Consider the following 57,671-nt stretch of genomic DNA (forward strand, 5'->3'; position numbering starts at 1 on the left):
AGGCTGGCGACGGTGGCAATGGCGTAGCCAGTTTTCGCCGTGAAAAATTTGTACCATTTGGTGGCCCAGATGGTGGTGATGGCGGACGTGGTGGAAGTATCTATATTCAAGCAGATGATGATACAAGTACCCTAGTCGATTACCGTTACACCCGTAAATTCCGCGCTGAGCGTGGTAAAAACGGTGCAGGTGCTAACTGTACCGGACGTGGTGGTGAAGATGTGGTTTTAAAAGTACCCGTTGGTACAACAATTGTTGATACAGATTCAGGCGATATTATTGGCGATCTGGTAGAAGACGGCCAAAGAGTCATGGTTGCAAGCGGTGGTGAAGGTGGTTTAGGAAATACTCACTTTAAATCATCAACCAACCGTGCTCCACGTAAATGTACGACAGGTACAAAAGGTGAGTTCCGTGAAATTCGCCTTGAGTTGAAAGTATTAGCAGATGTTGGCTTATTAGGTATGCCAAATGCTGGTAAATCAACATTTATTCGTGCAGTAAGTGCCGCGAAACCAAAAGTAGCAGATTATCCATTTACCACTATGGTTCCTAACCTAGGTGTAGTAGATGCTGACCGTCACCGCTCGTTTGTGATGGCAGATATTCCGGGACTTATTGAGGGTGCAGCAGAAGGTGCAGGTTTAGGTATTCGTTTCCTTAAGCATTTAGCACGTACACGTATTCTTTTGCACATTATTGATGTACAACCAATTGATGGTTCAGACCCGGCCCATAATGCTAAAGCAATTATGAATGAACTGGCCAAGTTTTCTCCTACTTTGGCGAAGTTACCAATTGTATTAGTACTTAATAAACTTGATCAGATTGCTGAAGAAAGCCGTGAAGAATGGTGTCAGCATATTCTAGATGAGTTGCAATGGACAGGTCCTGTCTTTAAGACCTCGGGTTTACTCGAAGAAGGAACCAAAGAAGTTGTTTATTACCTCATGGATCAGATTGAACAACAACGTGAACGTGAAGTTGAAGATCCTGAGTACGCAGCAGAAGTAAGAGCATTCCGTGAACAGCTTGAAGCTGAAACACGTGAACAGACCATTGCAGCGAAGGAAGCATACCGTGCTATGCGTAAGGCACAACGCCTTGAAAGCATGATGGACGATGATGATGACTTCGATGACGATGAAGACGATGGTGATGTAGAAAGCATCTACGTTCGTGACTAAAAAACCGAGGAAAACATGATAGAAGTGGTCGATGGGCAACGTAAGCTCAGTGAGTGTAAACGAATCGTTGTTAAAATCGGATCATCTTTACTCACGGCAAATGGGCAGGGTCTAGATCTGGACGCTATTTCGCATTGGGCGAAACAGATTGCAGATTTACACAATGCTGGACACGAAATTATTTTAGTGTCTTCAGGAGCTGTGGCAGAAGGTATGGTTCGTATGAAGCTTGCGAGTCGACCCACCGATCTACCCAGTCTTCAAGCATGCGCCGCAATTGGGCAGATGGGCCTAATTCATACTTGGTCTAGTGTGCTTGAAAATCATAGTATCCGAACTGCTCAGGTGTTGTTAACACATGATGATTTGGCAGACCGCCGTCGTTACTTAAATTCATGTGATGCATTGCAGAACTTGATTGATTGGCGTGTTATTCCGGTCATTAATGAAAACGATACTGTATCTACCGATGAGATTCGTTTTGGTGATAACGATACACTAGCAGCTATGGTTGCTGGTCAAGTACATGCTGATTTATTAATTATTTTAACAGATCAGCAAGGTATGTTTGATTCAGACCCACGTCATAATCCTGATGCAAAATTGTTATCAACTGTGCGTGCCATGGATGATGTTTTATTTGAAATGGCTGGTGGTGGCGGTGTGCTTGGACGAGGTGGCATGGTCACTAAAGTTCGTGCTGCACGTTTAGCTGCCAAGTCAGGTTGTCCAACACTGATCGCTAGTGGTGAAAGCGACAATGTGTTGTCACGAGTGATGGCTGGTGAGATGTTAGGTACGTTGTTTACGACTGATAAAGACCGTATGACAGCGCATCAGCAATGGCTTGCTGCACATTTACAAACAGCGGGTCGTCTTGTAATTGATGATGGCGCAGTTGAAGCGATTAAATTGAAACATCGCAGTTTATTGCCTGTTGGGGTAAAAACTGTTGAAGGACATTTTGATCGTGGTGATGTGGTTGAATGTGTCGATAAACAAGGTAAACGTGTTGCGGTTGGGCGAGTAAATTTTAGTTCTCGTTCTGCTGAAATTATTAAAGGTCTTTCTTCAGACAAAGTTTACCAAGTACTTGGTGAAGCCCGTTCATTAGAAATGATTCATCGCGATCATATGGCAATTTACTAAGTTGTTCTAAATTAAAAAAGCTCGCATCATGCGAGCTTTTTTTGTGGGGTTAATGAGGGCAAGATTCGATCTTCACCGACCATAAAAGGATGTGTAGCAAGACTAAGCATGTCTAAATCTTCTGAGCTATTTCCATACGCATAGATTCGCTGATAATGTTTTAGAGAATATTGCTCATGTATTCTTATCTTCTTTTGCTCACTACTACAATCCGGAGTTGAGTAGTAACCTGTCATCATGCCATTTTTAATTTGAGTCTCTGTACAAATTAATTCGATACCTAGTAATTTGCAAAGTGGAGCAAGATAGATATCAATGGAAGCAGAAACTAATACCACCTGATCACCTAATAGCTGGTGTTGCTGTAATTGTGCAAAAATTTCAGGTGAAAGTGCAGAGACGAGTTCTTGTGCGTATTCTTCGCCTAGTCTTTGCAATTCAATTGCAGGAGTATCTCTGAACATGCTACGAAATAGCTTAGCACGCATCGCATGGGCTGGATAAAAGTTAAGATAATAGGCTTGAATCCATGGCAGGATTTTCAAGCCTTGCTTCACAATATGGCGTTTAGACAACGCATAAAAGATGAACCCTGTAAAACTGTCTTTACTGCACAAGGTTCCATCAAAATCGAACAGGGCGAGATTTTTTATAGTCTTATTCGTTTCGCTCGTTGCATACATGTTTCATATCGTCCGTTTACGCGGGTTGCATACCAGTTAGTATTATAGTCACGACTTAGTTTAGGCCCAGAAATCACCACTTGCGGCATAATTGCATAGAGCGGCTCTTTGCCAGTTTTTGATTTATAAAGTTTAGTCAGCGCAATATAAGTTTGAGTACTCTCAAACTTTTTCTCTTTTTCTAATTTTAGATCATCACGAATCTGTCTTGGTGTAACTAAAACATTATTACTAGCAAATACAGTAATTAGTTCTTTTTCTGACTCGCTTTGAGTTGCGCGTGGATCACCATCTTTTGTGTAAAGGAGTAGATCGCCATCAAGACTTATATCCTTGTCGGTGAGTTCTTTTAGCATTTTTTGAAAAGCTGCATTACGGCTAGAGTACATACCAGAGTTGTAATCTGCAAAACGATAAATGGCTTTATCATAATCTGCCGGATAAACCATTAAACGGTGAATTCCATAATAAAGGCCGCCATACTCGGTATATAAGTCATCACGTAGTGCAGCAGTATTCATACTCGAGCGTTTGTTTGCTTTGGCATAGTTAATATGAACTTGCATTGAACCCAGTGTAGTGATCGGATTCATTTTTTCGCCAATATCTTGTCCAACTAATTTAGCTGCGCCAGTTAAAGCACTCACGTGATAGTGTTTGGCCATAAAGTCGAAAATTTCTCGGTAAAGTAAATCAAGGTCTTTCTCGGTTTTAACTTTACGCATCTGACTCATATAGTTATTGTCAGGAGAGGGTTGGGTTCTTAGTACTTCTTCAAAGTAACCTGCAATTGTTCCACCAATGGTTTTGCCAAGCTTATCTTCAAATTTTTCATTTAAACGTGTACTGACTTCCTCAACCGCTTTTTGTCCTAATCCTGGCACTTGAGGATTGGCGACAAAATTGGATTCTTGATCAACGACCGCCACAATACTACAGACATTTTGTTTGGTTTTAGGAATGTCTATGTCTTTCATAATGTCATCAATATCTTTAGCCCATGACTCACGGTCATGCACACGAGATGGAATGAGACGTTTGATTTGCTGGCTTTCTAATTCAGGCTCATCATTATTTGACCACCAGGCTTTATCTCCACAAGCAGCTAAACTCATGCATACGGCAACCATACCGAATGATTTAAATAAAAAACGGGAAGACAACGGTTTGTTCATGGAGAGGAGGACACCTGCATAAAAAGATGAGCTGATCAAGCGGATGAAGTATACTATGCCGATCATCAATTGTATGAATATATATGTATATTGGTCCCTATCAACTGTCAAATAATTTAATTGTTGCCCCTATGGCCGGTGTAACTGACCGTCCATTTAGAACGCTGTGCAAGTATTTTGGTGCGGGTCATGCAGTCAGTGAAATGATGACTGCTGACAAGACTTTACGTATGACTAAAAAAAGTCTTTATCGTGCTAATTTTGATGGAGAGTTAGCTCCAATTTCTGCACAGATTGCTGGTTCTGATCCAGAACAGTTGGCTGAAGCGGCTCGTTACCAAGTCGCAAATGGCGCGCAAATTGTTGATATCAATATGGGATGTCCTGCAAAGAAAGTATGTAATAAATTAGCGGGTTCAGCATTATTACAAGATGAAGATTTGGTAGCTCGAATATTAGATGCAGTCGTTGCAGCAGTTGATGTTCCGGTAACTTTAAAAACCCGTTTGGGATTTTTAAATGGCCAAGAGAATATTCTACGGGTGGCTAAGCGTGCCGAAGAGGCTGGCATCGCTGCATTAGCACTACACGGCCGTACGCGTGAAGATATGTATTTAAATACCGCCCGTTATGAATTGATTAAGCATGTTAAAGAATTAATCCATATTCCTGTGATTGCTAATGGTGATATTGATAGTCCTGAAAAAGCAAAATATGTACTGGACTATACTGGGGCGGATGCAATTATGATTGGGCGGGCTGCACAAGGTCGACCGTGGATTTTTCGTGAAATTGCCCATTACTTAAAAACTGGTGAACACCTTGCTGCTCCGAATATTGAAGAAGTTAAAGAGGTGCTTTTAGGGCATTTGTCTGAGTTATATCAGTTTTATGGTGAATACTCTGGTTGTCGTATTGCCCGTAAGCATATTGCTTGGTACACCAAAGGTTTACGCTCAAGTAATGAGTTTCGACAAAATATGTATAAAGTTGAAACGACTGCTGAACAAGCTTTAGTTGTTGAGAGCTATTTTAATCAATTGCTCGCTGAAGGTAATTTGATGAGCGATGTTCAGGTTGAACAGGTTAATTTATTAGATACTCACTAAAATAAAGCAACCAGTACAGAGACTGGTTGCTTGGAATTTTTACCTATTCATTGTCTAGCATTTCAACGACCAGTTGATTAACCAGATCAGGTGCTTCAAGTTCACGTATTTGTGCAACGTTACTTCCTGCCCAAAAAGCACCAAAACCGTAATCTTGGTGTTTGCTTGCAAGAGCATTTAGTTGCTTTGCTAAATCATAGGTATAAGGATATTCGGGTTGTACAGGGCGAGTAGGTAAATCAATTTTTGTATGCCAATGGTTGAGTATCCCCCGAGCAGGGCGTCCAGAAAGACTAGCACTAATCTGTGTTACAGGTTTACTAAATAGGGCTTTGCGATATTCGGCAGAAGCATTTGAAGTTTGGCATTGAACAAATGCTGTCCCTAATTGGACTGCGGCTGCGCCTAAGCCCAACATATGTTTGGCTTGTAAGCCAGTCATTATGCCACCTGCGGCGACAACCGGAAGTGTACAGTGCTGCACAATCAGTTGAACCAAGTCACTAGTTTTAATTGCCCCATCAAAAGTTTGGTTGAAAATCCCTCTATGTCCACCTGCCTCAATCCCTTGGGCAATAATAATATCGATACCCGCTGCCTCAATAGCTTGAGCTTCGATCAAATTAGTTGCCGAAACCATAGTCAAAATACCAGCCTCTTTTAAAGCTTTAATTTGATGCGGATGCGGAATACCAAAGTGAAAACTTACGGCTTTTGGCTTAGTTTCTAAAACAACATTTAAAAAATCATCATTGTCTAAAAAACTTGGATAGATACAGTGTAATTCTTGGGGCGGTTGAGCACCGAATTTTTCAAAATGAGGACGTAGGTAATCAAGCCATTGTTTTGCTTTTTCTACATTAAGCTCAGTCGATTGATGACAGAAAAAATTAACTTGAAATGGGTTTTCCGTGAGCGCTTGAGTTTTTAAAATTTGTTCACGTGCACTTTGCGGTGTGTTTGCTCCTAAGCCTAATGATCCAAGGCCTCCTTGATTTGAAACCTCGGCTGCTAATTCAGGAGTAGAGACGCCCGCCATAGGAGCCAGAAAAATTGGATGTTTGATTGCAAGTTGTTGTAATAGGCTCATTTTATTCACCTCAATTCTTTCTCTTCACCATAACGTGAAAATAGAATGAAGAGCAAATAATATTGGCTATTTAATTTTTAAATATTAAGAGTCTTATTTAAAAAACTCTCTTATAAAGGAGTGACATTAAATAAGGAACCAATCCAGCTTGAAAAAGCCATCGCTAAAATACCCCATAAGGTAATACGTAAACTACCTTTGATTTTAGACGTGCCTGCAAAATAACTCGAAAGGGCACCTAAAATTGCTAATGCCGCGATACCTGTAATAAGCACACTTGGCATAATTAAATGCTCTGGGCTAAACAAAATGGCAAGCATGGGGAAAAATGCCCCAAATGAAAATGATGCTGCTGAGGAGAGTGCTGCTTGAATTGGGTTTGCCGCCGTATTTTCATGAATACCGATTTCATCTCGGGCATGTGCACCCAAAGCATCATGAGTTGTAAGCTGAATAGCTACCTCCTTTGCTAGTTCTTTTGAAAGTCCCCTAGAAATATAGATTTGAGTTAATTCATCCAATTCTTTTTGAGGGTATTTTTTTAATTCTTTTGCCTCAATAGCTAAATCTGATTTTTCAATATCTTCTTGAGATTTAACAGAAATATATTCTCCGGCAGCCATTGAGGTTGCGCCTGAAATGAGCCCGGCAACACAAGTGATAAATAGAGTATGTGAGCTTGCCCCACTTGCAGCCATCCCCATAATTAAGCTAGTCACTGAAATAATGCCATCATTAGCGCCTAATACTGAGGCTCTTAGCCAACCTGAGCGCTGAATGGCATGATGCTCTGTATGATGTGGAAAAGCCATGTGTTTTTCCTTATTAATGTTTTATAAATGCTATGAAATTTTACAATTTATTGGTCAAAAAATATGTCATTATTATAGGAAATTTAGGGATAAGACAGAATAGATCAATAATAAAAATGGAGATTAAACAATTATTTTAAAACATCCTTAACCTAACTTAACGATGTAACTTATTATTTTTAATTATAATATTTATTGATCATTCCAAAGACTTGCCCTCCCTAATAAATCTAATTTACTGTAGAGGTGAAAATGAAAAATATCAAAACAATAAACTCTATAACACATTCAATATTACTGATGGGAGCAGTGATCTCTTCTTTGGGAATGATCGGTATAAGCTCAGTTTATGCACAAGAGCAAGTCGACCCTGCATATAAGCCCGGTAACCCTATTTATGATAAATGGGATAGATTTTATAAAATTGAACAGTCTCAACCGCAAGAAGCAGAAAAAATATTAGTTGAGCTTAGTAAACTGACACCAACCGATATTAAAGTCTGGAAAAGTCTTACTTATTTACAGATTCGGCTTGAAAAAAGGAAAGAAGCTTTACAAAGCTTAAGGCAAGCAAGAAATTTAGCTCCTCAAGATGACACCTTAAAATTACAAGAAGCTTATTTGCTGAATCAGCAGAAAAAAGATCGTGAAGCATTGGTTTTATTTAAAGAGTTAAGTTCCTCTTCAGACCCTGAAATTGCTGCTAAAGCAACTCAGGCAGTTAAAAATTTAAGTGGGGGAGAAGTTAAACCATATTTTAGAGATATTTATTTTGCACCGTCTTATGAGTCACGTTATGACGATGTTATTTTTCCTTTAAAAATGAGGTATGGCAAAAACATCGATAACGGGCGAGCCCAAGTATATGCCTTTCTTAATTTAAACCGCGATACTCAATCACAAGGTGGGGTCCGACCTGAAATTATTGATGAAAATGCAGCCACTTTAGGGTTAGGGGCAAATTATCAACCGTGGACTTCCATTCCTGTGCGAGCCTATGTCGAAGTTGGTGGAAGTTATGACTTGATTGATAGAAATAGAAAGCGATTTCGTGAGAGTGTTGTGGGCGGTGTAACGGGTTATCAAGAATGGTATTCACAATCAAACTGCGATCATTCACTTTGTTTAGATAATTATTTTACTGACTTATACGGCAATGTCGCGACTTATTCGAGAGAGGACTATAACGTTATTGGGGATTTACGCTTACGCACAGGTTTAAATCTCTATAAGGGTGAGAGTGGGACTGTGCAGGCTTATGTAAAATTGCATGGCTTAGCGGATAGCGAAGATGAATATTACAATAATTTATTTGAATATGGTCCAGGCATTTCATGGCAGCCTTTTAATTATCAACCGATAAAACTACGGGTTGAACGTCTATATGGCAATTATTTTAAAGACGTACCGGTTAATACAAAAGATCATTACAACAATACTCGTGTAGAACTTGTTTTTTATAAGGATTTCTAATAATGAAGAAAATTTTTATTTCAATTGTATTTGGTACTCGTCCAGAGCTCATAAAGTTGGCTCCGGTAATTTTATTAGCAAAACAAGATGCACGATTTCAGGTAGAAGTTATTTTTACAGGACAACATGATGAATTAGTTCGAGATGCGATAGATTTCTTTGGGGTTGAAATTGATCATCGCCTTAAAATTATGAATGCTGGACAAAGCCTAAATCAGCTTTTAATTCATGGCTTAACGCAACTTGAAAATATCTACACTGATGGTCAAAAAAGAGATGCAATTGTTATTCAAGGTGATACTACAACCGTGTTAGCTGCTGGGCTAGTTGCATTTTCAATGAAGATTCCTGTTGCCCATGTCGAAGCGGGTTTACGTTCTTATGATTTAGATCATCCGTTTCCTGAAGAAGGTAACCGCCAGTTAGTTTCTCGTATTACCAAATGGCATTTTGCCCCTACAGAACAATCAAAGCGTAACTTGTTAAATGAGCAGATTCCACCTTCGTTGATTACAGTGACAGGGAATACGGTAGTCGATGCTGTGTATTTAGGAAGGAAACTCATAGCTGAAAAGACAGGTTTGAAAAATCAACTTGAGCCTTACGGAATTGAATTAAAACAAAACGATAAAGTTGTACTTATAACTGCTCACCGCCGTGAGAATTTTGGCGAAGGAATTCAGAATATTTGTAATGCTGTTGAGTATTTAGCAAAACAGCATCCTGATTTACATTTTATTTGGCCTGTACATTTAAATCCTGCTGTACATAATGTAGTGCACGATAAATTTAAAAATCATGCTCAAATTCATCTTGTGAAGCCACTCGATTATCCAAGTTTATTAGCCGTTATCGACCGCTCCACCTTTATTTTAACGGACTCTGGTGGTTTACAAGAAGAAAGCCCATCATTTAATAAGCCTGTCTTAATTTTAAGAGATACGACTGAACGCCCGGAAGTGGTAGAGGTGGGAGCAGGGGTATTGGTTGGAACAAATCAGCAGAAAATTATTGAAGAGGCTGAGAAACTTTTAACGGATTCGCAGCATTACCAAAAAATGGCTCATGTTGAAAACCCGTTTGGTGATGGACGCGCTGCCCAGCGAATATTAGATGAAATTGCCAGAACTTATAACTAGAGATCATTTATTTTGAGTTTTCTGATTCGTTTATGGTGGCGGGTGTGCTGCCATAAACGAGTCGATACCATAGACCGACTATATAAACGGACCATCGGCCCATATAGTGGGGGCCATCAAAAATATAAATTTTTTTCCCTTCATACGCCTTAATTTGAGAGATAATTTCCCAAGGATAGGCTGCACGGAATTGACCATTTTTCTTGGTTCGAAATGCTTCTAAAACAATAACTGTTTTATCTTTTCCAAGTGTCTGTTCAAGTTGATCTAAAATACGTCTAGCTTGTTCGGGAGTTCGTACTCCGACACCTACACCATCTTGGAAAAAAACGCCTGCTTGTTGAGGAAGCCAGCTTTTAACCCATAAATCGTAGTTTTCAGGTTCACTTTCACCACTATAAACACTAACCCAAATAGGAGAGGGTAATTTTTCCAAAACATGTCCTAAGGTACTTACTCTTAGCCATGTTGGGTCGGCTTCTACTGGAAAATAATAGCCTTTTAAAGATGCATCATTTTGTTCTTGAATAATTTGTGCAGATTTTTCTCCCAAAGCAACCACATTAGCACGCGCTTCGTGTTCATTATATTCACCTGCTAACCCCAATATAAGATTTTTAGCCCAAGGTTGCTGTTTAATTTTTTGTAAATCAATGGCTTTTTCCCATTGAGGGAGGTTGGAGTTTTTCCACCAAGATTTAGATTCAACGACTGACCATTGGGGAACAAAAGTATTTATTCCTAAGTAATGCCAGTTTCCTTTAGGAGGAGTAGTATCATTGTCAGGTTGCCAGAAAATACCCTCAATAATGGGAGGTTGCCCATGATTTTTGAACAACCCCGCATAACCCACCACACTACATATAATTAAAATAATAAAAGCAGTTATTTTAATTGGTATCTGTTTTTTCATTATTACGTCGTAACCAATACCACAAGAAGATCACTATTATCATAATTGCAGAGATAATCACAACTAATAAAAAGAATGATGATTGCTGAACTAATGGCGCTTTTTGATTACCCACAATTAATTTTTGAAGAACATAAATATTGCCGTTTTCAGAAACCAGCATTTTAGTCACATTATTTGGGATTTTATGCTGTATTTTTCCCCATAAATGCATAAAGGTTTGTGCACCGTTTTCAGAGTCTGTAATTACATCGAAGCGGTTATTGTTATAACTTACGATAAAGCCATTCGCTGCTGCGGGTGCATAAATAATATTTTGATGCATTAAGACTTGTTGCTGATAAATCTCTTTGTTCACTCTCACATTCACTGCTTGTGGAGAGGTCGGAGAGAAGCGTACTAGGTTCACTGGCATTGGTGCTTGTGTCAGCAGCATATTTTTAGCGACTTGTCCTAAAATAATGGCAATATTTAATGCCCCGGATTGGTCATCAATTGCGATTGTTGGCTTGGTGGCTAAGGTCATTGAAAGAGCGGCAACACCATTTTTAAGTTTATGGGGAAGTTTTACCGTTGATTTGGCGGTATCAACCCAGAGTGAGCCGTGAGCATTGGGTAAACATTGAGAGTTGGCAATAACCGAGTTTTCAAGTTTCAAGCTAAAGTTGGTTGTATTTGAAATTTCCTTGGCAAAGATGTTGAACTGTCGGTTTACAGGGTCGGATGCGAGATCCGCCGTTTTCATACTTCCTGCAAGTCCTCCATCAATCCATGCTGTAATATTTGAACCTTGTAATAGTCCACTTTGAATACGAAGTGCGATTTGCCCTTGCAGAATATCAGTAGGTTGCCATACTGCCGGAAAATCAAGAAATAAATTCTTTTCGGCATGATTTAGTCGAAAATCCTGAATACCTAGATCTGCAAGCGTATCAATTTTTTTAAATTGCGCCCAAGCTGGTGCTGAGATTGTAGTTGGAAAAATAGCGCTACCCGTATCAAGCTGTTGCACATAAGTTGGATTAATTAGCCCGTTAATGGCAGCGGTAAGCTCTTGTGGAGTGTGATAAGTAATAGATAGCGTCGGTACACCTTCAGCCGGTTTAGCAATTTGTACTAAGGCTCCTCCTTTGAGTGGGCTTGCCGAACGAATCACTTCAATAATAAAGTTCGTTTCAGGATTTAGATTGGTTTGGCCTGAATCAACCCATTCAATTGGCGTTACGGAGCTCCACGAACTTACTAATCGGCCCAACATAGAGGCTTCGGTAATTTCTTTACGGTTATATTTTAAGATCCCGACAAAAGGTGTAGGTCGTCTAGCCTGAGGGTTAAATAAAGCGTCTGGTAGATCTTTTAAACGGTACTCATTTCGAACAGGCGTAAAGTCGAGTTGAGAATTACTCAAATAAGTTAAGTGATCAATATCTTCTGTACAGAATGTTTCTTTTGTTTGGTTAAGCGTCGTTGGTTTTGCATATTGTTGAATAATAAAATCTAAACGGTGAAAACCGCTCTGGCTGGCAGGAATATTAAATTTGAATTGGCCATCACCATTAAGCGTAGTGTTATAAATGAGCTTATCGTCATATTTGACGAGTACTGTTGTGTCATTTTCAGTTGAGTAGTCACTCGAAAACTGAATGTTTTGCCATTCAGCACCTTTTCCAATATAGAAAAAGTGAGGCTCGACTGTATATTTAGTCGAGGTACTAATATCGTCGAGTTTCCATGTATAAGCATGAGTAGACATGGCAAGCAAAAAACTGGTGCTGGCAAGGAGCACTTGAGCTGTTTGGTAAAGATCAAAAGTCTTTTTCATTTATTTTTTCTCCTTGCTACGTTCCGTTTTGTACCATTGAAGGGAGTTGCCCTGTATTTTATTTTTTAGCATGTCGAATGCGGCTTTAAACACAATAAATAAGAAGATTTGTGAGTAACTTACGTAAGATAAGACAGAATAAAAATAGAGTTCTGGTTTAACTTTTTCTAAAGAAAGCGTAAACCACATTTGTGCTACATAGAGAAAAAATGAGAGTCCCCACAGTAGTGTAAATGGACCAGGAACTGAAATACCTGCAATATCAAGTAAGCCAAGCGTTAAGGTAATATGACTCCAGAATAAAGCCGGTACAAAAAGGATATAGCACATAATGTTATTTAGAATTTCAATTCCGATTGGGAATGGGGTTCTCAGTGCTACGGGTAAATATTTGCGTGTCACATAAAAATTACCTTGAGTCCAACGTGAGCGCTGTTTAACAAATACACTTAAGGAAGGCGGGTCCTGCTGCCACCCAATTGCATAGGGAACCCATTTAATTCGTTTTTGTCCGATAAAAATTCGGAAACTCATTTCTGTATCATCGACTAGCGACTTTTCATCAAAACCACCTAAAGTTTCTAATGCATCGCGCCAGATAACGTAGTTAGTCCCCATTAATGTTGATAGTTCAAAGCGTTGCCAGCGTCCGCCTTGAAAAATCCACTGAAAAAAGATGAACTCAATCGCAATAAAACGAGTCAAAATACTATCTTGCCAGTTACGGGTTCTTACTTTGCCATTTACTGCGACTAACTTTTTATCTGCTAGTAAGGTCTGTGCAAGTAAACGAACGCAATCAGGTTCAGGAGTACTATCGGCATCGTAAACAACGATTAACTCACCTTTAGCATGAGGAAGACCGTTATTGAGTGTTCTTGATTTACCTTTACCACCCATACCTTTGGGGACATTAACAATCTTTATGCACGAATAAATTTTTGCGAGGTTTTCTGCAATTTCAAGGGTGTTGTCCTTGGAGCCATCATTGATCAGTAAGACTTCATAAGACTCTGCTGGGTAATCTTGTTGAGCAATGGCATGCAAAGTGTCCTCAATCACTACGCCTTCATTATAAGCAGGGATTAAAACACTTAAGACTGGCCATCTTTCTGGTATTGGCAGATTTTGTAGTTCCTTTTCAGCCGTTTTTGAATACTTCCACGCTTGATAGCTTAACCATGCCCAAAATGCCTGTGGAATCCAAATACCTAGAAAGCCAAATAAAAACAGAATATCAATTGGAGCCATTTTTACGGACCCTCCTAATAATAGAAGAGATGAGTAGTAATAATAGAATTAATCCCACTACTAAGGAGATCCATGAAATGTAGCTACCAAATGTACCGAGTAGATCTGGATAGGTTGTTGTTAAAATCAGATCAAGAGGGACAACAACTATACTTAAACCAATAAATATATAACCAATAAGATTGGTACTGACATGTTCAGGGGTGCTTACATAATCAATATTATTAAATTTCCACGAAATACCGAGTTGCGGATAGCGAATATTGGAGAGGGGTAAATCGGCAGGAGGATTGATAATAATTTCATAACCTGAAACATGACCGTTAAAACCTTTGGCCGAATAAAATAAATGTTTACCTTGTTTAACCTCTCTTGAGGGTATGGGTAAGTTTGCCGAATTTAACTGGATAATATAACTACCCGCTGGTTGTGAAATTAAATTTTCATCCCACCCTGTACTCACAAATGCAGCCATTGGCCGTAAACCAATAGCTGTTGAAAATGTCGCCTTAGCAGCAAAATATTGAGGCTGTTCAGTTTTAAAAAGTACGATCGGAATAGCGCCTTGGCTTACTGCTTCTTTTAATAAAAAATAGTGGGGGAAACCAAAGACTTCATCTGGCAAGATAATGCCGGGTCGAATTCCATTATGAACAAACTTTTGAAAGCTTTCTGAACTAATCTGATCAATGGTAAAGACTGGCCACCATGTATCTTGATAAGGAAAAAACATGGAAAGATCATTAGAACTTTGTATTTCGGCTTTTGTTTGTTCCGCTTTAATTTCACAATGATAATATTGCCGATAGAACTGCTGTAGAGTAGCGTCTGGATATTGGCTAGAAGCAATCACAATTCCACAAATATTAAGAAGATTAGACATTAGCTCATCTCCTCAGGTGGAATAGGAACAATTTTGTATTCCACCTCAAGACGCAAGGTCGTAATTTCTTTTAATTTTTTTAAGAATACAGGGTCTTCTTCTGTTTTCTGCTGGCGAATCATAATACTGTAAATATTTTCCAGATCATCATCTGCAAACTGGAAAACAATTTCGTTGGGTTCATGTTGGCTCAAAATTTTAATCATTTCATTTTGAGTTGTTTTCCAGACATCATCGCCTAACATTTCTTTAATCAGACTGCGATTAAGAATTCGAATTTCGAATACTTCATAATCTTGTACATTGTGGTGATCAAGTAATTTAAAAAAACTACGCTGAAAGTATTTTAAAGCACTTAGCGGGAAAATATCGCGGCGATAATTTCGGTCATAGCTTTGAATATCACGATATTTCTGTACATTAATTTCAATATTGTGGCGTACAGCACTTAGAAAGAGCGGGATTAGGGGAATAATGAATAGTAAAAGTAACTGACGTTCAATATGTGTTTGTGCGCCTAAGTCGAGTAAAAAGTATACGGCAACTCCAATAAAAGCCACTAAACCTACAATTAAAGACAAACCGACTTCTAAAAAAGCACCTGAAATTAAAAGAAGAAGAATAAAAATCCAACTTCCTCTAAAACTCACAGGCAGCCACTCGTATGCAACCATTCCCATAAATAGATGAGCTGCGATAATCCATAAGACGAGTGTTCTACCGGGGTGTTTTTGTTGCATGTGGCCTATGCTACCTTTTTTGTAATGTTAATTTTTTTATACTTTTATAATGAAAGGTGTTGATTTGCGAAGTGGTTGTTGTTTCTGTCCTTTTTAGGTATCTATTATGTTTATTTGTAGATTAAAGCAACTGTATAGTCAAACCTTGTTATTAATTTTTCATCAAAAATAAACAGAGCAGACTCAATTGTTATCTAAATATTCTTGAAAGTTTCAATTGCTTTAAGGCGTGTTTCTTTTAAATCTACTATGGGTTTGGGATAATTTAAACCAAGATCGGTTTTGCTTGAGTAGGGTTCATGAATCGTTTTATTGTCCAAATGAGCCAATTCTTTTATCCATTGGCGAATATATTCACCCTCCGGATCAAACTTCTTTGATTGAGCAATTGGGTTGAAAATCCGAAAATAAGGTACGGCATCTGTTCCTGTTGAGGCACACCATTGCCAACCGCCATTATTTGCGGCGAGGTCACCATCAATTAAATGTTGCATAAACCATTGTTCACCAATGCGCCAATCAATCAAAAGATTTTTACATAAAAACATGGCCGTAATCATACGTATTCGATTATGCATCCAGCCTGTTTGTAAAAGTTGTCGCATCCCAGCATCAACAATAGGAATACCGGTTTGACCCGTTTGCCATGCGGTTAAATGTTCTGGATTATGGTTCCATTTAATCTTCTGAGTATCTTTTTTAAATGGGATGTGTTTAGAAACATGCGGAAAATCAAATAAAATATGTTGATAGAACTCTCTCCAAAGAAGTTCGTCTAACCATGTTTGTTGGCCTTCATTGATTAAGTGAAAGTTGCCATGTTGATTACGAAAGAGTGCTTGTAAACACTGTCGAATAGATAAAATACCAATATTTAAATAAGGCGAAAGCTTACTTGTACCTTGTATATGAGGAAAATCGCGCTCGACGTTATAGTGACAAACCGATTCTTCAATAAATTGATCTAATTGTTCTAATGCGTATTGTTCGCCAACAGGCCATAAATCTTGCTGTTCTTTTGAGAGAGATGAGCAAAATAGCTTTTCAATTTCGTCTAAATCAATATTTTTCCTCTGTAAAAAATCTAGTGGTACTTCATTTTGTTTATTAGGGACCGGATAACATTGAGGTAAACCGCTTGTGTCGAGCTTTGTATAACAAGCTTTTTTGAATGCACTAAATACTTGATATGGTTGTTGTGATTGGTTACGGATTGAACGTAAAGGAAAAATAGTACGGTCATGGAATAAAAATAGTTCTTTGCCATGCCGATTTAAATAGTCTTGTACCGTTTTATCTCTTTTTAATTCATTTACGCCTATTTCGATATTGGCATACACATTTTCAATATTATATTTCTTGCTGAAATCAGAAATAAAGTTTGCGATCTCTTTCCAATAGGGAATGACTTGAATAACTAGTGGAATATGAAGTGCTGATAACTCTTTCTGAAGCGTTCTGAGTTGTCGTAAATAAAAACTTATTTTTAATGGAGCATCGGCGTGTTGTTTCCATTGCTCTGGCGATAAGATGACTAAACCCAGTGAAGGTCCTTGCTGGCTGGCGTGCCATAGAGCTGCATGATCATGTATACGCAAATCTTGGCGAAACCAAATGAGCTGATAAGCATTTGACATGCAAGTCCCTAAAAATAAATTAACTCTATGAATATTATATAAATTAAAGACATAAAAAAAGCAAAGCCGAAGCTTTGCCTTTTATTATCTTCTAAAAGAAGACTTAGTGGTGGTGACCACCCGCACCGTGTACGTGACCGTGATCTAATTCTTCTTGAGAAGCTTCACGGATTTCTACGATTTCAACTTCAAAAGTTAAATCTTGACCAGCAAGTGGGAAGTTTGCATCAACGATAACGTTGTCACCTTCAACCGCTTTAACAGTAACGATTTGAACGCCGTCATCTGTTTGAGCTTGGAATTGCATACCTGGTTGAATGTTATCAACGCCTTGGAACATTTGAGCAGGAACTTCTTGTACTAGGTCTGGGTTATATTCGCCATAACCTTCGGCAGCTGGTACGTTAACAGTGAATTTATCACCAACAGTCTTACCAGTTAATGCATTTTCTAAACCAGGAATGATGTTGCCTGCGCCATGCAAATAGGCAAGTGGTTCACCTTGAGATTGATCAAGTGTTTCACCCTCAGCGTTTGTTAATTTATAGTGGAATGAAACCACGTGGTTATTTGCAATTGCAGTCATGTTTTTGATCCATTCAATCAATTAAAGCGTACATCATAAAGTGAAAAATAAATTTTGTAGACTACAAAATCTCAATCTTTAACACTTTTTCTAATGCGTTTTTATCTAAATAGGGATGAACTTAAAAAATTCAACTCAATACAGCTTAATTTTTGGTCGTACTCGTCTTGTAAGTAAATCTTTCATTGTGAGTAGTCCAGCTTGAGTGTATCCGTGAATTGTTGCTTGATGTAAACGATATAAAGATACATACATCGTTTTGGCAATATATCCTTGGACACTGACATCCCCCAGTAATTCTCCAACCGCTTTATTACGACTTAAAGACACAAGTGAACCTTTGTCGTTAAAAGTAAACATCGGTTGTGATCGACCATTTAGTCTAGCAGCCATAGCATCGACTAAAAAGCTTGCTTGTTGACTAGCAACTTGAGCGCGTGGTCCGAGAGGCGGGTGTCTTGCATCAAGTTGGCAATGGGCACAATCACCAAATGCAAATACATGAGGATCGGAATAGGTCTGCAGCGTTGCATAGACCATTAAGCGGTTAATATTGTCACGTTCGAAATCGCTAAGACTTTCAAGTACTTTTGGTGCTTTTACCCCAGCTGCCCATACCGTAATATCACTGTTGAGCTGGTTACCATTACTAAAATAGATACAGTGTTCATCAATTTTTTCAACACGGTGTTTAGTTAAAATTTCAACCCCCATTTTTTGAAGCTGTTTTGCGCTATGTTCAGCTGTTTTTTCACTTAGAGCAGGGAGGATGCGTTCTGAGGCCTCAATGAGTGTAATTTTGACTTGATTCGGATGGATCTTTTTTAAACCATAGCGATAAAAGTTTTTGGTCGTTTCAATCAATTCAGCCGCAAGTTCGACACCTGTTGCCCCCGCACCAATAATTCCAATATTTAATGTACGTTGATCGGGTTGATTTTGCGCTTCGATATATAAGTGTAAAAGATCTTGCTGGAAAATATCCGCCTGTTTACGGCTATCGAGGAAATGGCAGTTTTCACGAACACCGGGTGTATTGAAATCATTTGATACTGAACCAAGCGCTAAAACCAGTGTATCGTAACTGAGTTGTTGAATATGGGTACTTTGTTCTTTAGAGACTTGAGGGGGAATTAAATCAATTATTTTCTTATCTTTATTTACTGCTGTTAATGTTCCCAACACAAATTCATAGTGGTGTTTCTCTGCATGGGCAAAATAATTGGTTTGCTCTTCGTGAGGATTTAAAGAACCCGCCGCAATTTCATGAAGTAATGGTTTCCAGATATGAGTTAGATTTTGGTCAACCAATGTAATTTTGGCTTTACCATTTTTCCCAAAAGTTTCACCAAGTTGTGTGGCGAGTTCTAAACCACCAGCACCACCACCGACAATAACAATATGATGTAAGTTTTGGGTCATTTTTATCACCTAATTATTTTTCTATAAAAAAAGATGGCTAAATTATGCCATCTTTTCTTTATAAAATTTATTGTGCATCTGTGCACAATTTGATGTTTTTAGTGCGAATCTATAGGGTAGAGTTTTGCTGCACTGTGCTCACTTGATGAAAAGATTGAGAATAGGCTTGAGAACCACATCATAATTCTTTGGAAAATATTTGCTTCTTCAATGTGTACATCATTTTCAATTTGAAGACTGCGAATGAGCTGGTTGTTTTGATAAATTGAAACTGTTGCCAAATTCATCGCTTTCATTAACGGTGCTGTTAACTTTTGCTCATTTAACTGAATATTTACACGTGTTTGAGTTGTTTCAAGTGGAGCAATAACTTTAGGTTGTTGATTGCTATCAAGAACTTGAATACGCTGTGTAGCATAATCAAACGTATTTAAATCAATTGGTGTTGGCTCAGCATATAAAGAAGTCGTAACAATGGTTGGCTGCTTAGTTTCTACTTTAAACATTTTTAAAGTTGATTTAATAACAGGCAATTCAGCAATTAATTTTTGCTCAGGAATAACCACTTCATCACGTGTATAAGCATAAGCAAGATTCATTAATTTATCTGCAATTTCAGCACGTTTCACAGCACTTGGTGTACCTAAGACAATTACCAGTAAACGTCTTTGCGGTAAGTTCGGTGAAAATGAAGGGCGTGAAGCTGTTAGAGCCAAGTTATAACCTGCTGCTTTGGTATAGCCAGTTTTTAAGCCATCTACAGATGGATCGTATTTGAGCGCAAGGTTCGTCGCGTGGTGAAAACGTTGATTGTAGCTAAAGCTCGGCATTTTCGAATAATGTAAATATTCAGGGGTCTGGTGAATCACTGCCTGACTTAATAAGCTCAAATCATGAGCTGTCGTGTAATGATCCGGCATTGTAATACCAGCAGGGTTACTAAAGTGCGTGTCTTTCATACCCAGTGCTTGTGCTTCTTGATTCATACGTTGTACGAAATGAGGCACATCACCAGAAATTTTTTCAGCCAAAGTCACAGCTGCATCATTTGCAGACATAACAATTAAACCAGCCAAGAGCTGATCAACTGAAATTTGCTCGCCCGCTTTGAGGTACATTTGTGATTCATCCCACTGCACCACGCTTACGACTGGTGTTGCAGTAATGACTTCGTTCAGTTTTAACTTTCCAGCCTTAATCTCTTTTAATGCAATGTAGGCCACCATCATTTTGGTTAAAGATGCTGGCGCACGTTGTACATGACTATTATGCTCAGCAATAATTTGACCAGATTGGGTATCTACAATTGTCCATGCAGCGGCTTCAACACTTTCAGGAGCAATATTAAGTAGAGCAGCATTGGTAAGAGTAGTACAGAAAATACTAAACAGCGTAAAAAGAGATAGGAAGAATTTCACTAGGTGACCTTGACGTTTACTGGCAAATACGGAACACAGATGCCCAGCATGCTATGCCTTTTTTTTGTAGAAGGCTAGTGTGAATTGTTGCCAAAAAATACATCTACGCAAGTCGATACAAAAAAGTGATAATCTAATGTGAAACCGTTCTTATTTTTAAATTGAAGAATTTATGTTGCATTATCAAATTGAGTTCGATGATTACAAACAACACCTTGTTCACGTGACAATTCGCTTTTTAGCGAATCCAAATCAGGAACTATGGTTGCCAACGTGGATTCCGGGCAGTTATCTCATTCGAGAGTTTTCTAAGCACATCGAGGCAGTAAAGGCCTATGATGAAGCTGGACGCATGCTCAATATTAAAAAGACTGAAAAAAATCGCTGGCGTTTATTTAACACCGATCACGAGTTAATTACTGTTGAATATGATGTTTATGCATATGATTTATCAGTACGTGGTGCTTATGTAGATCAAACGCGTTTATATATTAACCCTGCCTGTGTGTGTTTAGGCTTAGAAGGCCAAGAACAATCTGCATGTGAATTAGAAATCTTTTTGCCGGATGAATTAAAACACTTTCAATTAGCAACAGGATTAGCTTCAAAAAGTTTAGTAAAAGGACGTTTTACTTTAAAAGCTGATCATTATGATCAACTCATTGATAGTCCATTTGAACTGGCTGATCAAACGCGTTTTAGCTTCGAAACGCATGGAATTGAACATGAGTTTGTAATTTCAGGTACTCACGCTACGAATGTTAATCGTTTAAAAACGGATATTGAAAAAATTTGTGCAGCCGAAATTGATCTGTTTGGTTCAGCACCGTTTAAAAACTATACCTTCATGACTATGGCAACAGGGAATAGTTACGGTGGGTTAGAGCATTGCAATAGCACAAGTCTGATTACTCCACGAGATGATTTACCGAAATCGAATGAACCCACTGAACCTTCGAAAGATTATCAACGTTTCTTAGGTTTATGCAGTCATGAATATTTTCATTCTTGGTTAGTAAAGTTTATCCGTCCAGAAAATTTTGCGAACTACAACCTGCATCAAGAAGGCTATACCTCGCTACTGTGGATTTTTGAAGGGTTTACTTCGTATTACGATGATTTAATTTTATTGCGCAGTGGCGTGATTTCCCAAAAGTCTTATTTAGATTTGTTGAAGTCACAGATTGATCGCTATTTGCAAAACCCGGGACGTTTTGTTCAAACAGTAGCAGAATCAAGTTTTGATGCTTGGATTAAATTTTATCGTCAAGATGAAAATTCGAATAATGCAGGCACGAGCTATTATAACAAAGGTGCATTAGTTGCCTTATGTTTGGACTTAGGCTTACGTTTACGTGGTTCTAGCCTTGATGCCTTAATGCGTCGATTGTATGAAAATACGCAAAACGGTGTTCAGGTTAATGAGCGTACAATTTTTGATTTATGTGAAGAGCTAACAGGTGATAGTTGGTTAGAGCAAATCAATCATTTGATTAATACTACTGAAGAGTTACCACTTGATCAGTTATTCCCTGAGTTTGGTTTAAGTTATACGCTTAAAAATGATAAGACTTTAGCTTATGGTTTAAAGCTAGCTGATAAGCCTGAAGGTGTGTTAGTACAAAATGCTCACCGTGAGGGAGCTGGTGCTAAAGCGGGTATTTCTGCTAATGATGTCATTATTGCAATTGATGGACTAAAAGCGACCACAAAACTTATTGAGAAATATGCTAAACAAAAGGGTAATTACTCAGTCTTGGCTTTCCGCCGTGATGAGTTATTGTCGTTTGAAGTTACAAGTGACAGCATAAACTTAACTGAAGTTGAACTTATTATTGAAGATCAAAGCAAAGCTGACAAATGGTTAAAAGCCTAAATAACCGTTAATTAATTTATAAAAAACCGATGTTTCGTGCATCGGTTTTTGTTTTTTCCTAACTTCAAAACATAGAAAGAGTCTTTATCTTTGAGTTTGTTTTGAATGAAAAGTATAATAATTGTCAGAACTCTGAAAGATATCTCATGTAATTTAAGACTGTTCTATACCTAAAAAGTTGGTAAAAGCACATTTATTACCATAAGTTAGGTATAAGATTATTATCGATAGATTTAAATTATGTATTATTTCGCTGCGAAATGTCGTTATCACTGGATATTTCGTTGACTGAAAGCCAATGAGAGCCGATACTCTCAGGGTTTTATTTAAGCATATCGGTTCGTAGGCACTGGGCCAAAAGCTCGGTCCTCAAAACTCAATTCAACGGAAGGGGCTATATATGGCTGGTGAAAAGTCAACCATCATTTACACACTGACTGACGAGGCGCCATTATTGGCGACTTATTCGCTACTGCCGATCATTGAGACCTTTACTAAGCCAGCTGGTATCGAGATTGTTAAAAGTGACATCTCTGTAGCTGCACGTGTGCTCGCAGAATTCGCTGACTACCTAAGTGAAGAGCAAAAGGTATCCGACAACCTTGCTGAGCTAGGTCGTCTTACACAAGATCCAGATACTAACATTATCAAACTCCCAAATATTAGTGCCTCTGTTGCGCAATTGACAGCATGTATTAAAGAACTTCAATCTAAAGGTTATGCAATTCCTGACTATCCGGAAAACCCAGCGACTGAAGAAGAAAAAACAATCAAAGCTCGTTATGGCAAATGCCTAGGTTCAGCAGTAAACCCTGTTCTTCGTGAAGGTAACTCTGACCGTCGTGCTCCTGCTGCCGTTAAAAATTACGCTAAGAAACACCCTCACTCAATGAGCGAGTGGAAACAATGGTCGCAAACTCACGTTTCACACATGGAAGAAGGTGACTTCTACCACGGTGAAAAGTCAATGACACTTGACCGTCCACGCAATGTAAAAATGGAACTTATCACAAATAGTGGTAAGAGCATTGTTCTTAAGCCAAAAGTTGCGCTTCAAGAAGGCGAAATCATTGACTCAATGTTCATGAGCAAAAAAGCGCTTTGCGACTTCTATGAGAAACAACTTGATGACTGCCGTGAAGCAGGAATTTTATTCTCATTACACGTAAAAGCGACAATGATGAAAGTTTCACACCCGATCGTTTTCGGTCACTGTGTGAAAATCTACTATAAAGAAGCTTTCGAAAAACACGGTAAGTTGTTTGACGAATTAGGCATTAACGTAAATAACGGTATGGCTGGGTTATACGAGAAAATCGAAACTCTTCCAACCTCATTACGTGAAGAAATCATTGAAGATTTACATGCTTGCCAAGAACACCGCCCTGCACTTGCGATGGTTGACTCAGCAAAAGGCATCACTAACTTCCATTCACCTAACGACATCATCGTAGATGCTTCTATGCCTGCAATGATCCGTGCTGGTGGTAAAATGTGGGGTGCTGATGGTAAGCAATACGATGCTAAAGCAGTAATGCCAGAATCAACATTTGCCCGTATTTACCAAGAAATGATCAATTTCTGTAAATGGCATGGTAACTTTGATCCAAAAACAATGGGTACAGTACCAAACGTTGGTTTGATGGCTCAAAAAGCTGAAGAATACGGTTCTCACGACAAGACTTTTGAAATTCCTGAAGCAGGTATTGCAAACATTACTGATCTTGACACTGGTGAAGTGTTATTGACTCAAAATGTTGAAGAAGGCGATATCTGGCGTATGTGTCAGGTGAAAGACGCTCCGATTCGTGACTGGGTAAAACTTGCAGTAACTCGTGCACGTAACTCAGGCATGCCTGCGATCTTCTGGCTTGACCCATACCGTCCACACGAAAATGAATTGATCAAGAAAGTACAGAAGTACTTAAAAGATCACGATACGACTGGTCTTGATATCCAGATCATGTCTCAAGTACGTGCAATGCGTTACACACTTGAGCGTGTAGTTCGTGGCCTCGATACAATTTCTGTAACCGGTAACATCTTACGCGACTACTTAACTGACTTGTTCCCAATTATGGAACTTGGTACTTCTGCGAAAATGTTGTCTATCGTTCCGCTTATGGCGGGTGGTGGCATGTACGAAACTGGTGCGGGTGGTTCAGCACCTAAACACGTACAACAACTTGTTGAAGAAAACCACTTACGTTGGGATTCGCTTGGTGAGTTCCTTGCGCTTGCAGTTTCTCTAGAAGAAATGGGTATTAAAGAAAATAATGCTCGTGCGAAGTTACTTGCGAAGACACTTGATGAAGCGACTGGTAAATTGCTTGACAATGACAAGTCGCCATCACGTCGTACAGGCGAACTTGACAACCGTGGCAGTCACTTCTACTTGTCACTTTACTGGGCAGAAGCACTTGCTGCACAGAACGAAGATGCTGAGTTGAAAGCTAAATTTGCTCCACTTGCAAAAGCATTAGCTGAAAACGAACAGAAGATCGTTGCTGAGCTTGCTCAAGTACAAGGTAAACCAGCTGATATCGGTGGTTACTATGCAGTTGACCCAGCGAAAGTAAGCGCTGTAATGCGTCCAAGTGCTACATTCAATGCAGCGCTTTCAACTGTTCAGGCTTAATTACTAATTCATTAGTACATAGCTAAAAGCCGGTGCATAAGCACCGGCTTTTTATTTTTATAAAATAAAAGTCATTAAAAAAAGCCCACTAACGTGAGCTTTAAAACTTAAATATTTTTATCGGCTATTGCGGCTACGACCACGTGGTGCTTTGGTATTTGGACGCGTTGTACCGTTAGTCTTACGACGCGGTTTTTCACTTTCATCCATTTGCCAAATACGCTTTGTACCAGATTTTTTCGCAGAACCATCTTTGTTCTTGCGAACCATTGGCTTACCGCCAGTGCCACCCGGTTTTTTCACATATGAACGTGAACGATAAGGTTGTTCAGCCGGAACATCTTTAAAGTCTGGGTAGAGTAGAGGCTCAATTTCTTTGGTTTCGCCCGGTTGTAATCCCAATTGAACTAAGTCAATCGTACCAATTTTTGTACGAATGAGACGTAAAGTCGGAAAACCTACCGCAGAGGTCATGCGACGAACTTGGCGGTTACGACCTTCACAAATAGAGATTTCAATCCAAGATGTTGGAATGCTGGCACGGTAACGTACAGGAGGATCGCGGTCCCATAACCATTCAGGCTCACTTACCTTAATTGCTTTAGCTGGTAAAGTCATACCATCATTAAGCTCTACACCCTTACGAAGCTGCTCGAGTGCTTCTTCGGTTACATCGCCATCAACTTGAACTAAATACGTTTTGTATTTTTTATTCGCAGGGTTAGTAATGAACTGATTCAAACCACCATGATCAGTTAAGAAAACTAAACCCTCAGAGTCCATATCAAGACGGCCTGCTATGCGCAAAGTCGGGTCATCTACAAAGTCAGAGACCGTCATGTGTGCTTCGTCTTTACGAAACTGGGAGAGAACGTCATATGGTTTGTTGAGAATGACGATTTTCATAAAAAATGACTTCTTCTTTCAAATAAGCGGTAAAAACATTGAGCTATATTTAAGTGCGAAATTTGCTTATTTCCCACATAAATCTCAAAAAGGGTTAAATTCGATTAAGCTATTATGCGTTAATAAAAGTTGAAAGTATTGTTTATCGATAATTATTTTTGTTTGGTTAGTTAAATATTATAAAAGGGAGAATCTACATAATGGGTTATCAGAAGATCGTGGTTCCTGCTGACGGTGATAAAATTACAGTAAAAGCAGACCTGTCACTGAATGTACCAAATCATCCAATTATTCCTTTCATTGAGGGTGACGGTATTGGTGTAGATATTACACCGGCAATGAAAAAAGTTGTTGATGCGGCAATTTTAAAAGCCTATGGCGGCAAACGCTCTATTGAATGGATGGAAGTGTATTGCGGTGAAAAGGCCAATAAAATTTACGGTACCTATATGCCGGAAGAAACCTTTGAAGCGCTGCGTGAATTTGTAGTTTCTATTAAAGGCCCTTTAACTACACCAGTCGGTGGCGGCATTCGTTCACTCAACGTTGCACTACGCCAAGAACTGGATTTGTATGTATGTGTACGTCCTGTGCGTTGGTTCCAAGGCGTCCCTTCACCCGTTCAACATCCTGAGTTAACTGACATGGTAATTTTCCGTGAAAACTCGGAAGATATTTATGCGGGTATTGAATGGAAAGCAGATTCTGAAGAAGCTAAAAAAGTTATTAAATTCCTTCAAGAAGAAATGGGGGTCACAAAAATTCGTTTCCCTGAAGGATGTGGTATTGGTATTAAACCCGTTTCCAAAGAAGGAACACAGCGCTTAGTTCGTAAGGCCATTCAGTTTGCAATAGATAATGACAAACCTTCAGTGACTCTTGTTCATAAAGGCAACATTATGAAATATACCGAAGGTGCCTTTAAAGAATGGGGGTATGAGTTAGCGCTAGATCGTTTCGGTGGTGAATTAATCGATGGTGGCCCATGGGTTAAAATTAAGAACCCTAAAAATGGTAAAGACATCATTATTAAAGACGTGATTGCAGATGCTTTCTTGCAACAAATCTTGATGCGTCCTGCTGACTACTCTGTAATTGCAACCCTTAATTTAAATGGTGACTATATTTCAGATGCTTTAGCAGCAGAAGTAGGGGGAATCGGGATTGCGCCAGGTGCGAATATTGGTGGAGCTATTGCAGTGTATGAAGCAACGCATGGCACTGCACCTAAATATGCTGGGCAAGATAAAGTCAACCCGGGTTCAATTATTCTCTCTGCTGAAATGATGCTCCGTGATATGGGGTGGACAGAAGCAGCGGACCTGATTATTAAAGGTATTTCAGGGGCGATTGCAGCTAAAACCGTAACTTACGATTTTGAGCGTTTAATGCCGGGAGCGACCTTGTTACGTTGCTCAGAATTTGGCGACGCCATAATTCAACATATGGAAGATTAAACTTTCATAGAAAAGCCCTCAATTGAGGGCTTTTAAAGTCTTTAGATTTATAATATTGAAAAATAATAAAAAATAAGAATATTAAATGTTAAAATTTTAGCTAGGAATTAGCCGTATATGCCCACAATATACATGCTAATATCGTTAAACTCAGCAATATTAAGCCTTGCCCATGATGTGTTGCATACAGAGGTACATTTCCAATGGTATGCGTCATTTTGTAGTTTAGAATAGGCCGAATACAAAAGAAAAAAAGCGGTAATGATAAAATCACTGTATTACTAATTTTAATTGTATGGCGAAAATAGTAACTAAATAGTCCTATTAGGGCGGCATACAATAATGTTTTAAATAGCACTTCTCCACTGGTGTATATATCTATACCGAGATAAAAATTAAACTTCCATATCAGAAGACTAACTGTAGCAATTATTGCGATAATACCTACAACAATGGCATTTGCTGGGTTTGATACGTTGAACATTTTTAGAGTTTTTAATTGATATAAATTAATTTGCTTAAAATATATATTATAAAAACATAGAGTACAGTGACGATTTTTAACTTTATAAAACTCCTTAAAAATCCTCATTTAGACATTTTGAGACTCAAACGAGTTTGAGCTTGTTTCTTTAAATACCCATAGGGCAAAACAAAATATGATCACGATGAGTAGCCCTAAACTTTGACCATGACCTGAGAGATAAAACGGAACATCTGGGATAGTTTGAATGGCCTTGTAGTCAAGAATTGGCTCTAGCCAAAAGTATGCAAATGGAACAGCAATTAAAAATTGTGTTGTAAACTCAATATGATTACGTGTTAAAAAGCCCAAAATAGCTGCTGTGACCATATAGATAACAATCCTTACAGAGACTTCGTATGATGTTGTCATATCCAGTGCAAAGATGGTCTGACATTTAAATGCCAGTAATAAAACACCGATAAAAGCGAACATTGCCAAGAGCTTTAAAAGCTCATCAATATAATTGTTATTGCTCATGTTTTGCTCAATTTTAAGTATTAAAAATTATAAATTTTGACTGAATATAGATCAGAAAATAGCTCTCTACATTGACATAATATGACATTTTTTGTCAGTTAAGCGGTTTTAATAAGCGTACTAAAATAGTTGTTATGCGGTTTGTTCTACTGATCTATTCATTAATTTTTATTTTGACAATATACGACTACTCAATGGAAAAGCCCCTTATGTATAGGGGCTTTTTTTTATTGCATAAATTCTGGATGTTTCTGGGGCTTAGAAACACCAATTTTCTTTTGATAGCTTTGGTCTAAAGCCTGAATAAGGAGTACGAAAACAATCAAAAAGAGAGGAAAGAATAAAGTTTTCACGTTTCGGTTTCTCCGAGAGTGTTCGGCATGGAAGAACGGATGGGAATTAAAAGGCTCAATGCAAATAACAAAACAATACCGCCCATTAAAAACAGGTGGGCATAAGACCAATGCAAGTGATGTAAAGTACTAATAACAACGCCACCTAATAACTGAGTGCTGGCAAACCCAATGGTGGCAAGGCTCCAGATTTTTTGATAACGCTGTTCATAAATCTGTAGCAGGCTGTAAGAGCTAATAAATACGGTGGCAGGTGTGAGTAAACCTGTAAGAAAGGACGATAAAGTGAGCAAAGCAGTAGCATGTGAAAAAAATGGTAGGGCAACTGCCAAGCAATAGACACCGTATAGACATTTAATTGCCTGCAAATATCCAATAAGGCGGCTTAAACAATACGCCACAAAGGCGCCAACACAACTTCCGACTCCATAAAGAACCCAAAATAAGTTTCGTTGTTGTAATGGAAAATGTAGGGTCCCCGATAAATAGTCCATCCAAAACAAAGAGTGTGGGATATATGCAAAAGCACTGCACATATAAGCAATAATAATGACCAGTCCTAAACGTGAATGTTTGAAGTTTTGAGGAGCGTGATTGGCCGTTTGAACGGACTCGGTAGGTGGGTGTCTTAATAACTGAAAAAGCACCAAACTGCCAATAATGGAAATGGCGGCAAAAATTTCCCAGACATATTGAACAGGCATATTTTTAAGTGCAGGAATAATGAGAGTGGCAGATAATACGCCTGCGCCAATACCACTAAACCCTAAAAAATTGACTTTAAGCCTTTGGCTAATTGCAATATTTTTCATGGCAAAGCTGGGCGCCAAAATCATGAGTAGGCCACCTGCGATACCTGAAATGGTGCGCCAGAGAACAAACCAAGCCAAAGGCATGTGTATAAAAGAACAGCAGATTAGGCTTAAGCTGCCTAAAACCGCCGAAGTTATAATCAAAGCGGATATAGATTTTTCTTTAATGCTAAACAGGGCCAATAGTGCACCAACCAGATAGCCCAATAAATTTGCGCTGCCTAAGTAGCTTGCAAAATCATGAGTCCATCCATATTGCACAATCATAATAGGCATGAGTGCGGTATAGGAAAATCTAAAAATACCAATTCCTAGGCAAGTCGCTAAAAAGACAAGCAGGCTCATTCGATAGAACGTAGACATGAGAAATCTCTCAATTTTTTTATTATTAAAAGCGAGTTTATTTATCATTAGAAATGATTTAATATGATATTAATTATCTTGTTTTGAGATAGTGGCATGTTGCTTAAGTCTTTAGAGTTTTTTTTAGCGGTTGCAGAGAGTGGAAGTTTTTCATTGGCTGCACAAAAAATGTGTACGGTTCAATCCAATATCACGAGCCACGTGAAAAAGCTTGAAGAAGAATTAGGTGTGATTTTATTAAATCGTCATAACCCCGTTACATTAACCAATGCAGGACACCAGCTACATAGTTATGCTGTGCAAATGATCGCACTGCATAATAAAGCGAAGACAATCTTCCGAGAAGGTGATATTGACCCGAATGAAACTATTCGTTTGGGCAGTATGGAAACGACAGCAGCAATACGACTTCCTCAATTGCTTAATGAATGTATGCAGCAACATCCGAATTTGCCGCTTGAACTTCAAACTCACCCGACAGGATATTTGTTAAATGCTGTGCAACAAGGAGAAGTCGATTGTGCTTTTGTCGCTTCTAAATATGTGATTCCAGAGCTATATAGTTTTCCGGTGTGGCAAGAACAACTGGTTTTGGTTTGCCCAAAACAACAAATTGATTTTCCCGACATTGCCACCCTCGCAAAGACTCGATTTATTGCATTTCGACAAGGATGTTCCTATCGGCATGCAATTGAGTTGTTTTTAAATGATCACAGTGTGCCACCTTCGCAAATTATGGAAATGGGCAGTCTGGATGGCATTGTAAGCTGTGTGGAATTAGGTGTCGGTTTTGCTTTATTGCCAAAGTCATATCTGAATAAAGTAGCCGATAAAGTCTCATTAAGTTGTTTTGAAATTAATACTGAATCTGCACATTTCACTACTTATTTGGTCGCTCAGCCTCCTGAAACATGGGGCAGTAATTTAAAGCAGTTTATTTGTTTTATTGAGCAACAATTTATACAGAAATGCGCTTAATTTTTATACATAAATATCTAACGTAACTTATGTTTTAAAAGTGATATATATGTATTTAAAAGTCATTTTATATTCTCATTCAGATCGGTAATGATCTGCATGCTAGAAAATTGTTGAAAAGGGTAGTTTATATAGGCCGGCTATGGTCAAATATGCCCCCTTAAAAGATGACACAAGCAATAATTTGGAGTTTGGGAATGAATATACCCTTAATCATCAATATTGTGGTTTTTGTCGGGTTAATATTTTTACTCGCCCAAACACGTAAAACGGACTGGAGCTTATCTAAAAAAGTTCTAGCTGGCTTAATTTTAGGTGTAGTGTTTGGTTTAGGACTACATTTGATTTATGGCGGTGGCCATCCGATTCTTGCTGAATCTATTAGCTGGTTTAATATTGTTGGTAACGGCTATGTAAAACTTTTACAAATGGTCGTGATGCCTTTGGTCTTTGTTTCGATTTTAGGTGCGGTAGCGAAGCTACACCAAGCTTCTTCTTTAGGAAAAATCAGCTTCTACACCATCGGGACTTTGTTATTTACCACACTCATCGCTGCGCTGGTTGGGGTATTTGTGACGAATTTGTTTGGTTTAACTGCCAAAGGTTTGGTACAAGGGGCGGCTGAAACAGCTCGACTTACTGCAATTCAGACTGACTATGTGGGTAAAGTAACAGACTTAAGTGTACCGCAATTTATTCTTTCTTTTATTCCGAGTAACCCTTTTGCTGAGTTAACGGGTGCAAATCCGACTTCAATTATTAGCGTGGTTATCTTTGCTGTCTTTTTAGGGATAGCAGCACTCAACTTAATGAAAGATGATGCAGAAAAAGGTCAACGTATTCTGACGGCTATTCAGACATTACAGTCTTGGGTAATGAAGCTTGTTCGTTTAGTGATGACGCTTACACCATATGGTGTTTTTGCCCTAATGACGAAAGTTGTGGCAAGTTCAAATGTCGCAGATATCTTGAACCTAGGTGGTTTCTTGGTGGCGTCTTATTTAGGTTTGGCGATTATGTTCGTCGTGCATGCCATTATTTTGACTCTGACTGGTGTTTCTCCACTTAAGTTCTTCAAGAAAGTTGCTCCGGTTCTAACATTCGCATTTACGAGTCGTTCAAGTGCTGCAAGTATTCCACTGAGCATTGAAGCGCAAACTCGTCGTTTGGGCGTGCCTGAGTCTATTGCAAGTTTCTCTGCTTCTTTTGGTGCCACTATTGGACAAAATGGTTGTGCGGGTTTATATCCAGCCATGCTCGCAGTCATGGTTGCGCCAACTATGGGTATTAACACCCTAGACCCAATGTGGATTGCTTCGTTAGTGGGTATTGTGACTTTAAGTTCAATTGGCGTAGCAGGTGTTGGTGGTGGTGCAACTTTCGCAGCATTGATCGTACTTCCTGCTATGGGCTTACCTGTAACATTGGTTGCTCTTCTTATTTCAATTGAACCACTCATTGATATGGGACGTACTGCGTTAAACGTAAATGGTTCGATGACTGCTGGTGTAGTTACAAGCCAATTTATGGGGCAGACCGACAAAGCTATAATGAATAGCGAAGATGAAATTGAATTAACTCAACATCATTAAGAGTTAATATTAAACGGCTCTCCACTCTGGATGAGCCGTTTTTTTATATGTGTAACTTGCAACTGTGATGTTAATTTTTAAAAAACTGTATCTGTTTTTCTTTTAAATAATTTTCGAAAATGAGCCTATTAAGAAAGAGAGCACTAACATGAAAATGTATCAAGTCGATGCTTTTACCAAAGAGTTATTTCGTGGAAATCCGGCTGCTGTGATCGTTGAAAAAGAGTGGCCAGATGCTGATTTAATGCAAAAGATAGCGCTTGAAAATAACTTATCTGAGACTGCTTTTGTAAAAATTATAGACTCTGAAAATTATGAAATACGTTGGTTTACTCCAACGGTTGAGGTGGATTTTTGCGGGCATGCGACTCTTGCGAGTGCTTTCGTATTATTTAAAGATTTTACTGAGAAAAAGACTCTTAATTTTCATGTACGAAACTTAGGTTTGTTTGTAGTTCATCAAGATGAAGACGGCAAAATCAGAATGGATTTTCCAATTCGTAAAGCTCAGCAAGTTGAAGATTATCCGGCTATTTTACGTCAAGCATTAACAAAACCGTTTAAAGCAGTTTATCAAAATGTTCAAGCCTACATTGTTGAATATGAGTCAGTGCAAGATGTGTTAGATGAGCAACCTGACATGAACTTACTTAAAGCCTTAGGTAAACGGACTGCAATTACAACTACAGCAATGGATGTTGCAATCACCTCAAAAGCTGACGATCAATATGACTGTGTTTCTCGTTATTTTGCACCTGTCGCAGGCATTGATGAAGACCCGGTTACTGGTTCAATTCATACCGCAATAGCGCCGCTATGGGCAGAGAAACTCGCTAAAAATAATATTGTGGCCTATCAGGCTTCTAGCCGTGGAGGCATATTGTATTGTAATGTCTTAAATCAGAAACGTATTGAAATTTCGGGATATGGCAAACTTTATATGCAAGCCGAAATTTTTCCTTAAAATATAAGGCCGTTTAAATAAACGGCTTTTTTTTCAAATCTTTACTATGAAAGTCAGCTCAAATTTCCTACTATAGTCACACAACTATTGATTTTTTATTATTCAAATTAATTGGTATTTATATGTTTATGCAGTTTAAACAACTGACTCTCTCCCTATGTATTTTTGGTTTAAGTGCTGCCTCTTTTGCACAAACAACATTAGTAAAAAGTAAGCAAAATGTTGAGGAATATAAATTAGATAATGGTTTTCGGGTAGTGCTTGCGCCGAATGACAAAGAAAATAAAATCTTTATTAATACCATTTATTTAACGGGTTCTTTAAATGATCCACAGGGTAAAAGTGGTTTAGCACATTTACTCGAACATTTAGCATTTAAAGGCACGCAAAATGTAAAAGGTGAAGAATTCCAACGCCGTTTAGATCAATATACGTTAATGACGAATGCGAGCACGGATTACTATTCAACCAAATACACCAATATTGTCCGTCCAGAAAAAACAGCACTCGATCAAGTGCTGTACCTTGAATCTGAGCGCATGGACAAATTAGTTCTACAAGAAAAATTTGTGCCTTCTGAAATTGAAATCGTAAAGCGTGAACGTGAAGTCCGTATGGATCAGCCTTTTGCTGTCTTGATGGATCAAATGTGGAAGTCGGCTTATGGTAATCAATATCTAGGTCGATTACCGATTGGTGATTTACCTGAGCTTAAGTCAATTAAAATGCCTGAGTTGAACCAGTTCTATCGCAGTTGGTATGCGCCTAATAATGCGGTCATGGTGATTTCAGGCAAGTTTGATAAAACTGATGTTTTGAAAACGATAGACCAATATTTTAGCCCAATTCCTGCGCGAGCTGTGCCTAAGCCTGTTCAAGTGCCTGTGTTAGATTCTACAAAACTCAAAAACCGTGAGTTTGTGGTGAAAAAGGGCAGTGATTTGGCCAAATTCCATATCTATATGGATGGTAAAAACACAAAAATTCAACCGGAACTGGCTTTCGCACCTATGTTGTATACCATGCAGCCAAGTGGTCATTTGTACCAAAATATGGTTGAAACAGGTGTTAGTACAGACGTTCAGGCATCAACATGGCTAGATCAAGATTTTAACGTCGTATTTTTAGGTGCTATTTATTCACCAAAAAATGACCCTAAAAAAGTTGAAAGCGCTTTGCTCTCTGGAATTGAAAAGGGTAAACCTTTTACAGAGACTGAGCTAAATCGTGTAAAAAGCTTAATGAAAACGCAAGGTGAGTTAGTCAATAAAGATGCCGTTGCTTTGGGTTCCCGTTTAAGTGATTACACTGTAGCGGATGGGCAATGGGACCAATATTTTAAAGATTTAGATTCAATTGATAAAGTGAAGCTCAATGAGGTAAATCAAACCTTAAAACAGTTCCTTGTTGCAGGTCATCGTATTGATGGCGATATTTTGCCAACACCAGAAGACCAAAAGAAAGCATTACAACTCGACGCAAAAGATAAGCCTAAAACATTAGATCAAACAGATGTTAAAGCAGAGCCTTTAAAAGATCCGAAAGTTTATCAACAAGAAGTTGCCGAGTTTTTAAAAACGTCTAAGCAATATGCCGAAAGTAATGAGAAAAAGATCATTCGCGGAAAACTTAAAAATGGAATGAAGTATGCTTTATTCCCTGTAGAAACCCGTGATGATCGTACCTATGCCACCATTACTATGGATTTTGGTACTGAAAAATCTTTATTCGATAAAGGTACGGTTGTTGATTTAACTTCATATTTATTGCTTCGCGGTTCTGATAAATATAGCTTGCAAGATATTGCCGATAAATCGATTGATGCAGGTGGCGCGGCTTATGCGAGTGCCGATGGCAATGGCATGACCATTAATATTCAATCTAAAACTGAAAAGTTTGATGAGTTTTTCAAGTTTGTTCTAGAGGTCATGAAAAATCCTAAATTTGAACAATCTCAATTTGACTTAATTAAATCTCAAAGCTTATCTAGTCTTGATCGTCCTTATACAGAACCGGATGTGGTAGCAGGTCTAACATTATCTCGCTTGGTAGAAGAATACCAGCCGGGTGATTTGCGTTATCACTTTGAACCGGAGCTGGCTAAAAAACAATTAAAGAATGTGACTCAAGAGCAAGTCAAAGAGCTTTATCAGCATTTCTTTGCCATGAATCATGCGCAAATTGCGATTACAGGTGCATTTGATGCCCAAAAAATGAAAAAGCTATTGAATCAAGAGTTCGGAAGCTGGAATAGCAAACAACCGTATGAAAAAATCTTGATTCAGCACGTTGATTTCCCTGCTCAGCAAGTACATGTCTTATCTGAGCAGCGTGAGTTTGGTAGTTATCAAAGTGTACTTGCATTACCGGTTGGGAAAAATCATCCTGACGCTTCTGCATTAATTTTAATGAATTACATTTTGGGTGAATCTCAAATTTCATCACGTTTGGCTCAAGAGCTTCGTGAAAAAAATGCATTGGTATATGGTTTTGGTACTGGTTTGCAATTAGATCGAGACACGAATGTAGGTGCGTTAAGCATTAGTGCAAATTATACGGCTGGTCGCTCGGCACAAGTTTCTGCTTCAGTTCATAAGGTTCTAAATGACTTAATTACTCATGGTATTACAGAGCAGGAGCTTGCAGCAGCGAAGGCGGATATTATGAAGAAACGTGTTACTGCCTTAGAAGATGAACGTAATATCCACGGTATGTTAAATCTAGAGCTTGAGTCAGGTAAAACATTACTTGACCGTGTTAAACATGACCAAGCGTTAACAAAGTTAACGGTTGCTGATGTGAACGCAGTTATTAAAAAATATATTAAACCTTCAAATCTTGTTGAAGTTATGGCTGACCAGTATGGTCAAGCCCAAAAGCAGTAAATAATTGCCAAATAAAAAGCCACATGAAGTGGCTTTTTATTTGAGTGGTAAAATATTTTAATGGTCGTGTTTGTGAGTATGAAAATCTTCATTCTTACGGAAACGTAAGTAGTTATCGAACTGTTCACAATACTCATCAAAGTTATCTTCAAGCATCATTTGGAACTGTTGAAGAAGATAAGACATTACCTGATCTTTTGCATCACGCATTTCATTACCATCTTTAAAATTATTGGCAGCCACCCATGTATTAAAACGAGCAGTTGCAAATAACATGGCTGCGCTCACTTGACCACGAAGCTCGGCCGGGTCTGGCTTTTGGCCTTTAGGCGGGCGACAAAAATCATTTGCTTGTTTAATGAATTCATCCGCACGCTCAAAGAAAACAGCATTTAACGCTTCTTCTTCAGTAATATCTGTTGCATTAATCTTTTGAGACATGACTTATTCCCGCAAAAATAGAGCTGCTTATTATAGGCAAAGCCTTGCGGAAACAAAACCTTTGCCTTAGTCTGTAAATAGCCTAAGTATTGGGAGTTTTAATATGCAAGATGCAATTGCCGTTCAAAGTCTAAAAACAGACATTGCTTTATTACGCCAGCATATTTTTCCACCCCAATATTTGGAGCATGTAGAAGGGCTGCCAATTTATTATGGTTTGCAAGAAGAAGTTGTGGCCTATTATCAGCAATGGAAAGATTTAATAGAAAGGGCACAAGAGCTTTTTCAACCTTTTATGGAAGATGAATTACCAGATGCAATTCATTTACCAAGCCATCTAAACTTACCCTTATTCTTTTTCCATGTAGACCGAATTCGGATTAATAAAACACGCGCAAAAGAATCAAAAACTTTCCGTGGTGTGGCCAGTCTTATTGAAAAATGTGGGCAGTTTGACACAAACCAGATATTTACCATGCAAGAATGGTTGCAAAGTGATGATACAGCAGCGCTAGTAGCACACCGTGAATTTATTGATTTACGGACGTATGTATTTCAGCATGGTCAAAGTGAATATACGCGTTCACGGTTTTATACAAATGGGATTGTGTTGGGTGTAGAGCCTCACTTTAAACTTGTTGATGCTCGCGATAAGCCAAGAAAACAACGTAGTGATAGTTATAGTGATCCATTAGCAGATAATGGTGTATGGAAAGTATTTGGTAAATATAGATAAAAAGTCGCGGCATATTTGCCGCGACTTCAAGATTCTTACCAAAATGTTTTTGCCTGTTTAAATTTTTGCAAAGCTTCGGCAGACTGATTTTGTAAATAAGGTTGTTTGGCTTTAACCCATCCTAATGCAAACCAAAAATGTGGGTCGTGTTCAATCGCTTTATTAAATAGATCTTCGGCAATAAATAAGTCGTTATAAAGTCCTAAAGTATTTTGCACAGGCTGTAATTGTTTTAAAAACTGCTGAACATTTTTACGAGGATATAAGCTCGATATAAACTCAATGCAGTAACGAAGCTGTTTGGCTTTCTTGCGCGTTCTGTGCTGTTCGGTGACTTCAAGCTCAGTGAAATGATCGGCATTACTCACCACTTGATGATGTAACTTATCTAAGCTTTTTCCTATATATTTTTTCAATTTTCCTTTGCCGTTTTGATTGTCTTCTTCTGAATAGGCAAATGCTAATAAGGCAAGTATAAGCTTAATGGTGTCTGCTGATTTAAACAGTGTGGCAAGGTCTTTTAATGGCTGTTCAGAGATCGGAAGTAAAAGCTCAGGTGAACCATGCTGCACAATCATAGGTAAAATTTCGGTACGAATAGCATCTTCATCTCGCGTGTCCCCAAGCTGACGGAACAGTTCGGCAATTTGCTCTTCCCACACAGGGTTTAACTCGTCTGACAATGCTGAAAAATGTTTTAGTGCACTACGTAAACGGCGTAAGCTTACGCGTGCCTGATGAATGTGCTCAGCCTCGGCAACTCCATCGGCAATTGCGGCCATGTTAGGCAAGAATTGTCCCAAACAGTTTTCTACAATCTTTTTGAGTGCCTGTTCTGCTGAAATGTTTTTATCTAAGTTCAGATTTTTTGCGTGAACAGCCGGTGAAGCAGCTTGCCCCAATGCAAGTAAATTACCGCGCTCGGCTTTACTTCTCACATCGAGCCAAAGTTCATAACGATTAATCCATTGCTGAGCAAATTGAATAAGTGTTTTAACTGCACCTTGTTTAAGTTCGAACTCAACTTCGCAAATTTTGCTTTGTGCTGTTGCTGTTTTTACGGCGCCGTCATCAAGACAGACTTCAATTGCCGTGTCATCTGCTTCAAAAACATGATAGGTACGTTGTACATCAGTCTCAAACTGTAAGCTTAGCTTTTCGACTTCAGAGCCTAAAGCTTGAGTAATCAAATCTGTGACGGTTTTATTGTCTTTATATAACTCAAGGTTTAAGTCAGGTTCTTGATCACATTTTCCTAAAAAAACTTCTTCTTCGACACGATGTAAATGACTTTGGCGGGCAGCCTTAAAGGTTTGTACCCACAGATCATTTTCTTTACGTAAGCGTAAGGCCATACCATTTTTTGCAAGTAGGCGATCTGGCGTATCGTAATACTTGGCCTGTAAATGAATATGCTGTGCTTTATGTTTTTTTAAATATTGCTGGACGGTTTTTTTCTTCGATTCAGGTAACTGAAACTTAAGCTCAACTTCAACCATAACAGATCTCCCTGAATCAGGTATTTAAACTATCTTGAATAAGTATAATAGCTTAGCGCTAAAAATAATGTTTTTGATAGAGAAAGTTACAATCAAACATATGACGCTACACTTTTATTTAGGTGTACAATCAGGTGATGTTTTGATCAAATAAAAATCAGGAAGATGATCGTGAATGCACCCGTAAATTTTAATCATGAAACTCAGCCAGAGTTTGAGTTACCTATTAAAAACTATCAGGAATTTTATCGTTTTTATTTAACTGAACACCGTAACATTATGAGTAGGCGCTTACATGCGGTGGGCAGTAGCATTGGTCTATACTTTTTTTCAAAAGCTATTCGTAAGAAACAGGCCAAATATGCACTCTATGGTTTAGTTTCTGGCTATGCATGTGCATGGGTTGGACATTTTATGTTTGAGAAAAATAAACCTGCCAGTTTTAAACAACCGCTTTATAGCTTTATTTCTGATTGGCGAATGCTCTCTGATGTTGCGACTGGTCGATTAAGTTTAATTGATCGCAAGCACGATAAAATTCCAAGTTAATTTTTATTTCTATTTTTAATATACCGATTGGTACTGATAAGCCTATATCAATCGGTACTTATGATGACTTATAAATCCGTTATACTAGCGAAGTTTTTAAAAAGCGAGAGTAGAGTATGCGCGGTTTATACCTCATTACCAATGATGACCCAATCCAATTATTATTAGAAAAATTAGACGCCGCACTCGCAACCCGTCAAATCGCAATTTTACAGTACCGCCGTAAAAAAATAGACAAAGCCGAACAGCCTGCTGAAGTTGAACAGATTAAACAGTTATGTGAAAAATATCAGGTTCCTTTTGTCATTAATGATGACCTAAAACTGGCTGCTCAGTTTGGTTTAGGTGTGCATTTAGGCCAAAGTGACGGTGAAATTACCGATGCAAAATCGCAGTTACCAGAAGGTGTCATTATTGGCCGTACTTGCTTAAACTCTTTAGAGCTTGCTCAAAAAGCAATTGCCGATGGCGCAACTTATGTTGCCTTTGGTGCGGTTTATGCAACTGCCACTAAACCGGAAGCTGGCAATGTAGGTATAGAAGTGATTAAGCAAGCAGCAGCTCAATATGATTTACCTATTTGTGCAATTGGTGGTTTGACTGTTGAAAATTCAAAACCCGTGATTGAGGCTGGAGCTGACCTCTGTGCAGTCATTAGTGATATATTAGGTCGATCAACTGCTGAAATTCCTGCCCGTGTACAAGCGTGGGCACAATTATTTTCTTAAGCTTTCAAAATTATTTTTTAGATATTTAAGACGAGCATTTCCATGAGTTTATCTCCAAAGCAAGAACAGTTATTTAAACAAGCCAGCAAACACATTCCAGGTGGTGTGAACTCTCCGGTACGTGCCTTTAATGGCGTTGGAGGCACACCGGTTTTCATTGAGAAAGCCAAAGGTGCGTATTTGTGGGATGTAGATGGTAAGCGCTATGTAGATTATGTTGGCTCTTGGGGACCAATGATTTTGGGCCATGCTCATCCGGATATTATTAAGGCTGTGCAAACAGCAGCAGAAGATGGCTTAAGTTTTGGTGCACCAACCGTACACGAAACAACGTTGGCAGATATTATTTGTGAAATCATGCCATCTATTGAATTGGTACGTATGACCAACTCTGGTACAGAAGCGACCATGACTGCTATTCGTTTAGCACGTGGTTATACTGGCCGTGACAAAATCGTGAAGTTTGAAGGTTGTTACCACGGGCACTCTGACTCATTGTTAGTAAAAGCAGGTTCTGGTTTATTAACTAAAGGTGAGGGCGAACCAACATCAAAAGGTGTACCAGCTGACTTTGCTAAACATACTTTAACACTGCCATATAACGATATTACAGCATTAAAAGAATGCTTTGCTAAATTTGGTCATGAAATTGCGGGCGTCATTATTGAACCTGTAGCAGGTAATATGAATATGGTGAAACCAATTGATGGTTTCTTACAAGCGATTCGTGATGTGTGTGATGAATACAAATCTGTATTTATTATTGACGAAGTAATGACAGGTTTCCGCGTTGCATTGGGCGGTGCTCAGTCAGTTTATAACGTTAAACCTGACTTAACGACTTTGGGTAAAATTATTGGTGCTGGTTTACCTGTAGGTGCATTTGGCGGTAAGCGTGAAATCATGGAATGCATCGCACCTTTAGGGGGTGTATACCAAGCGGGGACTTTATCTGGTAACCCACTTGCTATGCGTGCTGGTATTGAAATGTTTAAACATTTACGTCAACCGGACTTTTACAGCAAATTATCTGCTCAACTTGAAAAGTTACTTGCAGGCTTACAAGCAGCAGCAGATGAAGCGGGTATTCCATTTAAAACTCAGCAAGCTGGCGCAATGTTTGGGCTTTACTTTACCGATCAAGAAGACATCACAAGCTTTGACTCTATGTTGGCATGTGATATTGAAGCTTTCAAAAAGTTCTTCCATGGCATGTTAAAACGTGGCGTAAACTTGGCACCGTCAGCATTTGAAGCAGGCTTTATTTCATCTGCTCATTCTGATGAAGATATCGAGTTTACCATTCAGGCTGCAAAAGAAACCTTCGCCGAAATGAAGTAAGCAAAAAGGCCCGTTTTAAACGGGCTTTTTAATTTGAGCTATTTTATATTTGTAGAGAACAATGTTTTATTCCTTACCTCGAAAAATTCAGTTAGCCGCAAGTACTTCAAATTGGCCTATTGAATCTACGCAAAGCATATTGCTCCTAGTCGGGCTAGATGATCTTGAAAAAATATCTGATTGGGCGCATCAGCCATTAGCTGATCATTTAGAAATGCTAAGTAAAAGAGCACAAGCACTCGAAATTCCGCTCATGATGATTCAGTCATCTCAACTTCAACAGGCCATGTTACAGCTTGGGCAGCACTTGTCATCAAACACTCAGGCACAGGTAATTATGGCGGGGAATTTATCACCGCTATTTAAGCAAGTCATGCAGCTTGTTTTATCCATTACCGATTATGTAGCTGTTGTAAATGATGCAATCTTGGCGAGTAGTTTAGAGCAGCATATACAATGGATTGAAAAAATAAGTTTTGACCATATTCAACATATAAACACGCAGACTTTAATGCGCTTATGGTCTTTAAGTGCGCCGTCATTACAGGTGTTGTCCGATAAAGGAATTTTATTGGCAGTTGCTGAACAGATAGGGCGACATCCAATGGAAATTCATCCCGAAATAGATTTAAGAAACTATGGTCTAGACGCTTCGGGAGTCAATTATTTGGTGGAATTATGGCGTGCTAATGGTGCGAGCCTAACTGTTGATGAGTTGATGCAAACCCCTACATTGCAACATATTATGCAGTTATTGAAGCGCTAATCGGCTTTAGCCGTAATGTGATTCATAATATTTGCAAATTCTGTCGTTAATTTACCCGAACGGCATTGTAATTCGGACGTAAGCTTTTTATTATTGCCCGCTTGTTTTTCATCTTGCCTTGGGAATACAACTTTGAGTGATTTTCTAAGTGAACATCTGATCTATCGTGATGATGATTTTATGGTGATTCATAAACCTTCGGACATCTTGAGTGTACCAGGGAAAGGTGATTTACATGACAGCGTTTTGACAAGACTGGTGGCAATTGAACCACGAACTTTGCTCATTCATCGTCTTGACCGCGATACCTCGGGTATTTTGGTATTTGGTTTATCTAAGCGTGGACAGAGTGCGATTGCGCGCCAATTTCAAGACCGTCAAACTTCGAAAATATATGAAGCGCTAGTTGCTGGTCATTTAGAGGGTGAAGGGACAGTGGATATCCCTGTCGTCTATGATCCGAGTCGACCACCTTTACATATTGTCGATGCTTCTCATAACAAACCTGCTTTAACACATTGGCAGGCAATTGAACATTTCCAGATTCAAGGACAACCGGTTACGCGTGTCAAATTAACACCGATTACCGGACGTTCTCATCAACTCCGTGTACACATGCAATATCTGGGACATCCAATTGTAGGTGATACATTGTATGCAACACCGGAACAATTACTTGTTCCTCGTCTGTGCTTGCATGCTAAACAGTTAAGCTTTAATCATCCTGTCACAGGGGAATCATTAACTTTTAACTGTCCTGTACCGTTTTAATGTAAAAACTTTCAATGAGTAATTTTTGTAGCGAAATAATTTAATTGGTTTCTGCTGCAAAATTTTGCTTTAAAGACTACATAAAAAGATGCAAAAATAAGCTACTTTGCATCGTACAATATGTAGTGCGAACTTGAGAAAAAGGTGGAAAAATTGCAGCAGTATGCTATTGGTCAACGTTGGCTATCAGATACAGAGACTGAGCTCGGTTTAGGCGTTCTTATTGATGTAGATGAAAGATCTGTCAGCATTTTATTCCCCAAAAGCGATGAAACGCGTGTTTATGCACGCAATAATGCACCGCTTTCTCGTATCATCTTTAATGTAAATGATGAAGTTCAAGACCAAGAAGGCAATAAGTGGAATGTCGAGTCTATTGAAGACCGTCATGGTGTTTTGCGTTACAACGTGGTTCGTACTTTAGAAAATGGCGAGCAAGAACGTAAAGCGCTAAACGAAACACGTATTGGTGCACAAATTCAATTATCAAAACCTTTAGATCGTTTGCTCGCAAGCCAGATTGATTATAAAGAGTGGTATGACCTACGCATTGAAGCAATGCTGATGCAGGCGCAAATGCAAACCAGTCCATTACGCGGCTTGGTTGGGGCGCGTGTGGGTTTAATTCCGCATCAGCTTTATATCGCACATGAAGTCGGTAAACGTTTCGCACCACGTGTTTTACTTGCTGATGAAGTAGGTTTAGGTAAAACAATTGAAGCTGGTTTAATTATCCACCAACAGCTTAAAACCGGCCGTTCTGAACGTATCCTGATTTTAGTCCCTGATTCTCTTCAGTATCAGTGGATGATTGAAATGCGACGCCGTTTCAATTTGCAATTTTCTCTGTTTGATTTAACCCGTACTGCATCTATCAAAGAACATGATCCAGAACTTAACCCGTTCTTAACTGAGCAATGCATTATTGCCAGCGTGGATTTGATGGTGGACCATGACGATTTGCGTGAGCAAGCATTAGAAGCTGGTTTCGATTTACTCGTCGTCGATGAAGCACATCACTTGATGTGGAGCGAAGAAGAGGGCGGTAACGATCGTTACGACTTGGTTGAAGAGCTTGCTGAAAATACGGCAGGTGTATTGTTGCTTACTGCAACGCCTGAACAACTGGGTGTGGAAAGTCATTTTGCGCGCTTACGTTTGTTAGATCCACAGCGCTTTAGCAGTTTAGAGCGTTTCTTGGATGAAGAAGCTCAATATCAGCAAACTGCACAAATTGCAGAAGTGCTTATGTCGGATGAGCCTTTAACTCAAGAGCATTTATCTGCTTTAGAAGGTTTGTTAGGTCATTCAATTGAAGACCAACCTGAGCAACGTTTCAGAGCGATTCATGAGTTGTTAGACCGTCACGGTACAGGTCGTATTTTATTCCGTAATACGCGTGAAGCGATTCAAGGCTTCCCTGGCCGTGATTGCCAACCTGCGCCTTTACCTGCACCAGCAGATTGGTCAAAAGACGGTAAATTACGCGAGCAAATGTGGCCAGAAGAAGCACAAATTGATGGCTCATGGATGCAAAATGATCCACGTGTACCGTGGTTAATGGAAATTCTACGTAAAGAACTTAAGCATAAAAAAGTTCTTTTAATTGCCCGTAGTGGTCCTGTTGTCGAGTCTTTAGAAAGTGCGCTTCGTTTGCATGCAGGGATTCGTACAGCCATGTTCCATGAAGGTATGAGTTTGCTTGAGCGTGACCAAGCGGCTGCTTACTTTGCAGAAGAAAGCTACGGTGCTCAAATCTTACTTTGTTCAGAAATTGGTTCAGAAGGCCGTAACTTCCAGTTTGCGAGTGATTTAATTTTATTTGATTTGCCTGCAAACCCTGACGTTTTAGAACAACGTATTGGTCGCTTAGACCGTATTGGTCAAGAAAACCGTATCCAGATTCATGTACCTTACTTAATGGGCACCGCTCAAGAGCGTATGTTCCGTTGGTATAATGAAGCATTGAATATTTTCAGCAATATTTCTCCAACAGCTCAAACGCTACAAGAAAACTTTATTGTTGAATTAAAAGATTGCTTGCTTGCCGACCAAGGTCAAACATTTGAAGATTTACTCGAAGAAGTTAATGTTCAACGCCAAGCTTTAGAAGCAGAGTTACAAGCTGGTCGAGATCGTCTGCTTGAGTACAACTCATGTCGTCCTATCGTTGCACAAGAAATTGTTCAAGCATTAGAAGACTATGATGACAACACAACGCTGCCTATGTTTGTGAAGCGTTTCATGTCTTCAACTAATATTGACTTTGATGAGCAAAGTAACGGTACAGTCATTATTCGTCCAACCGACCAGATGCAAGTGCAAGGTTTGGCATTAGATGAAGAAGGTATGACTGCGACTTTCTATCGTGACCAAGCGCAAATGCGTGAAGACGCTCAATATCTAACTTTAGAACATCCATTTATTGAAAGTGTCATGGAAATGATCCGTACACAATCATTTGGTAGTACCAATGTTGCTGTGCTTAAGTCCAATGCATTAAAGCAAGGTTCGGTTTTACTTGAAGTCTGGTTTAAAGTTGATGTGGTGGCACCAAAATCCTTGAACTTGCCATCAAGCTTACCAAAACAACTTATTCGCGTATTGTTAAGTGAAAATGGTCAGGACTTATCTGAAAAGATTGATCCAACCATTTTAAAACCGTATTTGCATCACTTAGATGGCAATAGCTGCCGCCAAGTGGTTAAAGCCCGCCGTGAAGTGATTGAAGAGCGTTATAAACAAGCGCTTGATATTGCTAAAGAAGGTTTACCTCAGCTTCAACAGCAAGCAAAAGAGCATTATGGTAATAAATGGCAATATGAGATTGATCGTTTAACTTACTTAAAACAGTTCAACCCGAGCATTCGCCAAGACGAAATTGAGCGCTTACAGAAGTTGCAAAAAGAAGGTTTAAGCTTGCTTGATGGCTTAACCGTAACCCCTGAAGCGATTCAAGTGCTTGTAGTAGTCAAACCATAAGCAATGAGTAATAAAAAAAGCGCCACACAGGCGCTTTTTTTATTGAGTAAATTTTAGTTAAATCAATCTGGCATCTTTTAATTCTAGTTTTAAATAAGCATAAAAAATCGGTGCTGCAATTAAGCCACTTAAGCCAAAGATTGACTCGAAAATTAACATAGCCAATAAAATTTCCCATGCATTGGCATTAATTTTATGACCAATAATTTTGGCATTAATAAAGTATTCTAACTTGTGAACTAATACGAGGTAGAGTAGCGCAACACCTGCTAGACCGAGTGAAATTGTAAGAGCCGCAATAAAAGTTAAAGTATTTGAAATTAAATTCCCTAAAATTGGAATTAAGCCAAACATAAAGGTAAGAATGGTTAAGGTTTTGGCGAAAGGTAAGTGAACACCCCAGATCGGCAATAGTACAAAAGCAAATAATATAAAGAGTAGCGTATTAATCGCTGAAATTTTAATTTGTGCAAAAACTACATTTCTAAAAGAAATTGATAATTTTTGAATACGTTGGATCAGTAAGGATTTGAAAACAGGTTGGGGTGTACGTCGGTGAAAGCCGTGAATAGCAACCAATATACCGATAATAAGACCCATCACCATAGTCACTAGATTATGCAAAATATCGGAACTGGCATTTTTTAATGTAGTCACGTTATCTTTCATAAACGCGAATATTTCATCTTTCAGTTCTGTAACGCTATCTGGAATATAGCCCGGTAAATATTTCCCAATCTCCGCTTGTAAGTGCAGTAGTGTTTGGTCGACTTTACCGTTAATACTATGTAAACCGACTCCTTTTAAATCATAAACTACAAAGCTAATTAAACTTGTAATGAAAAAGGCAAGAAGAGAAATAGTAATAATACTTAATAAAATACTAATAAAAATGCGGGCTCTTTGACCATCAATATAACGTTCAACAATAGAGCTTAAACTAATAATAATTTCATAAATGAGAAAGCCTGCAAAAAAACTTGCTAAGAGATGCAAGGGGATAACTGAAAGCAAAAAAATGCCCATCAGAATATAGCTTGCAATCAGGCTTTGACGATTACTCAAACTTTGCATGTGAATCCCTGAATAACGTGGGGAAGTATTGATATGTATTGCTAGAATTATTTACTTATACTCTTGCATCTAAGCTGCTTCAATCTATGGTTTATATTTTTATTAATCAGCAGGCACAGGCGTATAAAAAATGGCTTGTAAAATCACAAACCATTTTATGTGGAATCTATCTTATTTTTGCTTCGTCTAGATGACGGGCACCTTCTAAAATCATTCTGATCATAATCATTGTTTGTTCTGCGACTTCCGCACGCTGATCAATAGGAAGGTCAATCACTTTGGCACCCATGTGAAAAACAAGTTGTGTAATTGCTTTTGCAACAAGTTCAGGGTGATATAGATGATTGTTATTGAGGCGTTCTAAGCGAATTAAGTCTTCTTGTAGCTCTTGCTGAAAGAAGTTGAGCTGTCGATCTACAGCAGCTTTATAAGAGGCGGAACCTGTAAAACCTTCTCGCAACAATAAACTTAAATTGCCTTCATCAGCATCCAGCTGTTGCAGAAAAATTTCTACAGAACTACGAATAATGCTGTCTTGCAAAGATGCACGAAGGCGTGCTTGACGAATAATTTTACGTAAAACGATACCAGCACGGTCAATGAGTGAAATAGCTAACTCATCAATATCTTTAAAGTGACGATAAAAACTGTTTGGGGCAATACCAGCTTCTCTTGCAACTTCACGTAAACTGAGTGAGGCAATACTTTTTTGTGGACCAATCAGGTTAAGAGCTGCCTGAAAAAGTTCTTCTTTCGTAATCGTCGCTTTTCTTCCAACAGAACGCGTTACTGTTTTTATTTCAATGACATCTTGTGATGAGGTTGTGTCATTTGGGCTCTGAGAAAGTGAGGTTTGGGTCATGTTTTTCAATATATTCTTAAACTGTCTGGATTATAGCGTTAGACAGGGAACTTGTGAAATTGTAATTAAAAGTACGAGTGTATATACAAATATATATACATGTGTATAATAATTAAAAAAGAGCGACAGAGCCCTCAGTTATGCAAGCAATCGAAAAGAGAAATTCTCTATTCAATTCATTAACACAAGCTGTATTTGACAAAAATATGGCGAACTTCTGGCTACAAAAAATAAATCCTTTATGGTCTGTGCAGCATGGACTAGTTCAAATTGTAAAAAAAGAATTCGTAGCTCATGACACGGTGAGTCTGACATTAAAATGCAACCGCTTGGTGAAAATGGGCGCGGCAGGTCAACATCATCCAGTGATTGTTGAAATCGCGGGCCGTCGCTATGAACGTACTTATAGCTTGACGCAAATTGATGCAGAGCACTTACGTTTAACAGTTAAAAAAGTTGCTGATGGTATTGTCAGTAACTGGTTTATTGCAGAAAGCAAAATTGGTGATGTTTTTGAGCTTGGGCAGCCTTATGGCGACATGCAACAAAACATTCAGACACCGAAATTAATTATGTTAGCTGCTGGTAGTGGTATTACACCAATGTTGAGCTTAATCACAGCAATTAAGCAAAGCCAACAGTTAGAAAAAACGCAGGTTCAGCTTTTATATTGGGTTAAACAGCGTTCTGATGCTGCTTTTACAGAGTACTTTGAACAGGTGGCTGAACAAAACCCAAACTTTAGCTATCAGGTGTTTTACACACAAGAAACACCAAATGATGAACGTTTAAATGCCGAACATCTTGCACTGGTTGATGGTATTGAAAACAGCACAGTTTATGCATGTGGTCCATCGGGTTTTGTTTCAACTGTTGAACAGCTTTTTGAAAAAGCACCAACTGTACTTACTGAAGCATTTAGTTTAACTAATGAAAGTTCTGCGGATGACATTGGTTATGTGAATGTCACATTAACCCAGTCTAATAAAGTGATTGCAATTCCTAAAGGCCAATCCATTTTGGTCAGCCTTGAGCATGAAGGCCTTAAGCCGACACATGGCTGTCGTATGGGAATTTGTAATAAATGTGTTTGTAGTAAAACGCAAGGTTCTACACGTAATTTACTAAACGGTAGCCAAAATACGGAACCAAGCCAATTACTTAAAATTTGTGTGAACTCAGCACAATCCGATCTAGTTATTGATCTTTAAGAGAGAACTCTTATGAATATGCCAGTGAAAGTCGAATATTTTAAAAATCCTAAAAATCGAGATTTGACTCCAGCAGAACTTGAAGCATTTGCAAAAGAGCTTGATCAGATCAAACAAGAAGTATTGGATGATTTGGGTGAAAAAGACGCTAAATATATCCGCCGTGTCTATGCTGCTATTCGTTATAGTAGCTTTTTAGGCCGGGCTTGTTTATTTGCAGGTTGGTTCCCGCCAGCGTGGATTTTAGGTACGGGTTTATTAGGTTTCTCTAAAATTATGGAGAACATGGAGCTCGGCCATAATGTTATGCACGGTCAATATGACTGGATGAATGACCCGAAATTTAATGGTCAAACTTATGAATGGGATACTGTAGGTACCTCTGATAACTGGCGTCAAACCCATAACTATAAACATCATACTTATACCAATATTAAAGGTATTGATGATGACATTGGTTATGGCTTACTTCGCTTATTCCCTGAGCAACGTTGGAAGCCTGGGTTCTTATTGCAGCCTATTTACAGTATTCCATTTTGCTTATTGTTCCAGTGGGGCGTAGCAATTCAGAATCTTGAAATTGGGCGTGTACTTTACAAGCGTAAAACTAAGGCACAATTTTTAGAAGAGTTAAAACCAGTTAATAAAAAGATTGGCAAGCAACTCTTTAAAGATTATGTTTTCTTCCCACTTATTGCAGGGCCGGCAGCATTACCAGTATTTACAGGTAACTTGGTCGCAAATGGCCTTCGTAATATCTGGACCTTTAGTATTATTTTCTGTGGTCATTTTACGAAAGATGCAGAAGTGTTTCCAAAATCTGTTTTACAAGAAGAAAGCCGTGGACACTGGTATATGCGCCAAATTCGTGGTTCTTCTAACTTAACAGGTTCAGAAGCATTCCATATTTTGTCTGGTCACTTAAGTCATCAAATTGAACATCACTTATTCCCAGATATTCCTGCTCGTCGTTATCGCCAAATGGCTCCAAAAGTTGAGGCGGTTTGTAAGAAATATGGCTTGAACTATAACAATGCCAGCTTTGTTAAGCAGTTTGGACAAGTGGTTGGACGTATTGTGAAATATGCGTTCCCATTTAAAAAATAAGATAAAAGAGCCCTGAGAGTTCAGGGCTTTTTTTATTTCTTTTTAGAAATCCACATGGTAATTGTGGCATGAAATACTTTATCTTTGTGAGTGTCGTAAATATCTACGTTGACTAAATATTCTCCAGCTTTTTCCCAGTTATAATCAGCTTCCACTGGTGTAGCAATTGCAATTAAGTCTGTTTCAGCTTTTTTTAAATATTCAACAGTCATTCCTTTTGGAATCCAGCGATGGGTAGACGGGACAGTAACTTCTGTCATTGTTCCACCCGCCAGTTCAGCCATATTACACATCGCAATCGCATGGACTGTTCCAATGTGGTTAAGCACAGAACGCTTCTTCTTAATAGAAATTTCGCAATAATTCGGTTTTAACTCAATAAAAAGAGGGGAAATACTGCCGAAATAAGGTGCTTTTAAGCACAGCATACGAGAGAAAGTCCACTTGCCTTTAGGAAAAGCCGTTACTTTATTCCAGAGTTCTAATGTGGTTGCCATGATTTGACTTCCTTTAATTTTAAAAAATACAGAATATTATTCTGTTTAGGAATATAGTTCTGTTTACAAATATGCGTCAAGTCATTCAAAATATCTCCGATGACTGGTCAGAGAATACAAAATGGTATCTGCTCAAAATTTATTAGAACGCTTATATCCTGGAAGAAGAGCTGCTTTAAAACGACAAATATTATTAGATGCTTTAGATTGTTTTTTAGAGCAGGGCATTGAAACGGCTAGTATTGAAATGATTCGTGCCAAATCAGAAAGTAGCGTTGGGGCGATTTATCATCATTTTAAAAATAAAGAGGGTATAGTTGCGGCCTTATTTTTTTCAGCTTTAGATGATCAAACAGCTCTGAGAGATGAATATTTAAAACAGTCCAAAACATTAAAAGATGTTATAGAAGCTCTAATTTATAGTTATGTGGACTGGGTAAGTGAGCAACCGGAATTTGCAAAATTCTTAATTACTGCACGTTTTAACATTATAGAGGGGGAGGAACAGCAGCAACTTGCACAAAAAAATAAGAGTAGAAACCAAAAGATATTTAGTTTGATTTCAAACTTTGAAGAATTTAAAGCATTTAGTTTAATTCCACATGAACTTTTGCTTTCATTAGTGATTGGTTCTACAGAGAGCTATTGCCGTGCGTGGTTATCACAACGTGTAAAAGCTGACCCCAAAGACTATAGAGAAATTCTGGCAAAAGCAGCTTGGAATTCATTACAGGATTTGCGTTTAGAGCATTAATAGCGAGCGATAAAAAACCGCATGAAGAATGCGGTTTTTAGATTGAAAAATGAATTATTTAAACTGGATTGAACCGTTTGCATTTACAGTAATTTTAGACTCACCAGCAGCCATGTCTTGAGCTGGTGCCGCTTCAGCAGCAGCGAACTTAGCTAGGCTGGCACGCATTACAGGTTGAGGAAAATAGTTATTCGTGTTCAGGTTTAGAGTGACCAAAGAATATTGGCTTTTATTCCATGCTTGAGTCAATATTTGCGCACGCTGTTGAAAGTTTTTAGATGCTTCTACCATCAATTCATTCTCAACTTTTTTACGTTGCTCATCTGAGACGCTAAAATTAATGGATTGAGTTTGAAAGCTTTGTTGTAACTCATTAATTAATTGACTAGCAGCTTTGAAATCTTTACTTTCTAGACGAATTTCCGCGCGGCCACGCCATTCTTTTAATTTATTACTGTCATTGTCATAAATTGGATAAGTGCTTTGAGCACCAGTTTCCACTTTCACTTGTGGATATTTACGCGAAGTCGCGAGTGCTTGGTTCATTAACTGGTTAATTTGATTTGAAAGCTCTGCAGGCTGCTTATTGCTTTTTTCAATATATAAAGTTGCATGCATTTCATCGTTTGAAACTTGGCGAGAAGCTTCTGCATGAACATTTACAATATTGTAGTGAAGGGCATTATCATCTTGGGCAAAAACCATAGGGCTGAGTACCGTACCAAGGAGAAGAGTAGATATTGCTAAAGTACGCATAAATTTATCCTTTAAAAATTAATATAAATTTAATTTTTTTCATTAAGAAATGTTAAACATAAGTTATGCATAACTTTTGCAGATTTTGTGGGGTATTTGTAATATTTAAATCAAGTTTTTTAATTTTTGGTAAGAATAAAATTCTTTAAAAATAAAAAGCTTAGAATTAAAGTGTTTCAATGTAACTTAAAAAATCACACGAATATAAAAAAAGAATATTTTCTTTAGGTTGTCACATAGTATGATGATAATTCATCATAACTATTGGGATAATACAATTTTTCAATAAGATTAGATGAGTAAAGTACACAAAAGACGTTTTTTTTCTTGCAAAATTAGGTATCATCGCGCTCCTAGTTACAAGATATAAAATATGTGTCTTCGCTAGTTCTATAAAGCACCGAGTCAAAGGACCAAAAGTCACCAGACTTATTTCTTTCTACCCTTATCAGAGATGGTAATCCGATATGAGCGTTACTTCTGTCAACCCTGCCACTAATGCTACCAACGAATATTATTTGACTCGCCAAAGTCAAATGGAATCGAATGTTCGTAGCTATCCACGTAAATTACCGTTAGCGATAGCGAAAGCACAAGGTTGCTGGGTTACTGATGTTGAAGGTACACAGTACCTTGATTGTTTAGCTGGGGCAGGTACATTGGCTTTAGGTCATAATCATCCTGCGGTGATTCAAAGTATTCAAGACACATTGGCAAGTGGTTTGCCATTGCATACTTTAGACTTAACCACACCTTTAAAAGATGCGTTTACTGAAGCGTTGTTAGCATATTTACCAGGTGGTAAAGAAGAATATTGCTTACAGTTCTGTGGTCCTTCTGGTGCAGATGCGACTGAGGCAGCAATTAAACTTGCTAAAACTTACACTGGCCGTAGCTCAGTGATCAGTTTCTCTGGTGGTTACCATGGTATGACTCATGGTTCACTTGCCATGACTGGTAACTTAAGTGCAAAAAATGCAGTGAATGGCTTAATGCCAGGCGTACAATTCATGCCATATCCGCATGAATATCGCTGCCCACTTGGTTTAGGTGGTGAAGCTGGTGTTGACGCTTTAACTTACTATTTCGAAAACTTTATTGAAGATGTTGAAAGCGGTGTAACTAAGCCTGCTGCTGTTATTCTTGAAGCAATTCAAGGTGAAGGCGGTGTTGTTACAGCTCCAGTAAAATGGTTGCAAAAAATCCGTGAAGTGACTGAAAAGCACAACATCGTTTTAATTTTAGACGAAGTTCAAGCAGGCTTTGCTCGTTCAGGCAAAATGTTTGCATTTGAACATGCCGGTATTGAACCTGATGTCGTTGTAATGTCTAAAGCAGTAGGTGGTGGTTTACCACTTGCAGTATTAGGTATTAAGCGTAAATTTGATGCTTGGCAGCCTGCTGGTCACACTGGTACTTTCCGTGGTAACCAACTTGCTATGGGTACAGGTCTTGTTGTATTAGAAACGATCAAGGAACAAAACCTTGCTCAAAATGCACAAGAGCGTGGTGAATTCTTACAAGCTGAATTGAAAAAATTAGCTACTGAATTCCCATGTATCGGTAACGTACGTGGCCGCGGTTTAATGATTGGTGTTGAAATCGTTGACGAGCGTAAACCTGCTGACCGTATCGGTTCTCACCCTGCTGACTCTCAGTTAGCGGCTGCGATCCAGACTGCTTGCTTTAACAACAAGTTATTGCTTGAAAAAGGTGGTCGTAACGGTACAGTAATTCGTTTACTTTGCCCACTCATCATTACTCAAGAAGAGTGTGTAGAAGTAATTGCTCGCTTTAAGAAAGCAGTTGCAGAAGCATTGGTTGCAGTGCGAGGCGCGTAAATATGGTGGATTTTGCAGAACATCGTAAAGCGTTACTCTGCAATGATGCACAATCCATTGCTGACTATGAGTCAGCAATGGGCGAAGCGGTAAAAGCCGTTTCAGCATGGTTGCAAAATGAAAAAATGTACACAGGCGGTAGCATTAAAGAATTGCGTTCAGCAATTTCTTTCCAACCTTCAAAAGAGGGTATGGGTGTACAACAATCTCTTCAACGTATGATTGAGCTTTTCTTAAATAAAAGCTTGAAAGTACACCATCCACATTCATTAGCACATTTACACTGCCCAACCATGGTGATGAGCCAGATCGCGGAAGTGTTAATCAATGCAACTAACCAGTCTATGGACTCATGGGATCAAAGCCCGGCAGGTTCATTAATGGAAGTGCAGCTTATTGATTGGTTGCGTCAAAAAGTAGGTTACGGTTCTGGTCAGGCAGGTGTTTTCACTTCTGGCGGTACTCAATCTAACTTGATGGGTGTATTACTTGCTCGTGACTGGTGTATCTCGAAAAACTGGAAAGACGAAAATGGTAACCCATGGTCTGTACAGCGTGATGGTATTCCAGCTGAAGCAATGAAAAACGTCAAAGTCATTTGTTCTGAAAATGCTCACTTCTCTGTGCAAAAGAACATGGCAATGATGGGTATGGGCTTCCAGTCAGTTGTAACTGTTCCTGTGAATGAAAATGCACAGATGGATGTTGATGCTCTTGAAAAAACAATGGCGTATCTTCAAGCTGAAGGTAAAGTTGTTGCTTGTGTCGTTGCGACAGCGGGTACAACCGATGCTGGTGCAATTGATCCATTGAAAAAAATCCGTGAAATTACTAATAAGTATGGTTCATGGATGCATATCGATGCTGCGTGGGGCGGTGCACTGATCTTGTCAAATGACTATCGTGCAATGCTTGATGGTATTGAATTGTCTGATTCGATCACTCTCGACTTCCATAAGCACTACTTCCAAAGCATCAGTTGTGGCGCGTTCTTGTTAAAAGATGAAGCGAACTATCGTTTCATGCATTATGAAGCTGAGTACTTGAACTCTGCTTATGATGAAGAGCATGGCGTACCTAACCTTGTGTCTAAATCATTACAAACGACTCGTCGTTTTGATGCTTTAAAATTGTGGATGACCATTGAATCACTCGGCGAAGAGCGATATGGTTCAATGATTGACCATGGTGTAAAACTGACTCGTGAAGTTGCAGATTACATCAAGGCAACTGATGGTTTAGAGCTTTTAGTTGAACCACAATTTGCTTCGGTATTGTTCCGTGTTGTTCCGGAAGGTTACCCAGTTGAGTTTATCGATAGCTTGAACCAAAACGTAGCAGATGAATTGTTTGCACGTGGTGAAGCAAATATCGGTGTAACAAAAGTTGGTAATGTACAGTCATTGAAGATGACAACATTAAGCCCTGTAGTAACTGTCGACAACGTTAAGAACCTTTTAGCTCAAGTATTGGCTGAAGCTGAACGCATTAAAGATGCGATTGCTTCTGGTAACTACGTACCACCAATCGACTAATTGAGTTGATACCCCAAAAAGCTCGGTTTATTGCCGGGCTTTTTTATTACATATTATTTTTATTAAAAGTGTGTATCAGAAGAAGGGTATATGCACAAAACATGCATATTTTCAAAAAACAAAAATAATTATGCATGATTTATGGTGAGCAAATTTCTTATTGTATTGGTATGTTCCCGATTTTTTTGGTCGCATTGATATATCAATACGGCACTTGCTTTAAACCATTTTGCATAAAGTAAGAAGTCGTAATTACAATTAAGACAAGGAAGAAGAAATGCAACAAGCGAATATGCTTAATGAATTTAAACTTATTATTGGCGGTCAACTTTGTTCAGGTGAACAAGGTGAACTGGAAATTATTAATCCTGCTACAGGCTTAACTGCGGCACATTGTGCAAAAGCATCAGTTGCACAAGTGAATCAAGCTATTAGTGCAGCTAAACAGGCTTCTAAAGCTTGGCAGCTTGTCTCGCATGATGAGCGTAAATCAATTTTAAACAAGATTGCAGACGGTATTGAAAAGCACGCTGAAATGCTTGCAGAGCTGGTGGTGCTTGAACAAGGTAAACCACTCGCACTGGCACAAATGGAAGTGCAGGGTGCAATTGGCTGGACGCGTTATGCGGCTTCTATGGATTTACCGGTAGAAGTAATTGAAGACAGTGAAACTAAGCGTATTGAGCGCCATCGCCAACCACTGGGTGTAGTGGCTTCAATTACGCCATGGAACTGGCCACTCATGATTGCAGTTTGGCATATCATGCCTGCTTTACGTGCAGGTAACGTTGTCATTAGCAAACCTTCTGAATACACACCATTATCGACTTTACGTTTATGTGAAATCATTCAGCAAGAAGTTCCAGCAGGTGTAATCTCAATTGTGGTTGGTGCTGGTGAGATTGGTGAAGCATTATCTTCTCATCCAGATGTGCAAAAAGTCGTGTTTACGGGATCAACTCGAACAGGTCAACACATTATGGCTGGTGCAGCACAGCAGCTAAAACATTTAACTTTAGAGCTTGGTGGTAATGATGCTGGTATTGTATTACCAGATGCAAATATCGATGAAATTGCTGCTAAGATTTTTAATATGGCGTTCTTGAATGCTGGTCAAACATGTGCGGCGTTAAAGCGTTTATATGTGCATGAAAGCCAATATGAAGCTTTATTTCAAAAGTTAGCTGATATTGCCAACGCTCAAGTTGTGGGGGATGGTATGGCATCTTCTACAACATTTGGACCAGTACAAAACCAAATGCAATATAACAAGGTAAAAGCTCTGATTACTGAAGCGATTGCACAAGGTGCAAAAGCACTTTCTGGACAACAACAGCTACCAGAGCAGGGCTACTTTATTGCACCAACTATTTTGACTGAAGTTTCTGACTCTTGCCGTGTGGTGCAAGAAGAGCAATTTGGTCCAGTGTTGCCTGTTTTAAAATATACCGATATCAACGATGCTATTGCTCGTGCCAATGACAGTGAGTTTGGTTTGGGTGGTTCAATTTGGTCTTCTGATCTTAAAGCTGCGCAGACCTATGCTACACAGCTTCAATGTGGAACAGTTTGGATTAATACCCATGCAGAAGTACTGCCTCATGCTCCTTTCGGAGGCTGGAAAATGTCTGGCTTAGGCGCTGAGTTTGGTTTGGAAGGTTTGCTTGAAAATACGATTGGGCAAACGGTTCACATCAGTAAAGTCTAAAGATTAATTTTAAGGCGGATTTAGTATCCGCCTTTTTATTTTCACTTTTAAGAGTGAAAAGCTGAGTTACTTTATTGAGAGTGATGATAGCTCATGCTTTTAGGCCTGATTAAAAAATGATTCTGTTCTTTAATTTTTTTCAGAACAATGTAAGACTTTATGTGACCTATAAAATTATAAGAAAGCAATCTTTCAGT

At 38.7% G+C, this 57,671-nt stretch carries 50 protein-coding genes (2 of these 50 running past the window's edge); 25 read left to right on the forward strand and 25 right to left on the reverse strand.

The genetic code is table 11. The features are described from left to right. Positions 1 to 1,187: the 3' portion of an Obg family GTPase CgtA gene (gene cgtA, locus RFX69_RS14475; RefSeq protein ID WP_001212949.1), read on the forward strand. Its footprint begins 34 nt before the window's first position; the window shows 1,187 of its 1,221 coding nt (coding positions 35-1,221); its start codon lies off the left edge, out of view; it ends in the stop codon at positions 1,185 to 1,187. A 15-nt stretch (positions 1,188 to 1,202) separates the two neighbouring features. Next, the gene (proB, locus tag RFX69_RS14480) at positions 1,203 to 2,336 is read left to right on the forward strand and encodes a glutamate 5-kinase (protein ID WP_000573844.1); all 1,134 of its coding nucleotides are present in this window, start codon (positions 1,203 to 1,205) and stop codon (positions 2,334 to 2,336) included. 26 nt (positions 2,337 to 2,362) lie between these two features. On the opposite strand, the gene RFX69_RS14485 is transcribed toward proB, so the two are convergent. Together RFX69_RS14485 and RFX69_RS14490 are read right to left on the reverse strand one after the other, a co-directional pair. Further along, positions 2,363 to 3,019 carry an HAD-IB family hydrolase gene (locus tag RFX69_RS14485; protein WP_000271363.1) on the reverse strand — a complete coding sequence of 219 codons (657 nt, stop codon included), beginning with the start codon at positions 3,017 to 3,019 and terminating at the stop codon, positions 2,363 to 2,365. Further along, positions 2,986 to 4,194 carry a DUF1615 family protein gene (locus RFX69_RS14490; protein ID WP_289332542.1) on the reverse strand — a complete coding sequence of 403 codons (1,209 nt, stop codon included), beginning with the start codon at positions 4,192 to 4,194 and terminating at the stop codon, positions 2,986 to 2,988. Before RFX69_RS14490 ends, RFX69_RS14485 begins: the two co-directional genes overlap by 34 nt. Positions 4,195 to 4,277: 83 nt before the next feature. Here RFX69_RS14490 and dusB point away from each other — a divergent pair, with 83 nt between their 5' ends. Beyond that, positions 4,278 to 5,303, forward strand: coding sequence for a tRNA dihydrouridine synthase DusB (dusB, locus tag RFX69_RS14495; protein WP_000275423.1), 1,026 nt, complete (start codon positions 4,278 to 4,280; stop codon positions 5,301 to 5,303). Positions 5,304 to 5,346: 43 nt separating this feature from the next. Here the strand turns inward: dusB and RFX69_RS14500 are convergent, their stop codons facing one another. Both RFX69_RS14500 and RFX69_RS14505 read right to left on the reverse strand, forming a co-directional pair. Next, positions 5,347 to 6,393, reverse strand: coding sequence for a nitronate monooxygenase family protein (locus RFX69_RS14500; RefSeq protein ID WP_289332541.1), 1,047 nt, complete (start codon positions 6,391 to 6,393; stop codon positions 5,347 to 5,349). A gap of 110 nt (positions 6,394 to 6,503) precedes the next feature. Beyond that, entirely contained in the window at positions 6,504 to 7,205 is a 702-nt protein-coding gene (locus RFX69_RS14505; RefSeq protein ID WP_000885360.1) for a VIT family protein, read from the reverse strand. Positions 7,206 to 7,457: 252 nt separating this feature from the next. On the opposite strand from RFX69_RS14505, the gene RFX69_RS14510 reads away from it, so the two are divergent. Together RFX69_RS14510 and wecB are read left to right on the forward strand one after the other, a co-directional pair. After that, positions 7,458 to 8,678, forward strand: coding sequence for a M48 family metallopeptidase (locus tag RFX69_RS14510; RefSeq protein ID WP_000789663.1), 1,221 nt, complete (start codon positions 7,458 to 7,460; stop codon positions 8,676 to 8,678). 2 nt (positions 8,679 to 8,680) lie between these two features. Next, positions 8,681 to 9,817, forward strand: coding sequence for a non-hydrolyzing UDP-N-acetylglucosamine 2-epimerase (gene wecB, locus RFX69_RS14515; RefSeq protein WP_004746430.1), 1,137 nt, complete (start codon positions 8,681 to 8,683; stop codon positions 9,815 to 9,817). Positions 9,818 to 9,824: 7 nt separating this feature from the next. On the opposite strand, the gene RFX69_RS14520 is transcribed toward wecB, so the two are convergent. From RFX69_RS14520 to RFX69_RS14560, 9 genes are all read right to left on the reverse strand, one after another. Next, positions 9,825 to 10,730, reverse strand: coding sequence for a hypothetical protein (locus RFX69_RS14520; protein ID WP_002069241.1), 906 nt, complete (start codon positions 10,728 to 10,730; stop codon positions 9,825 to 9,827). Continuing rightward, entirely contained in the window at positions 10,708 to 12,552 is a 1,845-nt protein-coding gene (locus tag RFX69_RS14525) for a hypothetical protein (RefSeq protein WP_000750598.1), read from the reverse strand. Before RFX69_RS14525 ends, RFX69_RS14520 begins: the two co-directional genes overlap by 23 nt. Next, positions 12,553 to 13,803: a glycosyltransferase gene (locus RFX69_RS14530; RefSeq protein WP_162282505.1), complete on the reverse strand. Its 1,251-nt coding sequence runs from the start codon at positions 13,801 to 13,803 to the stop codon at positions 12,553 to 12,555. After that, a complete protein-coding gene (locus RFX69_RS14535; protein WP_162282502.1) occupies positions 13,790 to 14,686 on the reverse strand; it encodes a hypothetical protein in 897 nt (298 codons plus the stop codon). The genes RFX69_RS14530 and RFX69_RS14535 overlap by 14 nt, the downstream gene beginning before the upstream one ends. Next, a complete protein-coding gene (locus RFX69_RS14540) occupies positions 14,686 to 15,426 on the reverse strand; it encodes a hypothetical protein (protein WP_001186266.1) in 741 nt (246 codons plus the stop codon). Before RFX69_RS14540 ends, RFX69_RS14535 begins: the two co-directional genes overlap by 1 nt. A 194-nt stretch (positions 15,427 to 15,620) precedes the next feature. After that, a complete protein-coding gene (locus tag RFX69_RS14545) occupies positions 15,621 to 17,063 on the reverse strand; it encodes a deoxyribodipyrimidine photo-lyase (RefSeq protein WP_289332540.1) in 1,443 nt (480 codons plus the stop codon). Between the two features lie 103 nt (positions 17,064 to 17,166). After that, positions 17,167 to 17,649: a peptidylprolyl isomerase gene (locus RFX69_RS14550; RefSeq protein ID WP_000123995.1), complete on the reverse strand. Its 483-nt coding sequence runs from the start codon at positions 17,647 to 17,649 to the stop codon at positions 17,167 to 17,169. A 135-nt stretch (positions 17,650 to 17,784) separates the two neighbouring features. After that, a complete protein-coding gene (locus RFX69_RS14555) occupies positions 17,785 to 19,071 on the reverse strand; it encodes an NAD(P)/FAD-dependent oxidoreductase (protein WP_289332539.1) in 1,287 nt (428 codons plus the stop codon). Positions 19,072 to 19,169: 98 nt separating this feature from the next. Continuing rightward, positions 19,170 to 20,489: a D-alanyl-D-alanine carboxypeptidase PBP6B gene (locus RFX69_RS14560; protein ID WP_000667907.1), complete on the reverse strand. Its 1,320-nt coding sequence runs from the start codon at positions 20,487 to 20,489 to the stop codon at positions 19,170 to 19,172. Positions 20,490 to 20,661: 172 nt separating this feature from the next. Here RFX69_RS14560 and RFX69_RS14565 point away from each other — a divergent pair, with 172 nt between their 5' ends. Next, positions 20,662 to 22,365 carry a M61 family metallopeptidase gene (locus RFX69_RS14565; RefSeq protein WP_289332538.1) on the forward strand — a complete coding sequence of 568 codons (1,704 nt, stop codon included), beginning with the start codon at positions 20,662 to 20,664 and terminating at the stop codon, positions 22,363 to 22,365. A gap of 400 nt (positions 22,366 to 22,765) precedes the next feature. Continuing rightward, entirely contained in the window at positions 22,766 to 25,003 is a 2,238-nt protein-coding gene (locus tag RFX69_RS14570; RefSeq protein ID WP_000896679.1) for an NADP-dependent isocitrate dehydrogenase, read from the forward strand. A gap of 117 nt (positions 25,004 to 25,120) precedes the next feature. On the opposite strand, the gene RFX69_RS14575 is transcribed toward RFX69_RS14570, so the two are convergent. Next, complete coding sequence (locus RFX69_RS14575; RefSeq protein WP_000706554.1) at positions 25,121 to 25,909, reverse strand: rRNA large subunit pseudouridine synthase E; 789 nt, start codon at positions 25,907 to 25,909, stop codon at positions 25,121 to 25,123. Positions 25,910 to 26,109: 200 nt separating this feature from the next. Between RFX69_RS14575 and icd the strand changes: the two genes are divergently transcribed. Then, positions 26,110 to 27,366, forward strand: a complete 1,257-nt coding sequence (gene icd / locus RFX69_RS14580; RefSeq protein WP_000542119.1) for an NADP-dependent isocitrate dehydrogenase — start codon at positions 26,110 to 26,112, stop codon at positions 27,364 to 27,366. A 100-nt stretch (positions 27,367 to 27,466) separates the two neighbouring features. Here the strand turns inward: icd and RFX69_RS14585 are convergent, their stop codons facing one another. From RFX69_RS14585 to RFX69_RS14600, 4 genes are all read right to left on the reverse strand, one after another. Beyond that, positions 27,467 to 27,958 carry a hypothetical protein gene (locus tag RFX69_RS14585; protein WP_309169480.1) on the reverse strand — a complete coding sequence of 164 codons (492 nt, stop codon included), beginning with the start codon at positions 27,956 to 27,958 and terminating at the stop codon, positions 27,467 to 27,469. Beyond that, the gene (locus RFX69_RS14590; protein WP_000069677.1) at positions 27,959 to 28,369 is read right to left on the reverse strand and encodes a hypothetical protein; all 411 of its coding nucleotides are present in this window, start codon (positions 28,367 to 28,369) and stop codon (positions 27,959 to 27,961) included. It abuts the gene before it with no gap. A gap of 227 nt (positions 28,370 to 28,596) precedes the next feature. Further along, positions 28,597 to 28,722: a hypothetical protein gene (locus RFX69_RS14595; protein ID WP_000853583.1), complete on the reverse strand. Its 126-nt coding sequence runs from the start codon at positions 28,720 to 28,722 to the stop codon at positions 28,597 to 28,599. Further along, on the reverse strand, positions 28,719 to 29,897 hold the full coding sequence (locus tag RFX69_RS14600) for a YbfB/YjiJ family MFS transporter (RefSeq protein WP_272291615.1): 1,179 nt from the start codon (positions 29,895 to 29,897) through the stop codon (positions 28,719 to 28,721). Before RFX69_RS14600 ends, RFX69_RS14595 begins: the two co-directional genes overlap by 4 nt. Positions 29,898 to 29,993: 96 nt before the next feature. On the opposite strand from RFX69_RS14600, the gene RFX69_RS14605 reads away from it, so the two are divergent. The 4 genes from RFX69_RS14605 (at position 29,994) to RFX69_RS14620 (ending at position 36,316) form a co-directional block, all read left to right on the forward strand. Beyond that, the gene (locus tag RFX69_RS14605) at positions 29,994 to 30,875 is read left to right on the forward strand and encodes a LysR family transcriptional regulator (RefSeq protein WP_000925116.1); all 882 of its coding nucleotides are present in this window, start codon (positions 29,994 to 29,996) and stop codon (positions 30,873 to 30,875) included. A 197-nt stretch (positions 30,876 to 31,072) separates the two neighbouring features. Next, positions 31,073 to 32,467, forward strand: a complete 1,395-nt coding sequence (locus tag RFX69_RS14610) for an L-cystine transporter (RefSeq protein WP_001025080.1) — start codon at positions 31,073 to 31,075, stop codon at positions 32,465 to 32,467. A gap of 148 nt (positions 32,468 to 32,615) precedes the next feature. Then, complete coding sequence (locus tag RFX69_RS14615; RefSeq protein WP_289332536.1) at positions 32,616 to 33,431, forward strand: PhzF family phenazine biosynthesis protein; 816 nt, start codon at positions 32,616 to 32,618, stop codon at positions 33,429 to 33,431. Positions 33,432 to 33,553: 122 nt separating this feature from the next. Next, positions 33,554 to 36,316 carry a pitrilysin family protein gene (locus RFX69_RS14620; RefSeq protein ID WP_289332535.1) on the forward strand — a complete coding sequence of 921 codons (2,763 nt, stop codon included), beginning with the start codon at positions 33,554 to 33,556 and terminating at the stop codon, positions 36,314 to 36,316. A gap of 57 nt (positions 36,317 to 36,373) precedes the next feature. Here RFX69_RS14620 and RFX69_RS14625 read toward each other — a convergent pair whose 3' ends face one another. Beyond that, entirely contained in the window at positions 36,374 to 36,757 is a 384-nt protein-coding gene (locus RFX69_RS14625) for a DUF3144 domain-containing protein (protein WP_000078676.1), read from the reverse strand. A gap of 103 nt (positions 36,758 to 36,860) precedes the next feature. On the opposite strand from RFX69_RS14625, the gene RFX69_RS14630 reads away from it, so the two are divergent. Then, positions 36,861 to 37,493, forward strand: coding sequence for a hypothetical protein (locus RFX69_RS14630; protein ID WP_001150005.1), 633 nt, complete (start codon positions 36,861 to 36,863; stop codon positions 37,491 to 37,493). Between the two features lie 35 nt (positions 37,494 to 37,528). On the opposite strand, the gene RFX69_RS14635 is transcribed toward RFX69_RS14630, so the two are convergent. Next, entirely contained in the window at positions 37,529 to 38,992 is a 1,464-nt protein-coding gene (locus RFX69_RS14635; RefSeq protein ID WP_272351593.1) for a CYTH and CHAD domain-containing protein, read from the reverse strand. Positions 38,993 to 39,157: 165 nt separating this feature from the next. Here RFX69_RS14635 and RFX69_RS14640 point away from each other — a divergent pair, with 165 nt between their 5' ends. The 6 genes from RFX69_RS14640 (at position 39,158) to rapA (ending at position 46,129) form a co-directional block, all read left to right on the forward strand. After that, the gene (locus tag RFX69_RS14640) at positions 39,158 to 39,541 is read left to right on the forward strand and encodes a DUF962 domain-containing protein (RefSeq protein ID WP_000636741.1); all 384 of its coding nucleotides are present in this window, start codon (positions 39,158 to 39,160) and stop codon (positions 39,539 to 39,541) included. 116 nt (positions 39,542 to 39,657) lie between these two features. Then, positions 39,658 to 40,269 carry a thiamine phosphate synthase gene (gene thiE / locus RFX69_RS14645; RefSeq protein WP_001214802.1) on the forward strand — a complete coding sequence of 204 codons (612 nt, stop codon included), beginning with the start codon at positions 39,658 to 39,660 and terminating at the stop codon, positions 40,267 to 40,269. Between the two features lie 42 nt (positions 40,270 to 40,311). Continuing rightward, positions 40,312 to 41,610 carry a glutamate-1-semialdehyde 2,1-aminomutase gene (hemL, locus tag RFX69_RS14650; protein WP_289332534.1) on the forward strand — a complete coding sequence of 433 codons (1,299 nt, stop codon included), beginning with the start codon at positions 40,312 to 40,314 and terminating at the stop codon, positions 41,608 to 41,610. Positions 41,611 to 41,671: 61 nt separating this feature from the next. Beyond that, positions 41,672 to 42,376 carry a phosphopantetheine-binding protein gene (locus RFX69_RS14655; protein WP_289332533.1) on the forward strand — a complete coding sequence of 235 codons (705 nt, stop codon included), beginning with the start codon at positions 41,672 to 41,674 and terminating at the stop codon, positions 42,374 to 42,376. A 132-nt stretch (positions 42,377 to 42,508) separates the two neighbouring features. Continuing rightward, positions 42,509 to 43,147 carry an RluA family pseudouridine synthase gene (locus RFX69_RS14660; RefSeq protein ID WP_001279315.1) on the forward strand — a complete coding sequence of 213 codons (639 nt, stop codon included), beginning with the start codon at positions 42,509 to 42,511 and terminating at the stop codon, positions 43,145 to 43,147. A gap of 144 nt (positions 43,148 to 43,291) precedes the next feature. Next, positions 43,292 to 46,129 (forward strand): RNA polymerase-associated protein RapA, encoded by a 2,838-nt coding sequence (gene rapA / locus RFX69_RS14665; protein ID WP_000413587.1) that lies wholly within the window; start codon positions 43,292 to 43,294, stop codon positions 46,127 to 46,129. A 57-nt stretch (positions 46,130 to 46,186) separates the two neighbouring features. Here the strand turns inward: rapA and RFX69_RS14670 are convergent, their stop codons facing one another. Further along, a complete protein-coding gene (locus tag RFX69_RS14670; protein ID WP_001191208.1) occupies positions 46,187 to 47,203 on the reverse strand; it encodes an AI-2E family transporter in 1,017 nt (338 codons plus the stop codon). A 166-nt stretch (positions 47,204 to 47,369) separates the two neighbouring features. After that, positions 47,370 to 48,065 (reverse strand): HTH-type transcriptional repressor FabR, encoded by a 696-nt coding sequence (fabR, locus tag RFX69_RS14675; protein ID WP_000195202.1) that lies wholly within the window; start codon positions 48,063 to 48,065, stop codon positions 47,370 to 47,372. 140 nt (positions 48,066 to 48,205) lie between these two features. On the opposite strand from fabR, the gene RFX69_RS14680 reads away from it, so the two are divergent. Together RFX69_RS14680 and RFX69_RS14685 are read left to right on the forward strand one after the other, a co-directional pair. Beyond that, complete coding sequence (locus RFX69_RS14680; protein ID WP_001147894.1) at positions 48,206 to 49,276, forward strand: ferredoxin reductase; 1,071 nt, start codon at positions 48,206 to 48,208, stop codon at positions 49,274 to 49,276. 12 nt (positions 49,277 to 49,288) lie between these two features. Beyond that, complete coding sequence (locus tag RFX69_RS14685; RefSeq protein WP_001057073.1) at positions 49,289 to 50,383, forward strand: acyl-CoA desaturase; 1,095 nt, start codon at positions 49,289 to 49,291, stop codon at positions 50,381 to 50,383. 32 nt (positions 50,384 to 50,415) lie between these two features. On the opposite strand, the gene RFX69_RS14690 is transcribed toward RFX69_RS14685, so the two are convergent. After that, positions 50,416 to 50,880, reverse strand: a complete 465-nt coding sequence (locus RFX69_RS14690; protein WP_000246244.1) for a hotdog fold domain-containing protein — start codon at positions 50,878 to 50,880, stop codon at positions 50,416 to 50,418. Positions 50,881 to 51,001: 121 nt separating this feature from the next. On the opposite strand from RFX69_RS14690, the gene RFX69_RS14695 reads away from it, so the two are divergent. Continuing rightward, a complete protein-coding gene (locus tag RFX69_RS14695; protein ID WP_289332532.1) occupies positions 51,002 to 51,634 on the forward strand; it encodes a TetR/AcrR family transcriptional regulator in 633 nt (210 codons plus the stop codon). 54 nt (positions 51,635 to 51,688) lie between these two features. Here the strand turns inward: RFX69_RS14695 and RFX69_RS14700 are convergent, their stop codons facing one another. Further along, the gene (locus RFX69_RS14700) at positions 51,689 to 52,390 is read right to left on the reverse strand and encodes an SIMPL domain-containing protein (RefSeq protein WP_289332531.1); all 702 of its coding nucleotides are present in this window, start codon (positions 52,388 to 52,390) and stop codon (positions 51,689 to 51,691) included. Positions 52,391 to 52,857: 467 nt separating this feature from the next. Between RFX69_RS14700 and RFX69_RS14705 the strand changes: the two genes are divergently transcribed. The 3 genes from RFX69_RS14705 (at position 52,858) to RFX69_RS14715 (ending at position 57,474) form a co-directional block, all read left to right on the forward strand. Then, complete coding sequence (locus tag RFX69_RS14705) at positions 52,858 to 54,231, forward strand: diaminobutyrate--2-oxoglutarate transaminase (protein ID WP_000117540.1); 1,374 nt, start codon at positions 52,858 to 52,860, stop codon at positions 54,229 to 54,231. Between the two features lie 2 nt (positions 54,232 to 54,233). After that, the gene (locus RFX69_RS14710) at positions 54,234 to 55,766 is read left to right on the forward strand and encodes an aspartate aminotransferase family protein (RefSeq protein WP_289332530.1); all 1,533 of its coding nucleotides are present in this window, start codon (positions 54,234 to 54,236) and stop codon (positions 55,764 to 55,766) included. Positions 55,767 to 56,043: 277 nt separating this feature from the next. Continuing rightward, complete coding sequence (locus tag RFX69_RS14715) at positions 56,044 to 57,474, forward strand: aldehyde dehydrogenase family protein (RefSeq protein WP_309169481.1); 1,431 nt, start codon at positions 56,044 to 56,046, stop codon at positions 57,472 to 57,474. Positions 57,475 to 57,545: 71 nt separating this feature from the next. Here the strand turns inward: RFX69_RS14715 and RFX69_RS14720 are convergent, their stop codons facing one another. Continuing rightward, positions 57,546 to 57,671 carry the final stretch of an Lrp/AsnC family transcriptional regulator gene (locus RFX69_RS14720; protein WP_249845425.1) on the reverse strand. It continues 360 nt past the right edge of the window, so 126 of the gene's 486 nt are visible here — the last part of the coding sequence; its start codon lies beyond the right edge, outside the window; the stop codon is at positions 57,546 to 57,548.

Source organism: Acinetobacter sp. 148 (assembly GCF_031196675.1).
Lineage (GTDB): Bacteria > Pseudomonadota > Gammaproteobacteria > Pseudomonadales > Moraxellaceae > Acinetobacter > Acinetobacter baumannii.

What these genes read in the sequence shown, in the direction of transcription:
- proB (WP_000573844.1), top strand. Translation starts at nt 1,203, where the DNA reads ATGATAGAAGTGGTCGATGGGCAACGTAAGCTCAGTGAGTGTAAACGA.
- RFX69_RS14485 (WP_000271363.1), bottom strand. Translation starts at nt 3,019, where the DNA reads ATGTATGCAACGAGCGAAACGAATAAGACTATAAAAAATCTCGCCCTG.
- RFX69_RS14490 (WP_289332542.1), bottom strand. Translation starts at nt 4,194, where the DNA reads ATGAACAAACCGTTGTCTTCCCGTTTTTTATTTAAATCATTCGGTATG.
- dusB (WP_000275423.1), top strand. Translation starts at nt 4,278, where the DNA reads ATGTATATTGGTCCCTATCAACTGTCAAATAATTTAATTGTTGCCCCT.
- RFX69_RS14500 (WP_289332541.1), bottom strand. Translation starts at nt 6,393, where the DNA reads ATGAGCCTATTACAACAACTTGCAATCAAACATCCAATTTTTCTGGCT.
- RFX69_RS14505 (WP_000885360.1), bottom strand. Translation starts at nt 7,205, where the DNA reads ATGGCTTTTCCACATCATACAGAGCATCATGCCATTCAGCGCTCAGGT.
- RFX69_RS14510 (WP_000789663.1), top strand. Translation starts at nt 7,458, where the DNA reads ATGAAAAATATCAAAACAATAAACTCTATAACACATTCAATATTACTG.
- wecB (WP_004746430.1), top strand. Translation starts at nt 8,681, where the DNA reads ATGAAGAAAATTTTTATTTCAATTGTATTTGGTACTCGTCCAGAGCTC.
- RFX69_RS14520 (WP_002069241.1), bottom strand. Translation starts at nt 10,730, where the DNA reads ATGAAAAAACAGATACCAATTAAAATAACTGCTTTTATTATTTTAATT.
- RFX69_RS14525 (WP_000750598.1), bottom strand. Translation starts at nt 12,552, where the DNA reads ATGAAAAAGACTTTTGATCTTTACCAAACAGCTCAAGTGCTCCTTGCC.
- RFX69_RS14530 (WP_162282505.1), bottom strand. Translation starts at nt 13,803, where the DNA reads ATGGCTCCAATTGATATTCTGTTTTTATTTGGCTTTCTAGGTATTTGG.
- RFX69_RS14535 (WP_162282502.1), bottom strand. Translation starts at nt 14,686, where the DNA reads ATGTCTAATCTTCTTAATATTTGTGGAATTGTGATTGCTTCTAGCCAA.
- RFX69_RS14540 (WP_001186266.1), bottom strand. Translation starts at nt 15,426, where the DNA reads ATGCAACAAAAACACCCCGGTAGAACACTCGTCTTATGGATTATCGCA.
- RFX69_RS14545 (WP_289332540.1), bottom strand. Translation starts at nt 17,063, where the DNA reads ATGTCAAATGCTTATCAGCTCATTTGGTTTCGCCAAGATTTGCGTATA.
- RFX69_RS14550 (WP_000123995.1), bottom strand. Translation starts at nt 17,649, where the DNA reads ATGACTGCAATTGCAAATAACCACGTGGTTTCATTCCACTATAAATTA.
- RFX69_RS14555 (WP_289332539.1), bottom strand. Translation starts at nt 19,071, where the DNA reads ATGACCCAAAACTTACATCATATTGTTATTGTCGGTGGTGGTGCTGGT.
- RFX69_RS14565 (WP_289332538.1), top strand. Translation starts at nt 20,662, where the DNA reads ATGTTGCATTATCAAATTGAGTTCGATGATTACAAACAACACCTTGTT.
- RFX69_RS14570 (WP_000896679.1), top strand. Translation starts at nt 22,766, where the DNA reads ATGGCTGGTGAAAAGTCAACCATCATTTACACACTGACTGACGAGGCG.
- RFX69_RS14575 (WP_000706554.1), bottom strand. Translation starts at nt 25,909, where the DNA reads ATGAAAATCGTCATTCTCAACAAACCATATGACGTTCTCTCCCAGTTT.
- icd (WP_000542119.1), top strand. Translation starts at nt 26,110, where the DNA reads ATGGGTTATCAGAAGATCGTGGTTCCTGCTGACGGTGATAAAATTACA.
- RFX69_RS14585 (WP_309169480.1), bottom strand. Translation starts at nt 27,958, where the DNA reads ATGAGGATTTTTAAGGAGTTTTATAAAGTTAAAAATCGTCACTGTACT.
- RFX69_RS14590 (WP_000069677.1), bottom strand. Translation starts at nt 28,369, where the DNA reads ATGAGCAATAACAATTATATTGATGAGCTTTTAAAGCTCTTGGCAATG.
- RFX69_RS14600 (WP_272291615.1), bottom strand. Translation starts at nt 29,897, where the DNA reads ATGTCTACGTTCTATCGAATGAGCCTGCTTGTCTTTTTAGCGACTTGC.
- RFX69_RS14605 (WP_000925116.1), top strand. Translation starts at nt 29,994, where the DNA reads ATGTTGCTTAAGTCTTTAGAGTTTTTTTTAGCGGTTGCAGAGAGTGGA.
- RFX69_RS14610 (WP_001025080.1), top strand. Translation starts at nt 31,073, where the DNA reads ATGAATATACCCTTAATCATCAATATTGTGGTTTTTGTCGGGTTAATA.
- RFX69_RS14615 (WP_289332536.1), top strand. Translation starts at nt 32,616, where the DNA reads ATGAAAATGTATCAAGTCGATGCTTTTACCAAAGAGTTATTTCGTGGA.
- RFX69_RS14620 (WP_289332535.1), top strand. Translation starts at nt 33,554, where the DNA reads ATGTTTATGCAGTTTAAACAACTGACTCTCTCCCTATGTATTTTTGGT.
- RFX69_RS14625 (WP_000078676.1), bottom strand. Translation starts at nt 36,757, where the DNA reads ATGTCTCAAAAGATTAATGCAACAGATATTACTGAAGAAGAAGCGTTA.
- RFX69_RS14630 (WP_001150005.1), top strand. Translation starts at nt 36,861, where the DNA reads ATGCAAGATGCAATTGCCGTTCAAAGTCTAAAAACAGACATTGCTTTA.
- RFX69_RS14635 (WP_272351593.1), bottom strand. Translation starts at nt 38,992, where the DNA reads ATGGTTGAAGTTGAGCTTAAGTTTCAGTTACCTGAATCGAAGAAAAAA.
- RFX69_RS14640 (WP_000636741.1), top strand. Translation starts at nt 39,158, where the DNA reads ATGATCGTGAATGCACCCGTAAATTTTAATCATGAAACTCAGCCAGAG.
- thiE (WP_001214802.1), top strand. Translation starts at nt 39,658, where the DNA reads ATGCGCGGTTTATACCTCATTACCAATGATGACCCAATCCAATTATTA.
- hemL (WP_289332534.1), top strand. Translation starts at nt 40,312, where the DNA reads ATGAGTTTATCTCCAAAGCAAGAACAGTTATTTAAACAAGCCAGCAAA.
- RFX69_RS14655 (WP_289332533.1), top strand. Translation starts at nt 41,672, where the DNA reads ATGTTTTATTCCTTACCTCGAAAAATTCAGTTAGCCGCAAGTACTTCA.
- RFX69_RS14670 (WP_001191208.1), bottom strand. Translation starts at nt 47,203, where the DNA reads ATGCAAAGTTTGAGTAATCGTCAAAGCCTGATTGCAAGCTATATTCTG.
- fabR (WP_000195202.1), bottom strand. Translation starts at nt 48,065, where the DNA reads ATGACCCAAACCTCACTTTCTCAGAGCCCAAATGACACAACCTCATCA.
- RFX69_RS14680 (WP_001147894.1), top strand. Translation starts at nt 48,206, where the DNA reads ATGCAAGCAATCGAAAAGAGAAATTCTCTATTCAATTCATTAACACAA.
- RFX69_RS14685 (WP_001057073.1), top strand. Translation starts at nt 49,289, where the DNA reads ATGAATATGCCAGTGAAAGTCGAATATTTTAAAAATCCTAAAAATCGA.
- RFX69_RS14690 (WP_000246244.1), bottom strand. Translation starts at nt 50,880, where the DNA reads ATGGCAACCACATTAGAACTCTGGAATAAAGTAACGGCTTTTCCTAAA.
- RFX69_RS14695 (WP_289332532.1), top strand. Translation starts at nt 51,002, where the DNA reads ATGGTATCTGCTCAAAATTTATTAGAACGCTTATATCCTGGAAGAAGA.
- RFX69_RS14700 (WP_289332531.1), bottom strand. Translation starts at nt 52,390, where the DNA reads ATGCGTACTTTAGCAATATCTACTCTTCTCCTTGGTACGGTACTCAGC.
- RFX69_RS14705 (WP_000117540.1), top strand. Translation starts at nt 52,858, where the DNA reads ATGAGCGTTACTTCTGTCAACCCTGCCACTAATGCTACCAACGAATAT.
- RFX69_RS14710 (WP_289332530.1), top strand. Translation starts at nt 54,234, where the DNA reads ATGGTGGATTTTGCAGAACATCGTAAAGCGTTACTCTGCAATGATGCA.
- RFX69_RS14715 (WP_309169481.1), top strand. Translation starts at nt 56,044, where the DNA reads ATGCAACAAGCGAATATGCTTAATGAATTTAAACTTATTATTGGCGGT.